The sequence below is a fragment of the Flavobacterium sp. GQ95 genome (assembly GCF_059758655.1).
In genome coordinates this window covers 57672-115342 of record NZ_JCAXEB010000003.1, presented here as the reverse complement: position 1 = coordinate 115342, position 57671 = coordinate 57672, and the positions used below count along the sequence as shown (strand labels likewise).

Here is a 57671-nt window from a genome sequence, read left to right as displayed (position 1 = left end):
AGAAGCAATTGTAGATTACATCATTCAATATCACGAGCAGAAAACTCAATCCAAAAAATTCTGTGCAATGATGTGCGTTCAAGATATTGATGCTATTATTGAGTATTACGAAATTTTTAAACGTAAAAAGTTGAATGGAGAACATAATTTAAAAATAGCAACTATTTTTAGTTATGCTCAAAACGAGGAAGAGATAGAGGATCAATTAGCCAGTCGATTGAATATGGCTGCAGAACCACAAGCAGAGTACGGCTTGAAACCACATCGTAGAGAATTATTGGAAGTCTATGTACAGGATTTTAACGAATTGTTTGGAACGGCAGAAAATATTAAGGATAGCGAAGGCTTTTACAATTATTATAATGCTGTTGCCAGAAAATCAAAACATCCGAAACATGAAACGGATATTTTGTTAGTTGCTAATATGTTTTTAACAGGATATGACAGTAAAAACCTGAATACATTGTATGTTGATAAAAACCTTCAATACCATGGCCTTATTCAAGCATTTAGCCGTACAAATCGTACTTTAGACAAAAACAAGACACAAGGTAATATTGTATGTTTTCGAAATCTGAAAGATAAAACAGACGAAGCAATTGCGCTATTTAGTAATAAAGATGCAATTGATGAAATTATCGTTGAACCTTATGAAGTCTATACAGAAAAATTCAATGAGATAACCGAAAAATTACTAGAAATTGTTCCTCAGGTTAGTGTTGTAGACAATCTATATACTGAAGAAGATAAGCTACAGTTTATTTTAACATTCAGGGCACTTATCCGCTTACACAAAAAAATGAGCCATTATTCCGAATTTACTTGGAATGATTTGGAAATTGAAGAACAGCTATTTGCAGATTACACGAGTAAGTATTTGGATTTAAAAGATAAACTTAGCACTAGCGCTCCAATAGAGAAAACATCTATTTTAAATGACATTGATTTCGAATTGGAGTTGATTAGACGTGATACAATCAACGTTACCTACATTATTCAACTTTTAATTAAGTTCAAACTAAAACACAGTTCAAAAGATAAAGAAAGTATTGAAAAAGAAATCTCAAATTTATTAAACACTGAAGTCTCATTAAGAAGTAAGAGAGAACTGATTGAGAAATTTATTCAAGAAAGCCTGCCTCAAATTGCCGATACCGATCTTATTCCCGAAGAATTTGAAAAATTTTGGAATGAAGAACAAGAAAAAGCACTGCAAGATTTAGTAAAAACGGAAAATCTTTCCGATGAAAAAACTGAAAAATTAATTGAAAATTATCTTTTTACTGAACGAGAACCTTTAAGAAAAGAAATTTTAGACCTTCGCATAGATGGAAGACCCAGCGTTTTAAAATCTAAAGAAGTAGGCGACCGAATATTGAATAAAATTTTAGATTTTGTAGATACTTTTGTTAATGGTATATCTGGACTTTAATTAAGTGTTAGGTTAGGTTACTTTCCTAATATTGTAGAGAAATATAAATAAGATCAATTGATATAATGAAGATCACAACTTGGAATTGTAATATGGCTTTCCGTAAAAAAGCGGAATTTATTCTGAAGGAACAGCCGGACATTCTAATTGTGCCCGAATGCGAAAATCAAGAACGCCTTATATTTGGAATTGCCACAAAACAACCAAATGACATTTTTTGGTACGGCAAAAACCTAAATAAAGGAATTGGAGTTTTCTCATATGGCGACTTTAAAATTAAACTACTCAATATTCATAACCCAGACTTCAAATATGTTTTGCCATTATCTATTTACAATTCAAAAATTAGCTTAACAGTTTTTGCTATATGGTCGCAAAAACCTGCGAAACATGATTGCTATACTGAGCAAGTTTGGAACGCTGTTCATTTTTATAGTAACTTATTAGACGCTGATAATGTAATTCTTATTGGAGATTTTAATAGCAATTCAGCTTGGGACAAACCCAATAGAGTTTACAATCATTCAAACCTTGTAGACTATTTAAAGATTAAAAATATTTTCAGCACTTATCATCATTTTCATAGCCAAACCCAAGGACAGGAAAAAGATAATACGCTATTCATGCACCGAAAAATTGACAGACCATATCATATTGACTTCTGTTTTGCATCTTTAAACCTTATCAATAAATTAGAAAATGTAGAAATTGGAACTTATGAGAAATGGACAAAATATAGTGACCATAAACCAGTAACTGTAACGTTTGGCTTATGAGAGCAGAAAGCCACAAAACTTGTAATAGTTTCTATAATAAATTCGGCAATTAGTTTGATTGTAATTTGATTTTGTATTTGCTATAATTTGGCAAATCCGAATAATGAACTTAGGAAGTTATAATTACTGCACCGCTCAATAATTAATAAACAATTAATTAGACAACATGAAAGGACCAGAATTTTTAAAATATATAGATCCAGTTTTAACAACACTTCAGTCCAACGGAGGTGCTGGAAACTCGTCAGATGTAATCGAACAAGTAATAGACAAATTAGGAATTACAGAAACTGAATTAGAAGAAACTACTTCAAATGGTCAGTCGCGAATTAGAAATCAAATCCAATGGGCAAGATTTTATTTATTTAAAGCTGGATTAATTGATAATGCTCAAAGGGGAATTTGGCGACTAACAAAAGAAGGTTTAGATAAAAAACTAAGCACTAATGATAATGTTTACGATTTATTTAAAAGAGTTCAAGATAGTGTCAAAAAAACACCTTCTTCAAAACCACAAAAAGCTGAACCTAAATTTGAAAACATAACAACTGAAGATGAAGAACATTCAATAGGCTTAATCACCATTATACAAAACCTTACTCCTAGCGGATTTGAAAAACTGTGCAAACGATTATTAACTGAAATCGGAATTAACGAAATAGTTATAACAGGTGGTTCCGGCGATCAAGGGATTGATGGAAAAGGAATCGTAAAACTTAATGATGTTGTTGGTTTAAATATTGTTTTTCAATGTAAGCGTTATAAAGAAACGGTTTCTCCCCACCATGTTCGTGATTTCCGCGGTGCGATGCAAGGACGAGGCGAAAAAGGGCTTATAATAACTACAGGACGTTTTACAAAAGAAGCAAAAGGTGAAGCAAATCGTGATGGAGTTACACCAATTGAATTGATAGATGGTGATAGACTTGTTGAACTTTTTGAAAAATATCAACTTGGTTTAAAGCCAGTTACAGTTTTTGAAATTGACCAAGAATTTTTCAAGAGTTTTAATTAAACAAGTAGGTATTCTTCTAATATCTTATTTAATTTCGTCACAAAGTTAGGGAATCGCTTTCGGGCGCTAGCAAAAAATTCCCCCATAAATACAGCAAAAAATCCTGCTTTATTGCGTTGCTTTTTGCGCTTGCTAAAGTGATTCCCAGTTGATGTTCCATAATTAATTTAAAATATAGAAATTATGGAAACTTTAAATCAAAACTGGCAGACTGTATCTGAAATTGAACTGATCTACAAAACAAAAGTAAAAAACTCTGAAAGACCACAAATCAAATCTTCAAAAGATGTATATAAACTAGTCCTTTCAGCTTGGGACTATAATAAAATAGAATTCTTTGAGCAGTTCAAAGTACTGCTAATGAATCAAGCTCACAAGGCACTTGGAATTTATGAAATCTCTTCTGGAGGAATTGCAGGAACTGTTGTAGATCTTAGACTAATATTCTCAGCAGCACTTAAGGCAAATGCTACATCACTGATGATGATTCACAATCATCCTTCAGGAAACCTCACAGCCTCTGAAGCCGATAAACAGATAACTAGCAAAGTAAAAGAAGCCGGAAAGATTCTTGATATCACATTATTGGATTCATTAATTATAACTACCGAATCCTATTACTCCTTTACCGACGATGGCGCCTACAAGGCGCCATTTCCATTTTTTATAATGTACCAAGTCATACACTGTAAAGATGTCGTACACAAGTGGCATTGTAACCGTAAATCAAAGTTTCATTACAATAAAGTTTTTATTTTTTGTACAATATATCATAATTTATAAAAATTACGTATATTTGTAACAATAAATAACCTACCTAAATAGCAAAAGTTACATAACCTTTTTAAAAAAAATGTACTAATGGAAACAAATACTGGATTAATAATAAAAGGATTAAGAGATAAATATGGATACACACAAGATAAAGTGGCGGAATTTCTAGGTATAAAGAGGGAAATGGTTAGTTTTTATGAAAATGATGAAAGAGAAGTTCCATTAGAAATATTAGAAAAACTATCCGATTTATTTGGTGTCGATCTCGATGTTTTTTTTGTAGATAATGTAGATGAAGCACTTGCCGAAGTTGTTTTTGCATTTAGAAAAAATGATTTAGAAAACAATGATATGGATGCTATGGCAGATTTTGGAAGAATTGTAAAAAACTATTTAAAGATTAATAATTTGCATGGTAACGGTAAATGATAAAATACTTGAGGCAAGAGCCAATAAATTCAGACGTATATGTGGGATCGGAAACGAGAACGCAATAGACTTTGAAAAGCTACTACGTTCTTTGGACGTATTAACATACTTCCGACCGTTAGAGGGTGAATTTTCAGGTATGGCATTAAAAACAAAGAATAGTAAGTTCATGTTAATTAATACCAAAAATTCCCTTGGCAGACAACATTTTACTATTGGTCACGAATTGTATCATCTTTGTATTCAAGAGGGCTTTAGCTTCCAAATGTGTAATGCTGGTAAATTTGACAAAAAAAACCGTGAGGAATATAATGCTGATATATTCAGTTCTTATTTTTTAATGCCCGAAGCTGGTATTATTAAGCAAATACCTGAGGAAGAATTAGCTTGGGGAGGAGAAATTTCACTAGCAACAATAATTAGGTTAGAGCAATATTTTGGAGTATCAAGAACAGCTATGCTTATTCGTCTTGATAAGATAGGCCTGTTACGTGGTGATTATCATGAATATAAGATTAACATTAAAAAGAGCGCTATTGAACATGGGTATTCAACTATACTCTACGACATTCCAGAAGACACAAAACCATATGTAATTGGAAACTATGGTAGCAAAGCAAAAGAATTATTTGACAGAGATAAAATTTCGGAAAGTCATTATCACTCATTGATGTTTGATATTGGAATAGATGTAGATGCTCCAAATATCGACGATGATGGCAAAGAAATCTAATGAAACAAAAATATTGTTGGATTGTGATGTCATTATCCATTTCATCAAAGCAGGTAAACAACTGTTACTTCCGAAAATATTTCCGGAGCAGTTTGTTATACTCGACAAAGTTAAAGCAGAATTAGATAAACATAAGAGCAGCAGAACGTCGATCGAGAATTTTTTAGCGTGGTCTAAGATTCCGATTATTCAAATGCCCCGTAGTGTGGAAATTATAAGAGAATATAGTTTTCTGAAAAAGAGCTTAGGTGACGGCGAGGCTGCCTGTATGGCAGTAGCAAGGAATACCAATGATTATATTGCCAGCAGTAATCTAAAAGATATAAAGCAGTATTGTGATTTACATGGCATTATTTATATGACAACAATGGATATTCTACTAAAAGCCTATACTTCCGGCGTTATGGATGAAGCAGAATGTGATGGCTTTATAAAGGAAGTAAAAGATAAAAAAAGCAAACTTATTTACGACATTGATAGCATTACAGCTTATGAGAAACTTAAAATGACAGGAAAATAAAAATTTAGCTTATAAAAAAAAGAGGCCTTGCAAGCCCCTGTTTTTGAAAAGCAAATTACGTTTTTAGAATAAAATACGAAATTGCATTCTCGCTTTGGTCGGCACAAATGTAACAAAGGATTTCAAATAACACTCTACAAATCCAATATTTTTCCTGTATCTACTCCTAAAAACAATATTATTAATTAAAATCTATTATCGCAATTAAATATTGAGAAGGAAATTTTATATGCAAATTTCACATGTAAAGAAACTAGAAACCAATTGTCCGGAAGGTTCTCTAAGTGCATATTTAGGACATATTATAGAGTTTAAATTCAATACAAATGTTTGATTTAGGAAAACAAAAAATAAACGTTTCCTGCAATTGTGGAAGACGCCATAGTGTTACTTTACAAGACGTAACCAGCAGAAAAAATATTAATTGTGGATGTGGAATTACGATCCAATTAACCGATAATGCAGGTTCAGTTAGAAAAAGCGTTTCTAGTGTTAATAAAAGCATGAATGACCTAGAAAAGATGTTTAAGCGTTTAGGAAAATAAAAAATCCGAAGCATAATGGAATCAGGCTTCGGATCAGTTAAAAATTTTGTTCGAGCAAAAATTTATTCTGCAAATGTAATAGAATTTTATTGCATTAATTAATTCCTTGGGTTTAATTTATGACACCTCAGTATTAAATAGTTCATAATTCCAATTTCAATGCAATGGCAAAAAATGGAAAAGTAGGTGACGGGCATCGTAATGGCGCTGTGACCAATAGAAGTCAGGTTTACAATCCAAAAACTGAACAGTGGGTAAAAATAAACAATACCACAGGAAGATTTATGGATGTAAAGCAAGATGGAACTCCTTTTAAAGGAGTTACTAAAAAATAGTCTGAAATTTTCGGAGGAGAATCAACCAGTTATCAAGACTGGTTGATTTTTTTTATTAATTTATTTTTTGAAAAATCTTTTATATATTTACAAAACATAACAACTTAGATCAGAACAATCTATAAGATATGCACTCAAATACAGCATTTTTGGAAGCTAATACCAAAAATAGCAAGACCTATCTAATTCTCAAAAAAGCAGAATTATCTTTATCAAACAATTGATATGCAGTCTTATAATAGTTCTGCAGGGTATTAAATAACAAATACAAATATACTAAAAGCAGTAATTTAGTGTCTAAGATTTACTATAAAATATTTATAAAAAACCAACGATAACGGTATACCAAAATTAGGTGGTCAATTCTTTCCGAAGTCTTAATTTAAGTATGGATTAATATTCTGTCTTTTCTTAAATCTGTCTTATGCAATTACCTTTAATCGCAATAATTATGTTCCCTTTATAAAATAATAAACAGCATGGTGTACTTAATCTAGATTTGAGCAGGTATAAATAGAATAATAATCTTAAACTATTATTCCATTTAAAATTTTAGATGCGCATACTAAAATACTATAATAATCCTCAAAAAACTGGTTAGATATTTGAATGCTTCCCGCTACTACAAATCAAGGCCACTACGAAGCTATTTATAAGTTATTATAAATCTTTTTTAAGAACAACACAACATTAATAAAGTATTTACTTATTAGCGAGAATAGGACTCTAACCACTTTAACATAATCGAAAAAGTCTGTTAGGACAACAAAACTAATCAGGGAAATTGTTCTAGTACATTATGATTTGAATGAGCAACAGGATTTATTTTAAGGTATCAAAAAACGTCAGAAGGGGTATTAAGTGTTCGATTCCATGCCTTGACACTCTAAACAAAGACAAACAACGCCATAGAATTCAAATGACGTTGTTTTTATATTTCTTAATTTCTAACTAACTCAAAATGTTTTTCAATTTATCCAAAAAAACTAATCGTAGTATTCTGTTTTTCTGTATCATTGCAGGCGAATGTCCTTAATCTCCCAATGTATTTATAACGACAATTTGACCACCTTATTTACAATTTTACAGTTAGTGTAATGAACAAATAATATAAGAGAATGAATTTACGATTTTTTCGCCAACGAGGAAGACAAATTAAATATTCTTGATTTTATTTTTAGCAAAACTGATCTGCAAATTTATGACCTAGGCTCTCCCTATGGAGAGGAGATTTGCCAGTACAAAAACATTAAACAAATTTCATCAAAATTTGATCTTGAAATAGATGAATTTGGAACGATGTTTCAACTATGGTCACCAAGGCATAAAGGGAAGCTCATTTTCAGAAAAGTTGACCTAAACCCAAAACATTGCAATGGACATACGTTTCGTTATTCAACAGATGGATGGGGGCTTATACAATTGTATTTAGGTGGAATAAAAAGCGATGAACTTAGACATTCGCACATAGGACATGTTAGTGAAAAGGGAGCATTAAAACAAGAAGGCTTTCATATCACAAATGGACTTGTTAATTCTTGGGATTGGAAGGAAATTCAAGCAACTTCGAGAAAATTAAAATATGAAATCCATAATAAACTTGCCACAGGAAAAATTGGAAGTTACGGAGTATTACCAGGAGCAAAGCAACTGGAAACAGAAGGAATAAAGCTAAGATAAAAAGAAGTCTCATTAAATTCCTAATGTTAAAACAAAAGAATATTATAAATTAGCAACAAGTGGCGTGAAATTTCTAAAAACAATAACAACTAAATGTATTATAACACAGATGGAATTCTAAGTGAATCACCGAAATTAAATAAATTTTGGTTTCAGAAAAGTTTTGATAGATACATTTATAAAGAGGGAGATATTTCAATTGAACTTGATTTTATTTGTGTGGCATTACAGCATCTATTAGCAGAAAAAATATTTGGAAGTAGACAAGCATACTTTTCATTATTGATGACTACACATACAGGAATTACTTACGGCGGAATTGATTCAGACATCAAAATCTCGAAAGAAGAATTTGAAAAAATGGTTCAAGCGGAAGAAACTAATGAAATTTTCAACAAGTTATTATATTATTTTGACTGTAGAAATTTAATTTCAACACTTCAAAACTCAATACTTGAAACTCAAAATTTAGTTGGGCAATTTTATGAACTATTAAACGAAAATAGTTTTTTACTAAATACAAAACCTATAAATCCAAGTGGACTGCAGTTTGCTGGAGGTTTTACGATTATAAATATTGTCTCAGTGATGAATTACTTATTTGTAAATTTATATAGTCAATTGGACTTTATAACTAAAATTATTTACGAATTTGAAAATCTTGAAAAGGATTTTAGTAAATATCCAAAAATTAAATCAGCTAAAATTTTATACGGCAATAGTAAACATCTAAAAATTAAAAAAGAAGGTACTCTTCTTGAAAATTCCAAAGTAACAAATTTAATCATGACTTTAAGAAATGAAATTGTTCACAATGCTTCTTTAGATAATTTACCGAAAGTCTATCAATCATTTAAAAATGGTATTTTAATCGAAAAATATATTTTGCTCCCTGATACATTAGAAGGAAAACTTAAAACTTATCAAAATAGAAGAAGATTCTTTGACAATGAAAATAAACTTAATGAAATTTTGCCTGACCTAATAATCGAGTTTTGGCAACGCTTACAACAAACTTTACAAAATATAAAATAGTTCTACCGCAAGTATTAGATTGCAAACCGACAGCCCAAGGAAAGACAAACAAAGCCACTGGAATACTCTGGCTTTGTTTCTTTTAATTCTTTTGTTTCTTTGTTGACGACATCTTAAAAACACGCAATAGATTTAGTCTTGAACACATATTTTTTACATGCAGAATTTTTTTTTCATTTTATAGCTTCAAAAAACGTCAAAATAGGAACCAAGTGTTCGACTGTGATCCCTGACAGCCCACCAAAAAACTCCTTAAGAAATTAAGGAGTTTTTTTTTGTTTTATATTTTTCTTAAGTTTTACTGTTGCGGGCACGGATTGCAAATCCGCGCTAACAGGTTATTCGGCACAATCAAAAAAGCAAAGATTTTACTGGAAATGTGAATGACTGGAAAATCGTTTACACAGAAAAGTACGAAACCAAAGAGCTAGCTCATAAAAGGGAATTATAAATTAAATCCTGGAAAAGCAGGATTAAAATTCAAGAGCTAATTTCAAGCCTATATCCCTTGCTGCGTATAACAACAATTTTGATATTTGGATCACATTCTAGTTTTTTTCTAAGTTTTGATATGAACATATCCAGACTACGCCCCACAATAACACCTTCATCTTCCCATATCTCTTTTTGCAGTCGGCTTCTCTCTATTGTTTCGTTGGGAGACAATGCAAAAATGAGCAATACACGGGTTTCTGTTCCAGTCAGGTCTAATGTCTTTTCATTTGTGATCAGTTTACGATTCTTCGCATCAAACAACACCGAGCCCAAAGTGAACATATTAGCATGCTGACTGTCAGGTAAAGCTCTTCGCGACTTAACAGATCTCAAAAAAACAAAACCGACAAATGCTAAAAATGGCAGGCTTCCCAGAAGATATCCGTTCTTTGCTGTAATTATAGCCGTTGGTTTGAATTTAATGTTGATCCTATAACAGGCTTTGGGCTGCTTTCTTCCTTTACAGGCCACAATATCATCTTTCTTATTTTTGGATATTGCGTATCCATAAGCTATACTAGAGTTGTCACAGTTCAGAACATTAACAACATAATCATTGACGAGCGGATCTTTGGCCAACAAACGCTGAGTAGTATTTATCAGGGAGTCGGTTTGAAAAGTAAGCTCATTCTCAAACGTGATTTGGTACTCATTTTCGGCAATCTTTTTTACCGGTAGCACTCTTGAAGTACTGTCGCCAGATTGTAAAAGCAGTTCATGTCCGATCCTGCGGAGTAAAACTTCCCTCCTGGCGATAGCAAAGTCGTCACTGTCCTCCGTATTGAAAGCCACGCAGATTACAGCCATACATAAGAGTAGTATCAACCCAAACAGGTATTTGTGTTTTCCGAACAGGAGATTTCGACTATCAATCATAGTGTCAAGTTTTTATTTACAAAGTTTACATTTTTATTTACAATCCTGATTACTAAGGCCTAAAAATATCAAAGTAATTTCGCTTATATAAATTTTACAAATATGAAAAATAAAAGAAATGTTTTGTACAGCCTGATTATCATACTGTCAGGAGTGGCCAATTTTGCAGTAGAGGCCCAACAAAAAAATGATGCTCAAGTTACCGTTGAAACCAAAGACGCATCCAATTCTCATTTACCCAACGGCATCGTTCGTACCATCAAACAAGATAGAAAAGGTAATATCTGGATTACTTCATGGGAAGGGGTCTTTAAATATGATGGAAAATCTTTTACCAATGTTACCAGTAAAGTAAGTTCTGCCCGGTTCTTTTCTGTTTTAGAAGATAGAAAAGGGAATTTTTGGTTCGCTAGTATTGGCTCAGGTGTTTATTATTACGATGGGAAATCCTTTCAAAATTTCACCAACAAGGATGGACTTGCCAATGATGGGGTCACTAATATTTATGAAGATAAAGCCGGTACTATTTGGTTCGGCACAGGAAACGGAGCAAGCCGTTATGACGGCAAATCCTTTCGGAATTTTAAAATGAAAGAAATGCCGCCTGTTGCTCAGTCTGATTCTGTTCATGTTTCAGTTTATCAACATCCGCTTCCGGACCAGGTTGCCTGGATGCATAATGATATTAATGCTATTGTTGAAGACAAAACAGGAAAACTTTGGTTTGGTACAAGGGGTTATACCTATGTTTATGACGGAAAGAAATTTACTTCTATAACCAATAACGGAAAACCTTTTGCGAATGTTCGTTCTATAATCAAAGATAAAAAAGGCAATATCTGGCTTGGCGGTTATGATGGCCTTTGGCGGTATGACGGCAGTACGTTTACCAATTTTACCCAAGATTTTGTTGGGTATATCTACGAAGATAAAAAAGGTAATATTTGGACCAGCTCAGGAAAGGATGGTAATAACCTAGGCTGGGCACTTTCCCGATACGAAGGAAAGACCTTGTCTGATAAAAAGCCAACGGTAACCACAATAGCCAACAAACCAATGATCTTCGGGATCTTAGGAGATGACAAAGGAAATATTTGGTTTGGTGCTTTAGATGGAGTGTATCGTTATGACGGAAAGACCATCACAAACTTTAAAAATGCAACCAGTCAGCAATAAGGTCTATTACTGATTTAAAAATCATTTATTAATCAATATAATTTCTGAGTATGAACAACAAAATAAAAATCAATTATTTAATTTTAATTATGGCTCCTTTCTTCTTCGGTTGCCGTGGACCTGTAAAAGAAGAAAATAAAAATACTGCACTGGCAAGCTCCTTATCCTTAGCTATTGGGAATGAAAAATATTTAATAGATACCAAGGCAAGTGTTGTGGTATGGAAAGGTTCTAATCTAATTGGGTCAAACAGCCACACTGGGTATGTCTATGTATCAAAAGGAGAACTGATAATTGAAAACGGTCAGCTTATGGGTGGTACAGCTGAAGTCAATATGAATACAATTGAAGATGAAAACCATGAGAGAGATAATGGACTTGTTAATCACTTGAAAGATCCTGATTTTTTTGATGTTAAAAAATTTCCCTTTTCTACAATCGTACTTACCAAGGCTGCGTCAATAAATGGTGAGAACAAGGAAGTTGTTGGCAATCTAACCATTAAAGGTATCACACACCCAGTTACTTTTCCAGCCAAAATGGAAGTTAAGGACGGAATTGTCAAAGTGAATGGCAAGCTGGTCATTGATCGAACAAAATGGAATGTCCGTTATAATTCAGGAAAATTCTATGATCTTTTAGCTGATCAAACCATATCTGATTCCATTGAATTTACTATAAAAATCGTAGCAAAAAAATAAACATATGAATCTATCAAAGTAAATTCAGATTTCGAAAAACGTCAAAATGAAGATATGGTGTTTGCTTGTAGTCCCTGACACTCCACAGAGAAACTCCTTAAGAAATTAAGGGGTTTTTTATGTTCTAAATTTTCTATAGAAAACAGCTAACAAACCAAGAACTCTAATTACTAATATCTGGAATATAAAGCTTTGCTATTTTTTCAATGATTTCTTCCGGATAGCTGCCTGTAAGATTTGTAAAAAGAATGATTGTAAGATTATCTTTTGGGTAAATAATAAAGGCTGCCCGTCCACCGCCTATAGGCGCAACTGCGGAGTGTTTCTGTCGGGTAATTACTGGCCAACCTAAAGCATACGCATTCAAAAGTCCGCCAAAACCATCATAAGATCCATTGTTCAGTTTTACAGGCTCCCAAATAATATCGATATTCTCATTTTTTTTAAGAAGTTTACCCGATTGCAGACCAATTATCCATTTTGCCATTTCTTCAGCTGTGGTAAATGCACCGGCATCGGTTATCATTTTTGATGGAAATTCTTCATAAGTTTCCTTTAATTTAGTTCCCTTTATATTTTCATTCGTTATTTTGTCCTGATGATAATAGCTATACGTAGGACATTTATTTTGAATAACATCATAGGAATTGCCATAGTATATCTCCTTCATACCCACTATATCAAACTGATTTTTGCGAACAAATTTTTCAAATGTTGTGGCACAGCATTTTTCAATAATACGTTGTAAAATATAATAGTTGGTGGCATTATAATTAAACTTTTCTCCAACTTCAGATTGTAAGGGCAATTTTTTGACCATTAACCAGGCTGAATCTTCTCCTTTATTTCCAATAAGACCTTTCTCGTCCTCAATATCTGGAAGTCCGGATGTATGACTCATCAATTGTTTTATTGTTATTCTTTTCCAATTTTCCGGGATAGAGTCTATATACTGGGAAATACGGTCATTAATATTCAGTTTATTTTGCTCTTGTAATTGCATTATAGCAACTGAAGTAAAAACTTTTGAGATAGAATTTATTGAAAAGATGGTATTCGTTTTGACAGGTATTGAAAATGGTACGTTAGCAATTCCAACTGCTTCGGATAATAGAATCTTATTGTCTTTAAGTACGACCAGCTGGCAGCCAGGAATTTTTTTCTCCTCCATTTCTTTTTTGAGGCAGTTAATAATTTCCTTTTTTTTATTTTGAGATAAAACCAAATTGCCGGAAAAAATTACTATCAATAAAATATAAATTTTAATTCTCATTATAATGTTAAGTTTCTCAAAGTTACATATTTATATATTAGTCTAAAATTATTCAATCCGGCAAAATTGTAGATGGATAAAGCTGACAAACTAGCCAGGAATTATTTCAGTAAAAGCTTCTTAAAATCGTATATAAAATGGTTCGTAAACAGGTTCTTAAGAACCTATAACCTCTAAAACTCTATAATAATTTTTCATTATATTTGACCTGAATACTGGTTAGCTTATTAACTTCAAAGTAGTAACTATCAACATACACATTACTTAATCAATTTTTATAAACCCCAAATTTTAAAAATGAAAAACCTACTACCTCTTTTATTTCTATTTACGGTTATAAATATCTTTGGGCAAACGCCAACCCCACCAACGCCTGTCGAAACTAGTAATGTGGCTAATACAATTCCAGCTATTAGTGATGTATTAACTAATAAAGCCATAAGTCCGGTTAAAAAAGTTCCATTAGACGAAGCTTTGATCCTGATTTATGATTATGACGGTACCCTTTTTACATTTGATTTAGAATCTGAAACAATTGCATGGACTGTAAAAGCTACAGACTCACATACTGAAATGTGCGCCAATAAAGTAACACTAATTGATGGAGTTCTATACGTTTCGTTTATTAATGGTGAAATTTTTGCCATCGATAACCAAACCGGTGCTATTTTTTGGAAATCAAGAATAGGGAATAGTACGGATCAGATTGTACTAAAAGATCAGCTTCCTGTCATAAATGATGGAAAACTGTTTATTACTAGTCAAAATGGAAATATTTATGCTCTTAATATAAAAGATGGCGGTTTACTATGGAAGTATAAGCTTGATTCTCCAAATAATGATATTCCGGTTCTCGTTTTTGACAACAAAGTTTTTACCCAAAGCGGGAACAATCTTTATAGTTTTGAAGCCAATACAGGAAAACTTCTTTACCAAAAAGACTTTGGAGAAACGATGCACGGAAAACCTGTAACAGATGGTGAAAATGTATTTATAGCAAATGAAAAAAATGTGCTTTATGCCTTAAGTCCTAATAAACCAGATATTTTATGGCAATTTAAATTAGATGAAAATCAACATAATGTAAAGGAACGCATATTTTGCAAAGACAAAAAAATATATTTGGCAGCACAAGGTCCGGAAGTTTCTTCTGTATACGCTGTTGATTCAAAAACAGGAACTCAGCTTTGGAAAACTGACTTTAAAGATGACACTATCGAATACATCATTGAGGAAAGTGACAATATTTGGGGATATACCCGTAAAGCAAAACTTTTTCAATTAGACATAACGAATGGTGAAATAGCAGCAGAAACAAAATTAACAACTCAGCCTATTTCAAATTTTGAATTCCCGGTTGATGAGTCCCTATTTTATTATTCAGATGCTGCTTTAATTCAATTTGACTTAAAAACAAAGGACGAAAATGAAGTCTATCTGCGAACCTCTATTAAGGACAATGCTTATAGCGCCTATTTAAAAATAATCAGATAAAAAAAGAATCCGTCTCAAACCGACACGGATTCTTTTTTTTATGACATTCCATATGTTCTTTTGTATTTACAAATTCCTTGACTTAATTTCTTTATTCAAGAGACTTAAATTTATCAACAGAGGAAAAAAAGTAACCGGTAATATAAAAACAGGAATAATTGTGGCAATAGCTAAGACATAAATAACGCCGAATGCAATCGAAACACTTTTAAACAAGGTTTTCTTTTTTATCAATTCTTCATTTGTCAATTCTTCGTAAATATTTTTCTTCATAATTGGTTTATTTATTTTGGAATTTGGTTTTAAATTTCTGCTAACTCAAATAACAATAAACAGTTGTTATTCAAGCGAATATAATACTATTTTTACTTTTATTAAACCTTTTTAAAATTGAATTGGTTATAATTTCGAGGATTATCACATTGAAAATTTCTTTAAATCCTTAAGAAAATGATCCAATTAAATAGATTTATACGGGTACCAAATAACGCTTTAATTTTTCTTGTATATTTATGATAATCAAAGGAATGAACGAGAAATCAATATTAAATAAATGTTTATGACTGCTATTAAAACAACCTTAAAACCTTTTCTGACTGTAAACGATGGTATAAAAGCCGTTGAATTTTATAAATCAGCTTTTGGGGCCACTGAAGTAAAAAGATTTGAAATGCGAGATCAAAAAATTTCTTCAGTCATTGAAATCGAAAACGCCGAATTTTATCTAAGCGATGAAGAGCCTAAAAATGGTAATCTAAGTCCTGATCTAAAATCAAATAGCGCTATCAGAATAATTTTGGAAACTAAAAATGCGGACGAAATATTTCAAAAGGCCCTAGGATTTGGTGCTACAGAAATTTGCCCTATAAAAACCGAGGAAGACTGGAGAATTGGAAAATTAAAAGATCCTTTTGGGCACATTTGGGAAATTGGTTATACTTTATAAGAAATATAACAATCTAATCTCCGCCGCAGCCTCCACAGGAGCTTCCGCATGAACTGCTGCAAGAGCTCCCACAGGAACTTCCACAACTGGATCCACCACCAGAATCAGTATTTCTATTTAAATAGCCGGTCAAGGGAAGAAAAGAACTAACTAATACTACTTCGCCATACAGAAAATAATTCCAGTGCCAGTCTTTTTCAGCTTCCGACTTCAATTTTTCATTTGTAAAAACTAATGGTATTGTACTGCTAAACAGGTAATTTATTATTTTATTAAAATAAATTTTAGTTGTTATTAAAAGGGCAAAAACAGTAAATAATAAAAAAGTTATAGGTTTGTCTCTTGAAATTCCGGAAATAATTCTGCTAAAACCAATACTTAGCAAGAGTCCGAAAATTAGCAATACAATTTTTATAATTTGCATAAATTGCTTTGAGTCTACAATGGTATTCCTAATTCTGCCAACCGATTTTGCTATCTGTTCATATATTGGATTTCGCGCTACTATTCTAAATAATTGAGGATACGGCATCGGTTCGTATTCTTTCATGATTTCAATAACACAATTTTCATATTTATCATCAGTCAAACTTTCGTCAATCAAATTTAATCTGTTATTACCTAAAACTACAATTTTCTTATTGCTGATTAAATTATTTACGACACCATGAATGACAAACTCTAATTTATTATGCTGAAGAAAAACCAATTCAAAAGGGCTTAGATTTACTAAAATGAAATTTGATCGTATACGCTCATAAAAAGATGCGAAAGCTATTTTTGTAAAACGCATTAACAAAACGATTACCGCTGCAAACAATAAAATGTAAATAATTAAAAAATCAGGGTTTCCAATTTGTATGAGAATGGGTTTGATTATATAATAAACTGGAAAAATAAGAACTGCAAATAGTCCAATAAATACTCTTTTTAGTTTATCAATTTCAATCTTGCTTTTATCTAAATTTAAAGAATCAAGTTCATTGCTATACTCCCAAAATTCTTTCGGTTGTTTACCGAAGTTCTGCTCATACAATTCTTTTGTTCTTTCTTTCGCTTTATGAAATTTTTCCGCTTCAGATCGATTATGAGTCGACGGAATATGCTCTATTTTTTTAGATAAAAGGGTACAAAAATCAGTATAAGAAGAAGTGAAAATTAAATGTTGGTGCCAGACAATATCAACAATTTCTGAGGGAGAAACCATTTCATTAGCAACAGCGGCGAGATACATGAATTTTTTATATTCAAGAATTGCTTTTTTTGCAAAATAAATAGTCCATTTATTTTCAAACGCTAATCTTGTAAGAAATCCATATCGATCATTTGGATTATCCAATTCAAATTTTAAAACTCCATTCCAAAGTGTTGTGTTCATCAATGTTGTTTATTTTACTTTCAATTGATTTAAAAAGTAAACTTTAAAATTAAGATTTGGTAATTTTAATTAAGTTGTTCCGCGAGTCCAATTAAAATCCCTTCGGGTCCATGAATGTAGCAAAGTTTATACGAATCCTGGTATCGGACTACTTCTCCAACAAGTTGGGCGCCACACTTGTAAAGCCTGGTAAGTGTATCGTCAAGGTCGGCAACAGTAAACATAGCACGCAGGTAGCCGAAAGCATTAACGGGAGCATTACGGTGATCCGCTATCACATTTGGATTTATAAATCGTGATAGCTCGAGGCGACTGTGACCATCTGGAGTGACCATCATGGCAATTTCGACATGTTGATCACCAAGCCCTGTTATACGCCCAGCCCATTCCCCTTCAATGGTTGCCCTTCCTTCTAAATTTAGGCCAAGTTCAACGAAAAAAGAAATTGCATCGTCAAGGGATTCTACCACGATGCCAATATTATCCATTCGTAGCAAATTATTATTTTTCATAGTTAAAGATTAAGTTGAAACGATTCTCATTAAGGTAAAATTCCATTAGAAATAATACGTTTTTCAAATTATTATATTAATCGTTCTTTATTATATCGGTTCCCAAAGTTCTATTTTATTGCCATCAGCATCCATAATATGAACAAATTTTCCGTAATCAAAAGTGGCAACTTCATCCAGAATGGTAACTCCGTTTTCTTTAAGGTTTTCCAAAAGTCCTTCAAGGTTCTGAACTCGGTAATTAATCATAAACTCTTTTTTGGATGGGGCAAAATAATTATCTCCTTTTTTAAAAGTACTCCACTGAAGCGCTTCGATTTCATCCGGATTATTGATGTTTCTGGATTCAAAAGTCGAACCCCAATCGTTTACATCAAGTCCTAAATTTTTTGCATACCAATCTTTTGTATCCTTCGGATTATCTGAAAAGAAGAATATCCCGCCAATTCCTGTCACTTTTGGTGTTTTGTCTGATTCTTTTTGTGAGTCTTCCATAGTTTTTGATTTTAATTATACTTTTACAAATTTAAGTTATATAGTATTTATATTACCTTAAGGCGAATTAAATCTTATATCTCCTTAGTCAGCCGATCCATTTCTTTTAGCAAAGTGGGCATTCTAAATTCACCGGCCATACTTTCTACTTTCTTGAAAGCATCATCCAATTCAATTCCGATTGCTGTAACGTATAACGGCTTTTGACTATCACCTCTCAATAAGCTGCGTTTCTGTTTTTCGATAGAAGCAAAATTAGTTTTGGCAACACCAATTATTGGAATTTCATGATTCAGTTTTTCATATAAATGACCTCCTAAACCGTATTTCTTTTCATCATCTAAATAAACAAATCCATCTACAACAATTGCCTCAACCTTTTTTAAATCGATTTGATTTAGTAAACTCAAAATACAAGGCAATTCTCTTTTGTAAGATTCTCCCGGAATATATTCTGCTACATTATCGATTATTTCTGTGTGAATTTTGAAATCTGTACTTTGATTCCATTCCTGAAATTCCAGACAAACTGTTTTTGCTTTGCCGTCGTAATAATAAGTATCGAATGCTAATATCATAAACTAAATTTAATCGTGATCAGGATAAAACATTTTCTATTTTTGTTTCGGACTTTACATCTTCAGCAAAACTCACTTTCCCATAAAACACAGCTGGTACTAAAGTCATTCCGAGTGCGAGTTTAGCATCAAATCCATTTTCTTCGGCAATTTCTTTATTGATTGAATACATTAAAAAGTAACTAAGGAAAGGAACATATACTAGTACAATCCAGAAAACAGGCTTTCCTGCAATCCTAATTAAAGTCAATTTATTGAGTACAGGAACTAAACTATACCATTTATTCTCCTCATATTTTTTGAAAAGAAAAAACAAATTGAAGTGATATAGCAGTATCAGTATAATAAATATTCTAGTTTTCATAACTCCAATAAGTAAAAATATATCACGAGAAATAATCGCATCTTTAAGATATTGAAACGGAAAAACAAATTCAGTATATAAAAAATTAAATTGAGGTCTTTCTAAAATAGATGGCCTATCCAGCAAACCCAGAATTCCTACTTCATGAGGTACTGTTATATCTTCATAAAGCAGTTTATAAAAGCTGAAATTAACTATATAATTAAAGAGGTTAGACAAGAACAAAATAGAAAAAGACATGATAATTAAATCAATATAATTTTTCTTGTATTTGATGTATTCTAAAAATGACAGCAGTATAATAGCCACAAAAAAATAAGGGAATAAAATATACAGAAAATAGAAAGTGCCTGAAGAAGGGTAAAAATCTTTCTCTAGTGTAAAATGAAGATGTAGTTTTTCTAGGATACAGTACAACAAAACAAACAAAGAATATTTTAAAGCAATTTTAAAATCAAGTTTTAAGTCCATTTATTTAGTAGGTTTGGTTTTTGGTTGGTTTTTAATGCTAATATAAATTTATTTTTCTTTAAATTATTAAAAATCAATTCTCCACCAGACAAATCTCAAAAACAGTTTTTCCAACTTCGCTTTTATATGAAATATAGCCTCCGTGTGCTTCAATAATATTTTTGGATAAAGTCAGTCCAATTCCGGCGCCTTCATTTCTCGTCGTGAAAAACGGCAGAAATATTTTGTCTTCAATTTCTTTTTCGATTCCATTTCCATTATCTGTTATTCTAATGAAAGTTCGATTGTCTTTGGCCTCCGCCGAAATTAAAATTTCTTTTTGTTTGACTTCTTTTAAAGCATGAATGCAATTGGTTAATAAGTTGATCAGAACCTGCTCAATCTGTTGAGCATCGACATTTACCCAACGTTTGAACCCTATTTCATTTACAACTTCAATTCCGTTTTCTTTAAATAACGGATTCATTACCTGAATACCATTTTCAATCAAATAATCTATTTCTATCTTTTCCTTTTTCGGAGAAGGCAACATGGCGAGTTTTCGATACCCTTCCACAAATTTTTGAAGATGATCACTTCGTCTCAACATCGTTTCGACACTGTTTTTTACATCTTCTAAATCTTCTGCGGACAACGAATCCTGCTCCACCAAATCCTGCAAATTCTGGCAAATGGATCGAATTGGTGTTATTGAATTCAAAAGTTCATGCGAAATCACTTTCATCAGATTCACCCAGGCATCTTTCTCTTTTTTCTCCACTACATTCTGAATCGAATCCAACAAGACAATAAAATAATCTTTCTCAAATATTTCTGTTCTGGAAGCCTGTAAAACAAAGGTTTGCTTGTTTTGCTCGTTAATGCTGATTTCTACTGAAGTTTTTATTTCCTGAAAATCATCTTCTTCAATAATTTCACATAATGAGGGCAACTGATTTTTCAGGTATTTCCATTTTGAAACTTTCGGAACATTAAACTGGCTGGAGAAATATTCATTCATCAAAAAAACATTCCATTCTGCATCTTGTTTTTGCAAAATGATAATTCCGGTTTCAATATTATTTAAAATCGAACGGTAAATAATGTCTTTTGAAACCTGTTCGTTTTGTTTATTTTTCAGCGTATCGTACAATTGAAACAAATCATCATAACTTTTATTGAATTTATGTTTCGAAAAATCTGAAGTAAAATCATTTTGCAGGATCGAAGCAATTGTTTTGTCATACAACAAAACAAAATTTCGAACATAAAAATACATTTCGCGGACCAGCAAAAAGACAATAAACAAACCAAATACCCCCGTAAAAAGCAGTTCTTTTTTAAAAAAGTAAATCGAAATTTCGATTCCGGCGACAATCGCAATCAATCGCAAAAACAGAAGCTGGTACGTTCTAAATTTTCTAAACATATTAATTCAGATTGATATTATATTTCTCTAAACGACGGTATAAAGCACCACGTGACAATCCTAACTCTTCGGCCGTTTTGCTGATATTATTATTGTTTTTTAATAGCGCTTTCTCAACCGTAGCTTTTTCTACAGAAGAAAGCTGAATATCATCTGTATTTTCTTCATAAGCCGTTATGGTTTCTAAATCCAAATCAGAAACTGTGATTTTATTGTTTTCACAAAGAATAACGGCACGTTCAATTTTATTTTCCATTTCACGAATGTTCCCGTTCCAGGCGTGTTTTTCAATTTGTTCCAATACTTTTTTGTCGAAAGTGATTTCGTCTCTTCCGTATTTGGCAATCATTTTTTCAAGAAGATATTCGGCTAGCGGAATTTTATCGTCATTTCGCTCACGCAATGGAGGCAAAACAATTTCCATTGTATTGATTCGGTAATACAAATCTTCCCTGAAATTTCTATCGGCGACTTCTAGTTTTAAATTTAAATTGGTTGCCGTAATAATTCTAACATTTAAAGGTCTTGGTTTAGTTTCTCCCAATCTTGTTACCGTTTTGGTTTGAATTACCTGCAAGAGTTTAGATTGTAAATGCAACGGAACATTTCCAATTTCATCTAAAAATATAGTTCCGTTTTGCGCCATTTCAAAGCGTCCTGGAGTGTCCAGTTTGGCATCTGTAAAAGCGCCTTTGGCATAGCCGAATAATTCACTTTCGAAAATATTTGAATTTAAAGAACCTAAATCGACTGCTATAAAAGGATTGTTTTTTCGTTCCGATTGACTGTAAATATGATGTGCCAACACAAATTTTCCGGTTCCGTTCTCACCCAGAATCAAAACATTGGCGTCTGTTTTCGCTACTTTATCGGCGAGAGAATAAGCCTTTTTTATAATTTCAGAAGTTCCAACAAAAAAGTCATTTTCAATTTCGATGCTCTTCGTTTTCTTTTGATCTTTTCTGGCTTTATCGACGGCCTGTTTTACCGATTCCAACAGTTTTTTGTTTTCCCAGGGTTTTAGTATATAATCAAAAGCACCATTTTTTAATCCTTCAACAGCGGTTTCAACCTTTCCAAAAGCCGTCATTAAAATCACAACTGTTTTTGGCGAAAGCGTTTTTATTTCTTTCAACAAATACAAACCTTCCCTTCCATCTTCAAAACCAATTCGGTAATTCATATCTAATAAAACGACATCGATAGTTTTTTTCGACAATAATTCGACAATATTTTTCGGATTATTGAGTGTATAAATGTCTTCAAAATACTTTTTCAGGAACACTTTCGACGCAAAAAGGATGTCTTCCTGATCATCGATGATTAAAATTGAAGCATTTGTTTTTTTCATTGTTGTTCGGTTTTGGACGAAAGCTGTCCAATTATGGACACTTTCAATTTTTTATAAAAAATAAAAATGTAAAAATAAGGCAGTTACGGTTTTTAAATTTTTGGCACGAAAATCACATTTAGACTAACAAATCATCAAATATGAGAATCATTATTGCTGGTAAAAGTAACAAAAATAGATATTGAACAACTATATTGTTAATTATCTTAATTTCGAACCTGTTTCTATTATTCGGCAATAAATAATTAAATCATCAATCTTAAAACAACAATTATGATCAACATTACAAAACTTTCAAAAATCTTTAGAACCGAAGAAGTAGAAACAAATGCATTAAGCGAAATTTCATTAACCGTAAACGAAGGGGATTTTATATCCATCATGGGGCCATCCGGAAGCGGAAAATCAACTTTACTAAATATTATCGGTTTATTGGACAGCGCTTCTGGTGGAAGTTATCAACTTTTAGGTCAGGAAATGATTGGCACTAAAGAAAAAGCAAAATCAAAAGCCAGAAAAGAAAATATCGGTTTCATCTTTCAGAATTTTAATTTGATTGATGAATTAACTGTTTTTGACAATATCGAATTGCCGCTTATTTACAACAATGTTCCTGCTTCTGAAAGAAAGAAAAAAGTGCAGGATATTGCCACTATATTAAATATTTCGCACCGCTTGAAACATTATCCGCAGCAACTTTCCGGAGGTCAGCAACAACGTGTGGCGGTGGCAAGAGCTTTAATCAATGACCCAAAAATTATTTTGGCCGATGAACCTACAGGAAATCTGGACAGTAAAAATGGTAATGAAGTAATGGAATTATTGACTGATCTTCATGCCAGCGGTTCCACAATTTTGATGGTTACACACTCCGATTACGATGCTTCTTTCTCTCAAAAAACTATTTTGATGAAAGACGGAATTATACTTTCTGAAAAAGTGAACAAAAGAAATGTCGATGTTTTTGCAGCAACTCAAAACAACTAAAGTCATGCTAAAAAACTGGATCAACATATTTATATATCACGTCAAAAACAACAAACTTTTTACAAGCTTGAATGTTCTGGGCCTGAGTATCGGAATTGCAGGATTAATTTTCGCTACTTTATATTGGAACGAGGAACATTCGTATGATGAATGGAATCCCGAAAAGGATAAAATTTACGCTGTTATAAATGATCTTGGTGGTGGTAATGTTTGGGCTGTAAATTCGCCTATACCAGCTCCAATCTTAAAATCAACTTCTTCAGCTTTGCAGGAATATTGCTATTTCAATACTTTTTACACTAAAGAAACGATACAATGTAACGGCAAAATAGAATTGATCGATAAAATTTTCTCAGCACAAGGTAATTTCTTTTCTTTTTTCCCTTTTGAGTTTATTCAGGGAAGTGGAAAAAGTGCCATCCATGATCGTAACAGTATCGCTTTATCTGAAGAAACAGCTTCCCGTTTGTTTAAAAATGAAAATCCAATGGGCAAACAAGTTAAATACGCTGAGAAATTTTTCGTTATTCGCGGTGTCTATCGCTTATCGGAAAAATCTTCTGTAATGCCCGCTGCTGTGACCACTATAGTTGAGGAGGATCTGGAAAGAAACAAAGAAAACTGGGGTTTTAGCTACGGCTTAATGCTAAAATTAAAAAAGCAAAGCGACACAACTGCTGTCCTCAAAAATCTAAATGAAATCTATGTTGAGTATAACTACAAAAAACAGGCAAAAGACGAAGGTATTAGCTATGAAATGTATTTAAAAAAATATGGACAAGTCACCAAAGCGAAATTACTTCCGTTTGCTGGCTCACGACTTTTTCAGGGAAATTATCCTTTTCCGGAAGGAACTGCAAATCTTCAATTTTTAAGGATCTTAATGGGATTATCCATCCTAATACTATTGTTGTCGATTGTAAATTATATTAATCTCGCTACCGCAAATGCTATAAAACGTGCCAAAGAAGTTGGAGTAAGAAAAATTGTGGGTGCAACAAAACCGCAAATTATTGCCCAATTCGTATTTGAAACCACCTTAATTACATTGTTTTCTCTCTTATTGGCATTAGTAATTGTTGAACTTTCTTTGCCTTTTTACAATTCACTTTTAAGCAAAAATATAATTCTGGAAGGCTCTCAGTTTTATTTGCAACTGATATTCATTTTTATAATTGTCATTTTAGTTTCCGGAGTTTTGCCTGCCATTTATATTTCAAATTTTGAGCCTTTGAAGGTTTTAAAAGGAAATTTCTCCCGAAGTAAAAACGGAATCTGGCTTAGAAACGGAATGCTGGTTTTACAATTTGCCATTGCCACCTTTTTCATCATTGGCTCCTTCATAGTGTACCAACAGGTAAACTTTATGACACAGAAAGATTTAGGTTTTAAAGGAGCACAAGTGATGGATATTTCTTTTAAACCTAAAAGAGGTCAGAAACAATTTGACAGATACAAAACAATCAAACAGGAACTTTTAAAAATAAAAGGCGTTCAGGCTGTTTCTGCAGGAGTATTTTCTATTGGAACGAATATTAATTCGTGGTCTGGTTTGCATTATAAAACCAATAAAGAAGTTATAACGCAGCAAATGGCTATTGATTTTGGAATGCTCGATGTTTTAGGAATTCCGGTAATAAAAGGAAGGGACTTATCAGCCAAATTTGCCTCAGACAGTATCAGCAGTGTTTTACTGAATGAAACTGCGGCTAAAACATTGTTGGAAAAAGATCCTCTAAATAAAGAAGTTGTTTGGGATGGTAAAAAATTCAAAGTGATTGGGATTGTAAAAGACTTCCATTATTTTGGGCTTGATAACCCAATTTCTCCAATGGTTTTTTTACATATAACTGCTATCGAACGAATGCAGCAAGATTTAGCTAATATTTCCGTGAAAATTGCACCACAAGAAATGCCTGAAACAATTGCTGCCCTGGAAAAATTCTGGACAACAAAAGTCGATACAGAATATCCGTTCGAATTCAACTTCGTGGATAGAAACTTCGCCAGAACTTATAAAAGATATCAGGATCAAAGTCAGTTATTTTCACTCTTAAACGGAATTGTAATTCTGATTGCCGTCTTCGGATTGTTTGCCCTGGCTTCTTTTTCTATGGAAAGAAGATTGAGAGAAATTGCCATCAGAAAAACATTGGGAGCTGAAACGAATATTTTACTGAAAGAATTATCGAAACAATATGTGATTTTCTGTTTGATTGGATTTTTCATCGGAATAATTCCTGCCTATCTTTTATTGCGAAAATGGCTTGAAAATTTTGCTTTCAGAATTGATATTCCTGTGCTGCCCTTTTTTGTTGCACTTATTGCTTTAATGTTTTTGACCTTAACAATTGTGCTGGCAAAAGCCTATCAGGTAACCAAAATTGATATTTTGAAATACTTAAAATATGAATAAAAAGTATATGCACCTTTTTACTTTTAACGCCATAACCAAACTATGATACTAAACTATATCAATATATTTATTTACCAATTAAAGCACAACAAGCTTTTCTCTTTTCTGAATATTCTCGGATTGTCAATTGGAATTTCCGGGCTGATTTTTGCACTGCTTTACTGGAACGACGAACAAAATTATAATGCCTGGAATCCTGAAAAAGAGAATGTTTATCAGGTTTTGGTTCAGGTAACCGATATGCCGGCTTGGTCAGACTGTGCATTATTCCTGAAACCTGCTTTAGATGAAGATCCTAATGTCGAAAGCATAATGTACGCTGACTACTGGTATCAAAAGGATAAAATTATTTACAAAGGAAAAAAGGAATTTGTAGATAAAATTGTCAATGTCGAACAAAATTTCTTTTCTTTTTTTCCTTTCGAAATTATTCAGGGCGATGCAATTTCAGCTATAAAAGATGATTCCAGCATTGCTATTTCAGATAGTACGGCTAAAAGGATTTTTGGAAATGAAAACCCTATTGGAAAACAAATAAAATGCTTTGGCCAGCTGTTTTCTGTACGGGCCGTGTATCATATTCCCGGAAATTCTTCGATTGCGCCAAATGCCATCATCAATAAAATGAAGGAACTGACAACTTCCGGTCATATAAATCCGTTTATTTTAAAGTTATTATTAAAAATTAAAGACCCGTCAAAAATTGATCTTACAAGAAAGAAACTCGAAAGAATTTACAACCACGATTTTATTACACGACTTTCCAAAGAAGCAGGTTTTACACCCGAAGAAATGGCTAAAAAAGTAGGTTATTTTACGGTTATCCTTGAACCTTTATCAAAAGCCAGATTACATTCTATAGCAGACGGATATCCGGAATCACGGGGGAATTATCAGTTTTTAATGATCATGATGGGTTTGTCTTTTTTGATTCTCATTTTGTCGATCGTTAATTACATCAATCTCGCAACTGCTAATGCGGTAAAGCGAGCGAAAGAAGTTGGAGTACGTAAAATTTCGGGTGCATCAAAAGGCGATATTGTTAGTCAGTTTCTTTTTGAAACGGTTTTAACCACGAGTTTTTCTATTTTAATGGCCTTAGTAATTGTAGAACTAACTTTGCCGTATTACAACAACTTTTTAAACAAAAACCTTGTACTTCTTGCCAGTCAGTTTTACATACAATTGCTATTGATTTTTATCATTACAATTTTGGCGGCAGGATTATTTCCGGCCATTTATATATCCAATTTCGAAACTTTTAAAGTTTTGAAAGGAAATTTCGGAAGAAGCAAAAACGGAATCTGGCTTCGTAATGGAATGCTTATTTTTCAATTTGCAATTGCGGCCTTTTTTATAATCGGTTCTAATATCGTTTATCAGCAAATTCAATATTTGCAAAATAAAGATCTCGGTTTTAAAGGTGATCAGGTTCTTACAATTCCATTAAATATTCCGTTGGCAGAATATACATCCGAAAATGCAGAACAAACCATTTCTGCTAAATACAATACTTTAAAACAAGAATTGGGAAAAATTAAAGGTGTTGAACAAATTTCAACCGGACTTATTTGTTTTGATGGATCTGATAACTCGATTTCACCCGTTCTTTATAACAATGAACTTTTTAAAGAAAGAGGTATCGCTTTAGACTATGGTTTACTTGAAATGCTGAATGTTAAAATGAAAGAAGGCAGAAATTTTGATAGAAAATTAGCTTCGGATACGGTTAATTCGGTTATAATAAATGAAAGTGCTTTAAATCTAATGAAGCTTAAAAATCCTATTGGGAAAGAACTTCTGATACGCGATCAAAAATTAAAAATCATTGGTATTGTTAAAGATTTCAATTTACTGAGCCCGGAATTAAAAGTGCCGCCAATTGTTTTCTATCACATTAAAACCTTTAGTATGGCGCACAACATCAACAGGGTTTACATAAAAGTAAAATCTGGCAATCTGGAAACTACGATTAAAAGTATTGAAAAATTATGGGCAAAAGTGGATACCGAATATCCTTTTAGATATGATTTTGTTGACAAAGAATATGCGAGAACCTATGAATCGTATGTGAAGCAAAAAAACTTGTTTTCATTGCTAAACATTGTAGTAATTCTAATTGCGCTTTTTGGTTTATTCGCTTTAGCATCGTATTCGATACAAAGACGTATGAAAGAAATCGCCATCAGAAAAACGCTTGGCGCAGAAACAAATGTGCTGTTGAAAGAATTATCGAAACAGTATGTTGTGTACTGCATCATTGGTTTTGTAATTGCTTTGTTTCCGGTTTATTTTTTATTGAATAAATGGCTCGAAAATTTTGCTTTTAGAATAGATATCAGCATCATTCCGTTCGTTTTAGGGTTTATTATTTTATTGGTTTTGACTTTAATAATTGTTCTTTCAAGAGCTTATTCGGCTACAAAAACTGACATCTTACAGTATTTGAAATATGAATAAAACAAAGTATCATTTTTAATTTGACTAAAAATACTGCAAAGTATTATATAAAAATCTCCATGATCAGTTACTTGATTATGGAGATTTTTTATTCTCATCTTCAAAATCTCAATCTGACCTTTTTGACTGGTCATTAGTAAGTTATTTCAATCAAAATAAATTTAAAATTACAATTACGAATTAAATTTATTAAGCAAATATTAAGACAAACTTAATTTTATCTTAAAATAACGTTTGATTATTTATTAAAATCACATTTTAAACAAATGAATTTATTTTTATTTAGAATAATTAAATATAGTGTTGTTTAAATTGTTTTTGGAACTTAATTTTGTGCCGAATTTAGTATCGAACCAAAATTGAACCAATGCAAACAAGAAGAATAATAATCCTGATTGTAATCTTAATCAGCTCATTTCAGGGTTATTCGCAAAAAAACAATGCAAATCTAACTGGTGTAATCCTGACAAACGGCGGTAAACCTGCTGAAGGTGTTTCGGTGGCATTAAAAGGAACAGCATTTTCTACCCTGACAAATGAAAAAGGAGAATATGAACTTAATGTCGCTCCTGGAGACTATACTTTATCAGTAAGTTATATTGGTTATAAGCCAAAACAAACCACAATAAGTCTGGGCCAATCTAAAAAGACGATTCCGAATATTACTATTGAAGAAGATGTTGCAGCCTTAAACGAAGTTCAGGTCAACGGAAAATCTAAAGTGCAGCGCGTTCGCGAACAAGCTTTTAACATTACGGCTGTCGATTTAAAAAAACTTTACAACACTTCTTCTGATTTAAATCAGATTCTAAACAGAACAACCGGTGTCCGTGTAAGGGAAACAGGCGGAATGGGATCTTCATTTAATTTTTCTTTGAATGGATTTTCGGGAAATCAGATTAAATTTTTCATGGACGGAATTCCGATTGACAATTACGGATCCTCTTTTACACTAAACAACATTCCGGCAACCATGGCTGAAAGAATTGATGTGTACAAAGGTGTTGTGCCAATTGAACTTGGCGGAGACGCATTAGGAGGTGCTGTAAATATCGTAACTAACAAAAGCACCAGACGTTACATTGATGCCTCATACAGTTTTGGGTCATTCAACACGCATAAAGCAGCTGTAAATACTCGTTTTACCAGCAAAAATGGTTTTGTAACGAATTTGAACGCTTTTCTTAATTACTCTGATAACAGTTATAAAGTTGATGCTCAAATTCCGGATCCTTTTTCGGGAGTTTATGGGCCGGTACAAGAACTGAAACATTTTCATGACGGGTACAAACAAGGAACCATTATGGCCGAAGTTGGTGTTAAAGACAAAAAATACGCCGATTATTTATTAGTAGGTTTTGCGGCAAGTGCCAATAAAAAAGAAATTCAGCAAGGAACAACAATGCTTAGAGTTGTTGGAGATGCTTTTACTGATAGTCAGAATTTTGTTCCGTCTTTGAAATACAAAAAGACAAATCTGTTTGTTAAGAATTTGACGGCAAGTTTAGATGCTTCGTATAATATTGCTCAGGAACGTACAGTCGATACATCATCGGCAAGATATGACTGGTCTGGTCATTATGAAATAAAAAATTATGAAAGCGGTGGAGAAATTAACCTCGAGAAAACCCTAATGGTTTTTGATGTAAAATCGCTTCAGAGTAATGCCAATCTAAAATATGATTTGAATGAGAATAGTGCGTTTGCTTTCAATTATACTTTTTTAGGATATAAGCGTACAGAAAACAACGAACGTGATGCCGATTATATCATTACAAAACCTTATATCAACAAAAATATTTTAGGTCTTGCTTATAATTTGTCAGCGCTTCAAAAAAGATTATCCTATACAGCCTTTGCCAAAATGCTTGATTTAAAAGGTGAAATTACTACTCAGGAAGAAGAAGTTATAAAACCAACATTCAACAATTTAGGTTACGGAACTGCAGCAGCTTATTTTATTATTCCGGAACAATTACAAGTAAAGGCATCGTACGAACACGCTTACCGACTTCCATCTGCACTTGAATTATTGGGTGATGGCGGAATAAGAATAAATCCGAATCCCAATCTTAAGCCGGAAGAAAGTGATAACGTGAATCTTGGTTTTTCTTATAAAAAACTTTATCCAGTTCATTCTTTTGGATTCGAAGGGAATTTTCTCTACAGAAAAGCACAAAACTTTATCCAGCCCAGACTTGACGGAAACAAAAGTATTAATGTCAATTTCAAAAATATCCAGGTCACCGGAGTTGACGGAGTTTTCCATTATGGTTACAAAGATTTGCTCGCCTTTGACTTAAATGCAACCTATCAAAAAACGCTGAATATGGATAACACACTTCAGCCAGGAACAAATCAAACTAATTATTTGTATAAAACACAAGTGCCTAATGTTCCTATTTTTTATGGAAACGCCAATATTGGTTTCTTCTTCAAAAAATTAAAATATGAAGATGATTTATTTAGTGTAAACGTATCGAGCAGTTTTGCAGATAGTTATTATTTGAATCCTCCTACTTTGGGAAGTCAGAATAAAAAAGAAATTCCACAGCAAATTTACTTCTCAGCCTCTCTGTCGTATACGCTTAAAAACGGAAAATACAATATCGCTTTAGAGTGTTTCGACTTTACAAATGAAAAACTGTACGATTATTATAACGTACAAAAACCGGGAAGATCGTTCACACTCAAACTAAGATATTTCATGATGTAAATCTGAAAATTAAAATAATTCAATACCGAAATCTGTGATTTACAACAGATGATAATTAACTAAAATCGAATACTATGAAAACAATTAAAATTAAAAATCTATTAGCAGTTACGCTACTTTCAGCAATGCTATTTTCATGCAGCAGTGACGATCCAACAGGAGAGCAAGTTGCACCAGGAAGTAAATATGTACTTGGATATCAAACTGATACATGGAATACTAATTATATGTATAGTTTTGACTCTCTGGAAGAATTAATGAGTGGAAATGTTGATATGACAGGTAAAGGAATCGAACAGGGAGGATCTTATATTCCGGTTGCCAATACAATGTTTGCCTGTGACAACGAAATTGAAGGTGCAGCTCCATTCTACTTAAATTCTGCAAGCCAGCTTGTAGCAGGAAACCGCGTTTTCATAGAATCAACTTATGCATATGGGGTAACAGATGATGACAAACTATTAATTATTGGGGCTTCCTGGGAAGGAACTTCAACATCAAACGAGCTGATTATTTACGATCCGGTAAAACAAGCTATCAGCAATCGTAAATTTAATGATTTCTCTACAGGAAATGGTTATTTTGATTTCCCAACCGGAGTGACTGTAAGTGGAGATAAAATTTATGTTTCAGTTTTCAACAGAAATTCAGACTGGGATATGAAACAAGAAAAAGCATGGATAAGAGTTTATGACTATCCATCATTAAATTTTGTAAAAAGAATCGAAGATACTCGTACAACTGCTGTGGGTATGTACTATACAAATACAGGTATTATCCGTACTGTTTCTGGTAATGTTTATACATTTTCTTCTAATGCAATGGCTGCAGGATACGAATTTCCGGAAGCAGATAAAAAATCAGGAATTTTAAGAATCAATAAGGGAACAACAGAATTTGACTCTTCCTACTTTTTCGACATTTCATCAAGTTCATTAAATGGAAAAGTAGTTGCGGCTTATCCGCTTGGAGGCGAAAAAGCATATATCGTTTATATTCCAACAGCAGACGACACAGCAAACTGGGGATTCCTGAACCATGTTTCATACAAATTCAAATCAGCAATCGTAGATCTTCCATCTAAAAAAATTACTCCGGTTACAGGATTACCTGGACACGCCGGTGATAGTTATTATGGTGTTGGAAGTTTATACTATGAAAATGGATTCGCATACAAAGCTTTTGTAACAAATGAAGAAGTACGTTTTTACAAAATTAACCTTGAAACAGGTGCTGCAACAGCTGGGGCGAAAGTAACCGGAGGTGGAACTGATATTTCAGCCTTAACAAGATTGTCGCCAAAACAATAATTTATCCTTTTTTCTTAATTACAGCCATATAATCATTGTTATTTCAGCAGTGATTATATGGTTTTTTAACTAAGACCGATTTCATTTATTATCCAATATCATAATCCAAAAATAATGACCGTTATCAAAAAACCAGCCGCTAAGCCCAACAGTAAATCCAAATCTCGTTTTCGCAAAATTAACGATTGGCTGCATTTGTGGTTGGGATTAATTTCAGGGGCGATTGTTTTGGTAGTTTGCATTACGGCTTGCATTTGGGCATTTAACGAAGAAATTACCGATTTGCTGAATCCTAAAAGTAAAGTAGAGATTCAGAATAAACCTGTTATCAGTCCGTCAAAAATCGCTGCTATTGCGGCAGAAAAATTTCCACATAAAAAAGTTTCTTCAGCCATTTATAAGCAAGGAAGAACAATTAATGTAGAAGTGGGCGATTGGGAAGATAAAATAAGATATACGTTAAAACTAAATCCTTACAACGGTGAAGTTGTTGATACGGAAACACATTATAAAGATGAATTTGTGTTTTTTGACTGGATACTAAAAGGACATCGTTTTTTGTGGCTTCCATGGAAAATTGGAAGGCCAATCGTTAATTATGCAACGCTGACTTTTGTTATAATTTTGATTACAGGATTAGTGTGGTGGTATCCTAAAAAATGGAATAAAACAACCCGTGACAAAAGCTTCAAAATAAAATGGAAAGCCAACTGGAAACGTGTTAATATTGATTTGCATAACGTATTAGGTTTCTATTCCATGATTTTTTTGGCAGCAATTGCCTTAACCGGAATGGTTTGGGGAATTGAATGGTTTAGTGAAGGATTGTATTTTACCACTACAGGAGGTGAAAAACTTGTTGAATGGAAAGAAAAAGAATCTGATTCACTCCAAAAAGGAAAACACTTCAGTGCTCAAAAAGTCATGGATATCTGTTGGGATAAAGTGGTTGCCGAAAACCCAAATTCAGGAGGATTTTATTATAGTTATCCTGATACTACCAATGCAAAAGCCAGTATTTATATGATGGCTTATCCTAAAAGAGGGCAATTTTATAATTCTAATTTTTACTATTTTGATCAGCATACTGCAAAGCGATTAACTGATGAAGCCCTTGACAGCAAAAGATACGACGAAGTTGGTTTTGGAGGCAAACTCCGCAAAATGAATTATGACATTCATGTCGGGAGTATTTTAGGTTTTCCCGGAAAAGTACTGGCCTTTTTAGCTGCATTTATTGGGGCAAGTTTGCCCGTAACAGGATTCATTATCTGGTACAACCGAAAATGGGGAAACAAAAAGAAGAAAACCGAAAAGAAAAGCTGGCGAAAGCAAATAAAAACGCTGTTGAATAGAAAAGATGTTGTTGAAATTTGATTTTTTCAGATTATTAGAAACATAAAAAAACTCCATCAGTCGCGGCTGATGGAGTTTTTTTTGTATTAATAAACGAAAGAAACAAAATTAAAATTGATTATTATTCTAAAATAATTTTCCTGTTTTAGTTAAAAATTCCTCTGTAGCTTTTTCAATATCAATATTCATTCTTTGAGCCAAAACGGTAAGCCACCAAATCGATTCTCCTATTTTATGTTTCAGTTCATCGTCGGTATTTGACTTTGGCCATCTTCCTTGTTGCGACATTACATTTCTGGCAACCAAACCTGCATCTGTTAAAAAAGCCAATGCATCTTCTTCTACTGTCCACTCACTTCCGTGATGGGTAAACTCTAACTCACGATATTTTGCTCTTATTTTTAAAGAACGTTCTTTTAGCTGCTCAAAATTTAGTGATGCCATAATTTAATTTTTATTAAATAACTCCTGAAAAGCAACCGGACTAACATTCGTTTTTTTCTTAAATAATTTATTGAAAGATTGAGGATGTTCAAAACCTAACTTATAAGCGATTTCTGAAATGGAAAGCGTTCCTTTTGCAATATATTCTTTTGCTTTTTCGATCAATTTATCATGGATAAACTGTTGTGTGTTTTGTCCCGAAATACTACGTAACAAATCGCTTAAATATCTTGATGATAATTGCAGTTCATCAGCTACGAATTGTACCGTTGGCAAACCATTTCCCATCGGTTTTTCAGTAGTAAAATAATCTTCCAGCAGATTTTCAAGTTTCGAAAGCACATCGTTATTAACCGCTTTTCGGGTTATAAACTGCCTGTTATAAAAACGATTGCTGTAATTAAGCAAAAGTTCTAATTGCGAAATGATTACATCCTGACTAAAGTTATCAATTCGCTGGTTTAGTTCCTCCTGAATATTAGCAAAAACGGCCAGAATCGTTTTCTTTTCTTTCTCCGATAAGTACAAAGCTTCAGCCGCTGAATACGAAAAAAAACCATACTTTTTAATATTCTCATTTAAAGAATACGACCGCATAAAATCAGGATGAATATTAAGCGACATTCCACTATAATCAGCTTCTTCTTCCTGCATTTTCAAAATTTGTCCGGGCGCAACAAATGACATTCCGCCTTCTTCAAAATCATAAAAACCATGTCCGTAACGCAATTTTCCGGAGAAATTTGTTTTAAAAGATATCTTGTAAAAATCTAAAATGATTCCCTGCTCAAAATCCTTTGGATCAAAAATCGCTTCACCATAATTCAAAACGCTAATAAGCGGGTGCATCGGTTTTGGCTGCCCCATCGCTTTATGCAATTCTGATATTGACTGGAATATTCTAGGCTGATTTTTCATTTTTGGAAATACTATTGTACAAATTTACAAAATGTTCTACTGGTGCAATGTTCCAGCTTACCGTACTTTGATCGATCATATCGTGTACAGCAGAATCGCTCAATTCTGACATTAATTTATGCATTGCATTAGTGCCGTCTTCGGTACTATCCCACACAAGCATGTCGCAAACAACTCCCTTTTTTAATTCGAAAATGGTTCTGGAGCAAAATCCTTTTTGGCGTTTTAAAAATGCATCAATTTCTGCATTCGCGTCAATAAATTGTTGTGTTGTACAACCATTGAGTTTAAAAGTAGTCAATTCTATCGCTTTATTTTTCATCTGATTTCTCAAATTAAAAAGTAAACATAGTTTTAATGTTTTGCACCTGAGTTTCGGCACCCAATTTTAAACGTTCATCATATAAAGCATTTGCATCATTTCCGGCAACATATCGCAGTTGATTTTTATTATCAGTTGCAGCTTCATAAATAATTTGGGCAACATCTTCGGCTTTCGTGTAATTTTCCAGTTTTTCAGGACTATAGCCTTTACTAACTTCAGCAGTTAGTTTTTCATAAGCTTTATGTTGTCCTAATTCCATAGAACGAATGGCAAAGTCAGTTTGCATTCCGCCCGGCGCGACTACTTTTACCTGAATTCCAAATTGAACTAATTCAGATGCCAAACTTTCAGAAAAACCATCAACAGCAAATTTTGTAGCGCTGTAAATAGAACAAGTTGGAAAACCCATTAATCCAAAAGTAGAAGTGATATTAATAAAAGTACCGTTTTTCTTCTCGCGAAAATGAGGTACAAAAGCCTTCGAAACTTTAATAACGCCTAATAAATTGGTCTCAATTTGACGCTCAATTTGTTCTTCTTCCAAAGATTCTAAAGCACCGATTAAACCATATCCCCCATTGTTCAACACAACATCAACAGTATATTTATCTGTAACATTTTTAATAGTTGATTTTATTTGTTCCGAATTAGTAACATCTAACGGAAGTACAATTACATTTTCTAATTGATTTAGTTCGGTTTCTTTTTCAGGATTACGCATAGTGGCAATTACCTGCCAGCCTTTACTCTGAAATAATTTTGCTGTCGATTTTCCTAATCCTGTTGAGGTCCCTGTAATAAAAATTGTCTTTTGCATTTTTTAATTGATTTAAAATTATAATGCAAAGATGGCCTGAAGTCTAAAATTGGAATTAGCCGTTTTGGAGTTTGCATTAGCCAAAATGACGGATAACAAAAAACTCCATCAGCTGTGGCTGATGGAGTTTTTAAATATCTTTTATAAAAAACAGAAAAATCAGGAAACAATTTCTTCTTCCTTATCTTCTTTTCTACCCCAATAATTAGCTAAGACAGAACCGGAAACATTCATCCACGGGCTAAATACCGCAGAAGCTAAACCTAAAGTTGCTAATTTTCCCATGGAGCCTGCTAATCCTGATGCCATTCCGCCGTTTTGTAAGCCTACTTCAAAAGCAATGGTTTGAGAACTTTTTTTGTCCAAACCACTTATTCTGCTCACCCAATAACCAAAAAAGTAACCTGCTCCATTATGCAATACAGAAGCTAAAAAGAGCAAAAATCCAATCTGAATTAAATTATCTCTACCTGCAGCAGTTGTAACCAATGTAAAATAGATTATTCCAAACATGGAAAAATAAGGCATAATAGCATCTATTTTCGGATATACTTTATACAACAAATGGTACAATGAACCTACGATAAAAGCGCCACATAAAAAATTTATAATTTCTAATACATGTTCAAAATCGCTGCCTTCTGCAATGGCAAAAGAATCTCCAAAGAAAAAAACAATCGCAAGCCAAATCGCTGACAACAGTGTCAGGAAATAGATTCGTTTTCGTGCTGTACTGCCATAGGTTTTCAAAATATCATGAATCATTGCAGCCGCTAAAGGCACCAATACAATTTTGATAATTTCCATCATCATATTAAAAAAATGAACCTCGACCATGGTTCCGGCGAATATCTTCATTAAAAAGGGAGTCATAATCGGTGCTGCCAACGTAGACATTGCCGTCACCGTAACAGACAGAACCAAATTTCCTTTGGCAATATAAGTCATAACATTCGAAGCTAAACCACTGCTGCAAGAACCAATCAGAATAATTCCAGCGGCAATTTCAGGCTCAAAACCAAATGTTTTGGCAATAATAAAACCTGTAAGCGGCATAATTGTAAAATGTCCCAACAAACCAATAAGGACACCTTTTCCCGATTTTCGAATTCCTGTAAAATCTTCGATACTCATTTGCGTTCCCATTCCGAACATTACCATTTGTATGATGATTAGAATCAGCCATTTATTACGCATGTCAAAATCGCCTACATGCAGAAAAAATTCCGGATATAATAATCCGGCACAAACAGCAGTAATAATCCAAAAAGTATATTGATATCCTGCTAAAACTTTCACATGCCCAATTCCAATAGCAACAGCTGAAAAACCTAATATCAATGCAACTTTCCAAATAATATCCGCTTGCTGCAACCAGCCTAAACCGGCAATAATGAAAAATATCGGAGCAAACCAAAGAAAATATTTACGCATACAATATGTTATTATTAAACCATATAAGTCATATAAGATTATTTAAGCTAAATTAAATAAGGACTTCATTAAGATCATTTAAGTTAAACTCTAAAAACCAACTTAATATGAACTTATATGACTTATATGGTTTAAATTAAATGGTTATTAATTTAAAAATAAAGCTCAGCTAATTTTTTCATTGCAATTGCCGGACTTGCCAAAATTGGGATTACCTTTTCTTCTGTACTTAAACCGTCAACCACTCTCGCCATTGAAGCCTGCGCCAAAACAATTACATCCACCTCCTGCATTAATTCTTTCAAAGCTTTGGCAACCATTTCATCGTGTTTTGCAGCATCTCCACTCATCAGGGCATCAAAAGCACCTTCGCATAATTTAGAAGAAATAGTCACATTTTTACCTGCAAACTCCGCTCTTCTTCTTACCAGATCGCTGGTAGGTTCTAAGGTTGTAGGCAAAGTTGCGATCACTCCTATTTTATTCCCTATTTGGACTGCTTCATCTGCCATTGCCTGATCAACACGAATTACCGGAACGGTACTTAACGTTGCAGCCGTTTCTATAGCAACGCCAATTGACGAACAGGTTACCAAAATCACATCGGCCCCTGCAGATTCTGCTGCCTGAACATGAGTAACCACTCTCGAAGCCGTATTTGGCATTAATTTTCCTTTTTTGATAACATCTTTAATTAGACTGTCATCCACTATATTGAAGGTTTCGACTCCTTGTAAAAATTCATTACTCAATTGTTGAAACAACGGAACCAATGTTGCCGATGTATGCACAAAACCTAAAACTTTTGCTTTCATAATTTTTCTCCTTTTAAAACTTTTATAAAATAATCAGCGGTGCCAACCTGACCGCCTTTAAAATTCATTTCTATTCCATTTACCCACTGATTATCCGAAATAGCCCTGCAAAGCGGAGCGCCCGGTGCCAATGGTGCAATCATTTCTAATGCCAGAATATCCAATTCTGATGCTGCATAACTTGAGGTATCACCACCGGCAAAAAGGATTCTTTTTATTTTGACAGACTTTAATACTTCTTTGGTTATTTGTCCTAAAACACTTCCATAAACGGCACTGCATTGTTTCTGAATCTCATTTTTCAACACACCGTTTTCCATAAAATATGATTCGGTTTCAGCAATACGCGGATCGTCTGAACCTGTACTGGTATGCAGAATCGTGCTTTTTCCATTCTCGAAATTGGTTGTAATTTCAGAAACGGCTCTTTTAATAATTTCTGCCTGATTTTGAATATCGACAGCATTACTTTCTAATGCAATTTCAAGAAATCCATTTTCGAGAGCGTATTCAATTTGTTTGGAAGTTACCGGAGAACAGCTTCCTGATAAAACGAGTATTGGCGAAACTTCTCCTGCTGATTTGAAAGCTGCTTTGTCTTCTATTATTTTTTGTTCCTTCCAGGCCAGTCCCAAAGCCATTTCGATTCCTGAAGAACCAACAGAAAACAATGTTTTTTCTGTTGCCCGTTGGTTAAAAACACTTCCGATAGTTCTCAGATGTTCCAAATTGAATCCGTCAAAAAACAGGATATCCGTTTTATTATTCGCGACCGTATCCAGAACCTCTTTTGTCCCTTTTTCGATTGTAACCAGATTAATAAGATTTATGGATTTTTCGGTTTGTTTTGCCAAATGAATTCTCAAATCTCCTTCCAAAGCGGGCGTCACCGGATGTTTACTCATTGAGGGATGTTGGTCAATACGATAAATTTCGCCATTTCCAATAGTTCCCATTCGCGCAAACAGATTCCCGAAAACACAGAATCTTCCCAAATGTGGTGCTGATGGCGAAACCAACACTGTTTTTTGATTGAAAACTTCACTTCCAATTTCAATTGCTTTTCCAATGTTTCCAATATGCGGTGCCGAATCGAAAGTAGAACAGACCTTATAATGAACATGTTCCGGTTCAAATCCTTTTAGATTTTCAAATGCAGGAAAAAGTTCCTCTTCCATTTCTAAAGGCGACATTGACCTGCTTTTTCCAGCCAGACCAATAGCCTGAATTCCCGGAAAACGATCTAAGTCTTTTTGTTCAGGTTTTCGAAGAAAGAGAACCGTTTTTACTCCGGCCAAAGTCAGGAATTCAAGAGCATCCGTAGAGCCCGTGAAATCATCACCATAATAGGCCAATAGCAATTTATCTTTCCTGTTCATTATTTAGAAAATTTCTTAACCGATGCGGCAAATTCCGGATATTTCTGAGCTGTTTCTTCCACAGACAAACCGTCTACGGCTCCGGTCCAGGCTTGTTGTAATGCATTTACTCCGGCTTTTGGCCCCATTGGATGAGCCAGAATTCCGCCACCCGCCATATACAATAAATCTGTAGTTTGCGTTCTGCGATAAGTTTCCACCGCTTGTCCTCCCCATTGTCCGGAAGAAACTACCGGCAGTATTTCATGTCCTCCTAAAAAAGGTGTCAAACAAGATTTTATAGAGGTAACCACTGAATCGTCTGATTCCCAAAATTTATTCTGAATGCCATTTACGTGCAATTGATCGACGCCTGCCAGACGCTGAATTTTTTGATAGGCCGGAAATTCAATTCCCAACAAAGGATGTCTGTTTAGCATTCCCCAACCATTTCTGTGTCCGTGAATGACAAGTTCGCCCTGATCACAAATTTTCTTTGTTCCGGCCAGACCCACACTATTAATGCTAATCATGGCGCAGCTTCCCTCTTCCTTTTTAACCAAGTCGTATTTTCGTTGCATTTCGTCAATTTCATCACTGATATTGAAGGCGTACATTACTTTCTTTCCTGTTTTTTGCTCATTATCCCTAATGACTTTCATGATCGCCTTTACTCTTTCATCAAACGAAGAGTTGGCTGCAGATCCCATCAATTCATCATCTTTGATAAAATCAATTCCGGCATCAATAAGGGATTTTACCAAAGTAGCAGTTTCCTCAACACTCATCCCGATGCTTGGTTTTATAATTGTTCCGATCATCGGCCTGTCGGTTACACCACAGGATAATTTAGAACCTTTGATTCCGAATTTCGGGCCTTTGAAATGATTTTTGAAAGAATCCGGAAGTTCAAAATCCATTAGTTTCAAACCTGTAAATTGTGTGATTTCGTATAAATTTCCTTGTAAAGTGCTAATCAACACAGGCAGATTATAGCCAAAGTTTTCAATCGACCAGCTTACTTTTACTCTTGCTTTTTGGTATTTTTTTCCAGGAATACTTCCCCCTGGAATGGAAGGTTCATCTGCTAAATCCAATAACTGAATATCTTCTACCCTGGCGGCAAAACGTTTTTTCAATTCTTCGGTTTCACCCGGAACAGAGACAAAAGTTCCCGATGACTGCTCGCCCGCCAAAACTGCCGAAGCCTGTTCTACATCATAAGGGGTTTCTATAAGATATTCTGCAAAAACTCTTTCCATTGTCTTTCATTTTTTTTAAGAGATTCTAAATAAATGAATTTATGGGGAGTAAGTGTCCTGCTGTGTGCTGTTTGAGAAGATATTATTTGATAAATTTCTTTGCTTTTATGAGAAAACTTGTTAAGCCCGCAAAATTTTATCCATTTTTTTGCCTTTTGCCAGCTCATCTACCAATTTATCTAAGTAGCGTATCTGGCGCATCAACGGATTCTCGATTTCCTCAATGCGATAACCGCAAATTACGCCTGTAATGAGCGAAACATTAGGATTTAGATTGGCTTTTTCAAAAAAGTCTTTAAAGGTTGTTTTTTCATCAATCAGTTTTTGTAATTTCTTTTCGTCATATCCCGTCAACCATTCGATTACCTCATGCAATTCGGCTATGGATCTGCCTTTTTTCTCCACTTTAACTACATAATGGGGATAAACCGAAGCAAATGTCATTTGGGCTACACGTTCATTTTGTTTGTCATTAGGTGTCATGGGCTCTTTGAATTACATATTAATCTGATTACAATACGAATATAATAGTTTCCAGGTAAATATTTATTCTGGCAACATTACTTTTTGTGTTGTTAGCAAATTTGTAGCTGCTACTATGCCTTAATTATAATTTATGCAGCACAGAGTAAAAAACAATTATTCCCTGTTGCGTTGGAATTCGTATATTCGGCCATTATTTTGAAAAAAGAAAATGATTGCAAAATTGAATGAAAAAAAATCCTATCCATGGATTGTTGTTGGCTTGTTGTGGTTTGTAGCTTTATTGAATTATTTAGACCGACAAATGCTTTCCACTATGAAAGCAGCAATGATGGATGACATTCCTGAATTGGCTAAAGCTGAAAATTTCGGTCTCTTAATGGCTATTTTTCTTTGGATATATGCACTGATGAGCCCTGTTTCGGGAATTATAGCGGATCGATTTAACCGAAAAAGAATAATTATAGCAAGTCTTTTTATTTGGTCCGGGGTTACTATGGCGATGGGTTATGCCACAACTTTCAACCAAATTTATATTTTGCGCGGCATTATGGGTTTTAGTGAAGCTTTTTATATTCCAGCTGCCTTATCCTTAATAGCAGATTACCATCAGGAAAAAACACGTTCTTTTGCTATTGCAATTCATACCACCGGAATTTATTTGGGACAGGCACTGGGTGGTTTTGGAGCCACTATTTCTAAGCATTTTTCCTGGCATTTCAGCTTTCACTCCGTAGGTTTACTCGGTGTACTTTACAGTTTAGTACTGCTATTTTTTCTACAGGAGAAGAAAACTTATTTTTTTGATCCTACCAAAAAATCGTCTGTCAGCTATGAATTCAGGCAAATGTTCAAAGGATTGGGAATATTATTCGGTAATATCTCCTTTTGGGTTTTACTCTTTTATTTCTCTGCACCAAGTTTACCGGGTTGGGCGGCCAAAAACTGGTTACCCACCTTATTTACTGAAACTTTACATTTAGACATGTCTTTGGCTGGACCAATTGCAACGGTAACCATTTCGATGTCTTCCTTTTTTGGCGTTTTAATTGGTGGTGCCATTTCAGACAGATGGGTGATGAAACATCTTAAAGGAAGAATTTACACCAGCGCTATTGGATTATTTCTTACCATTCCGGCATTGTTTTTATTTGGCTATTGCTGTGACATAGAAGCGATTATTTTTGGCGCTATCCTTTTTGGACTTGGATTTGGAATATACGACACCAACAATATGCCTATTCTTTGCCAGTTTGTTGCACCTCGTTACAGGGCTACCGGATATGGAATTATGAATTTTGTAGGTATTTCGGCCGGGGCTGTTATCACCGAATTTTTAGGAAAAGCCGCTGATAATGGAGGAATGAGACACGTTTTTGTACTTCTATTATTTGTTGTTGTTACTGCCATCGTTTTACAACTGGTTAGCCTAAATCCAAAAACAATAGATATGACTGAGGGGAATGAGTTATGAAGGTTATAAACATAAATTCGCTACTTTTACTTTAGTCCAAACATAATCTTAGTAAAGTAGATGAAAAAAATTATTCTTTATATCGTTATCATTTTTGCCTTTTCTAATTGTCAAAACAAAAAAGAAGAAACTAATATTGCTTCTGAAGAAATTAAGAATATCAATGAAATTGTTGAAGCAATAATAATTCAGGACAGCTTGAATGTATTTTCGAAAAGTCCAGACTCTACAATGTTTTGTAACGAACTTAGGAGATTAAATATCTACATTCCGGAAAAAAGGAGTGATGGAATATCTTTACCTCCACCACCTCAAGATATCTATATTACCGAATTAATAAATAGTAAGATAAAAGGAGAAAGTTTTTTTTCATCTAAAGATTCCCTACATCTATTAGAACAAAATTCAAATCCGGAAAAACTAAAAATTGAAAGGGATTTAATTAATAGGTTGAACACTACTACAATTGAAAAATTAACAACGCAGCGTAAAAAAGATCAGCGATTTAGATTTTATGAAATGACTATACCCGTTTTCTCTTTTGACGGACTGAAAGCATATGTTCAATTAGGTTATCATTGTGGAAGCCTTTGTGGCAGTGGAAAAGCTATTTATTTAAAAAAAGTAAATGGAAAATGGACGATAGTCACTAAATGGGAAACCTGGATAAGTTAGACCTAAGAAAAGACTTAAATTAGCATATATAATTCAAAAAACTCCATTAGACTAATGACGTTTTTTGATTTTGTATTGAAATTTAAACATTTCGCTCCTATGGAGCTCTTAATAAGTTAATTAATTCTTTTCTATAAATATTTCGCTCTTCCAGAGCTAAAAATCTTCTATAGTATATTTTGAATAACTCCAGAGGAGTGTAATGTTTATAGAAAACAATAAAGATTAGGATCAAAGCCCCATAGGGGCGAAATATGAATTGACAATTAATTTACTTTTATATCCAGAACAGAAACCGGAATCCCGTTTCCAGCAGAAGCCTTCAACTGAATATTTTCTCTTTTCCCATTCGACTGAATAATCGCAATACATTTTCCATTAAACAATTTACAGGAATTCGCTTTAAAAGAATCCAGATTTGCCTGATAACCGTTATCAACGCCCACTAATTTTCCTCCGCCCGAAACTTCAAAATTAATTAAATCATTTGCGTTTGGAAGAAGATTTCCGTCTTTATCAACGATAGAAACGGTCACGTAAACCAAATCGTAACTGTCATTTTTAAGGGTTGGTTTATCTACTTTTAAATCTATTTTAGAAGCTTCTCCGGCAGTATGAATTGCTGCCTCTAAAACTACTTTTCCGTCTTTTCTGGAAATGGCTTTTAGTGTTCCCGGCTCAAATTTTACACGCCATGAAATATGCAAATCATCATTTTGTTTTGCTTTTTTTCCGAGAGATTTTCCATTTAAGAATAATTCCACTTCATCGGCATTGTTGTAGTAGGCCCAAACATCAACTTCTTGTTCTGCTGTCCAATTCCAATGCGGAAAAATATGTAAAACCGGTTTGGTCGTCCATTCACTTTGGTACATATAATACACATCTTTTGGAAGACCCGCCAAATCAACAATTCCGAAATAAGAACTTCTTGCAGGATACGGATACGGATCTGGTTCGCCGATATAATCAAAACCCGTCCAGATAAAAGTTCCTGCCATGAAATCCTGTTTCTTGATGGTCTTCCAGTTTTCTTCGTGCGTTGCGCCCCAATACGATTTTACCTGATCAAAGGCAGAAACGGTCCAATCTTTATTTCCGTCAAAAGCAGCACCATATTTTGTTGGCCACGCTTTAACACCATCCGCAGGAAAATCATAATGACCACGTGTTTCTAAAGCCGAAACACTTTCAGATGCAAGTATTTTTTGCCCTTTAAAACGGGTTGGAAAATCTTTATAATCTTCGTGTTTGTAATTAAATCCCAAAAGATCTAAAGCACCCGATTGATAAATGAAATTTTTCTCAATAACATTTTCTGTCAACGCAGAAGTTATCGGACGCGTTGTATCTAATGATTTTACGATTTGAGCCAGTTCTCTGGTTATGGCAATTCCGGTGCTGTCAAATTGTTCCCTTATTTCGTTACCGATACTCCACATTATCACCGAAGGATGATTACGATCTCTTTTGATGAAATCTTCCAGATCCTGTTTGTGCCAAGCATCCCAGTCTTTATGGTAATCGTTGGTAACTTTTTTCTTTTTCCAGACATCGGTAAATTCATCCTGAACGATGAAACCCATTTCATCACACAATTGCATCATTTCTAAAGAATGCGGATTATGCGACATTCTGATCGCATTGGTTCCCATTTCTTTTAGAATTGTCAATTTTCTTTTCACCGCATGAATATTTTCTACAGCTCCTAAAGCACCGTTATCATGATGCAGACAAACACCTAAAAGTTTCATTGGTTTTCCGTTTAATGAAAAGCCTTTTTCAGCATCAAAATTAAAATAACGAACCCCAAGCGGTGTTTCGTAACTATCGACTAAAGTTGATTTCTCATAAATTTTAGTGACGATTTTATACAAATAGGGATTCTCTGTATCCCAAAGAATCGGATTGTTTAAAGTGAAATTCTGAATGTTTTTTGAAGAAGAACTGGCTGCGATTTTTTGTGTTGATTCGGTTTGTGTAACTTCAACATTGTTTTTATTCAGAATAGAAGAAACCATTCTGAATTCCTTTTCCGCTTCTGAAGCATTCTTTACCTCAACTTCTAAATGAATCGAAGCTTTTTCTTTTGAAATTTCAGGTGTCGTTACAAAAGTTCCCCATTCTGCCACGTGTAATTTATCGCTGGCAACTAATCGTACATTTCTGTAAATTCCGGAACCGGTATACCATCTTGAATTGGGCTGAGCCGAATTATCGACTTTTACCGCAATGATATTTTGTCCTCCAAATTTCAAATATTTTGATAATTCATAAGAAAATGAAATATACCCATTCGGACGAATTCCTAAAGAATGTCCGTTTATAAAGACTTCGCTATTTTTAAAAACACCATCAAATTCTACCGAAACCGTTTTGTTTTCCCAATCCTGCGGAATTGTAAATGTTTTGCGATACCACCCCATTCCAGCTGGTAAAAATCCCTGCGCTTGTTTTGTTTTACTTTCTTTATCGAAAGTACCTTCGATGCTCCAATCGTGAGGCAATTGAAGTGTTCTCCAATCTGAACTATTAAAATCAGATTGAATCGCAGTTGGATAATCCCCTATTTTGAAATTCCAGTCTTTGTTGAAATCTTCAACGATTCTTGCATTTTTACTTTTTGTAGCGCAGGCTGCCAAGAGCAGTAATGCTAGTAGTATTGTTGTTTTTTGTAGAATGTTTTTATGTTTATTCATTACAATTGTTTTTTTTCTAAATCCAATTTCGTCCAGTTTGTCATCCTGAGGAACGAAGGATCACACTCGGGATTCGACAAAGATTGTCGACATTCTGTACGGAGTTTCTTGTGTGATCCTTCGTTCCTCAGGATGACAAACTAACCGCAAACTATAATACTTTAAAGTTCCTAAAATAAATTTCTTATTTCTCTAAAGTTCAAATATGGACGACTAGTCTATGTTCTTTATTATTTATTATTTATTCTTTTCTCTCCTCCTATTGAAACTCAAAAGAATCCAACATCAATCCTTTCAAATCGTCTCCTTCTAAAGTAATCTTATACGTTCCTGCATTAATATATCCTCCAGAAGTGGTATTCAAAACCTTCCATTTTTCTGTTGCCGGGAAAAATTCTATTGTATCGTTTCGCATCAAAATTCCGTATGCATCTTCCATTTTGAATTTTACTTTTAATGGTATTTCGTTTCTATTCATAAATTTAAAACGCATTAAATAAATTCCGGCAACTCCGGGTTTTACTTCAAACTCAATACTGTTATTGGTCTTTTTGGTGAACTCAATATAATCTGCTTTTTTGAAGTTTCCTTTTACGATATCGGTTCCGGTTGTTTTGGCATTTTCAGCTTCTAAAACTAAGGTTTGACGAGAATCGTCTTTTTCGCCCATATCGTAAATTGGAACAGCGGCAATAGTAAAATGTGAACCCATAGTTCCGAAGAAAACTTTATCTGTTTTTAGTACTTTCTTCTTGTAAACATCCAAAGTAAATCTCAGATCGTTTTTAGCTTTTTCTTCAATTTTAGTAAAACCTTCTAGCCATGCAGGTACAGGTTCTCCACTCACTAGAAGTACATATACATTTGAATCTTTCAGCACATTAAAACTTCCGCCACTTATTTTTAAATCTGAAAATTGTATATAATCTGCTCCTGAAAGTTCCGATGGGATTTGCGTAAAAAATACTGATCCATTACTATATTGTTTGGAATCAATATCCAGCCATGAACCTATTTTAAATTTGGAAGGTACATCTAACACCACATTCTGAATGTTTTTTTCAGACTCTTTTGCAGGTTGTATATTTTTATCTTTAGTTGCAATTGCAATTGCTGAAATAATCGCCTCTCCCACTTTTACATTTGGGAACGAAATTCTAATTTTTCCTCCTTTGCTTTTAACAACGAAAGTTTTCTTCAAAGCTCTGTCATGCCCAACTTCCGACCAAATATCAAAATCTTTCAAAACGACATTGTCATTAATTGCCACATCAAATAATCGCCAGCCTTTGCAATCTAATCCACCGCCGGTTCCGTACCAGGGTTCTGTAAAATACAATTCGACTAAATATTCGCCATCAGCGGCAGGAAATTCATAACTCAGTTTATCGGCTCCGTATCTGAAAGTTTGGAATAAAATCTGATCTTTTGTACCCGAAATTGGATCGAAAGTGCTTCTCTGACTCGCATAAAAATCCGGAAGGTTTTCAAATTTATCAGTCCACGATAAAGATCCCCAGGTATTTTGACCATTTTTATGCGTATCGGTCAACCAGGTGTTTCCTTCAACATCGATGAATTCAGAACCTCCGCAGTTCACTCTGTAAATATAATTGTATCCTTTTTTAGCTTTTGTAATATCAGCCTGATCTGTGTATAATTGGTATAGATTTGGTGCCTGGGGAAGTGTATTCAAAACGACATAATCTTTGGCAACTGCTTTTCCGTTTACGTAACCTACAGCGTACAAAACATTGTATTGAATATTGACATTGTTCCATTGGAAATGTTTTCCTAATCCCGGATTTTTCAATTTGCCTAAAGATGATTTATTGACATCGTTGAACAATTCAACTTCATCACAATTGGAGTAAATATCGATTCCGTTTTTTATGCCTGGCAATTCCCAACGGTTTGGCCACGAATGCGACACTATATAAACCATCGGATTTGTTTTGTTTGAAACATAATTGGCGCGGTACATATAATACGCGTCCAGCGGTTCGCCCCAAACGGTAAAAAGTCCTTTATAATTTACGGGTCCAACTTTATCAATATCTCTGAAACCTTCCCCATTTTGAGAACGTCCCGGATTTTCATGTGAAGCAAAAAGCCAGTTAAATTGTCCCGCAATTCTATCTTTTACCGATTCGGCTTCGCGGACTTTGATTTCCATCAATTGCGAAAAACGGTTTTCACTCAAAATTCCTTTTTGATCGAATTCTCCTTCCGTGTGTAAATCTGCTGTTCGCCAGGCGCCATATTCTCCGTTTAAGAGTTGCGTGCTCATTTCAAGATGATATTTTAAAGGATCACCACCGTAAGTTCCGGACCAGTTTTGAACGACATTCCAGTCTGTTCCTTCGCCGCCGTTGCAAGTGGTTACGATTCTTTGAGAAGCAGACAACGGATCCATTTCGCGAATGATTTTGGTACATTCTTCAGCAAATTCCTTCGGAATTGTGCTTTCATTCTGCAATCCCCAAAGTACAACTGACGGACTGTTTCTGCGTTCCTTAATCCATTCTCGCAATAAGGTTTTGAAATTCTCTTTGAATTCTGGCGTGTCGTACCAAATATGTGCGGAAAACTGACTCCAAAATAGAATTCCGTTTTCGTCTAATTCTTTTTGATATAATAAATTATGAGGCTGATGCGCTTCTCTGAAAGCATTAAATCCGGCGGCTTTTATTTGCTCAATTCTGGCATGAATTTCCTGATCTGAAAACGAATGGCTTTTCCCTATCAAATGTTCGTATTCGCAGGTTCCGTTTACAAACAAAGGTTCGTCGTTAATATAAAAACGATTGTCTTTTCCGTCGCGACTCACTGGCCAGCTCACCCAACGGATTCCGTATGGCGTTTTTAGTTCGTCTATTTTTTTGCCGTTTTCATAAACCGAGGTCACTAACTCATATAAATAGGGACTTGCCGGCGACCATAATTTCGGATTTACAATTTCCGGAAGTGTCTGTGCTATTTCTTTTGTTTCTCCTGAAATGTTTTTGATATCGCTTTTACTTATAGCAACCTTCTTTCCGGCAGCATCAAAAAGTATATTTTCAATCGTTAAATCGCGGTTTGATTTTCCGTAATTTTTAATTTCGGTTGTTGTATGAAGAATCGCTTTTTCTTTAGAAATTGATTTATCATTCCAGATATGAACGCCAAAAGGTTCAATACGAACCTCATTTGTAACCACTAAAGAAACCGGTCTGAAAATTCCCATTGGCTGAGAACCTTCTGAAAATCCCCATTCACCAGAGCAACCACCGCAAACCCATGGAAGATCTGCAATAAAGGATGGATGTTCTGCTTTGACCATCATATTATTTTGCCCTTCAAAAGAAACGGCATTCGTAATATCAATAGTAAAAGTCGTTCGGCCCCCTTTGTGCGCTCCTACTTTTTTTCCGTTTACCCAAACTGTCGCGTAAGAACTAACTCCTTCAAAATACAAAAAAAGGCGTTTGCCTTTATCTTTTTTGTCGACGCTAAATGTTTTATGATACCAGGCTGTTCCGTGCAAATTGCCGTGTTTCATTCTGCGGTAACCATAATATTGGTCCCAGTTATGGGGAACGTCTGTTCTTTCCCAATTTGCATCAATTTTTGGATCGCTCACAAAGCTTTCTTCCTGTTTTACAGGATCGCTTATGATAATAGTTTCCCAAGATGAATTCAGCGAAATTTCTTTACGTAATTTCGCTGAGTCGTGTTTCACCTGGCTCTCTACCGAGCTAAAAACTAAAAAAAAGCAAATAAAAAAAAATATCTTGTTCATGTTTTTTTACTGTCCTGCAAGGTTTTCAAAACCTTGTAGGTTTAAATTTTTACGCGATTCTTAATCTTGACTTAAATACCCAAGGTTTTGGAAACCTTGCAGGAATCGTAATCTAATAAAACAACCAGTCAATCGCACCTTTTTCTCCGGCATCAATATAGCCCACATCGCGCGGTGTGATGGTTTGATTCGCATCTATAAATCCTAAAATCAACACTCTTCCTTTTCCTAAATTCAATTCATTTTCTCCCGGCTGAAAAGTGTAGGTATGAATATTTACACGAGGCAATTCTTTTAAATTCATGGCGCTTGCTAAAATCACTTCAGCCTGACCGTAAGCATTTCCGGCAGCGTCTGTTTCTAAACTTGGCGGAAATAAAAATCGTTTTTGATCTGAATTGAAATACCCTACAACCAGTTTTACAGGTTTGGTATTTTTGAATTTCAGTTGTGTTCCTTTTTCGTTTTGTGCTGTTTCCTCAAAAGCAATTCCTTTAAGGTTTTGCAATTCAGGAGCAATTTTTGTCAATTCTGAAATTGGCGTTCCGTATACTTTTGTACCATTTTTTACGGCATAAGTTCCTTTGCTTTCACTTAGCAAGGTTACGTCTGCGGTTTGCCATGGTTTTCCTTCTTTGGTTGCAATTTTTCCATCTTTTGATGATTTCAATAAATCAAGATTTCTCTTGAAATTTACCAATTCTCTTTCATAATGCGGCAATAATTCTGCCCAGGTTTTATTGTTTCCGTCATCACCACCAATCGGAATACGGCGTTGTGCGGTTTGCATACTGTTCGCATACCAATAATGATCTTTCGTTAAATTTACTAATAGCTCATAATATTTGATGCTTTTCTCCAAATGCGGAAGCGCTTTATCCAAATCTGAAATATCATTTGAATAACTGTATCTTAAAACCAATAAGGCCGCTTTTACCTTTTCTGAAAAGAAATCGGCGAAAGCCTTATAGCAATGCATATCGTTTTTAAGACGTAAAAATTCGTCTTTGTCTTTGGTTACACTTGGTTCAGCTTTGTCGATTGCTTCAACAGCCAGTCTTCCGTGTTCTGTGATTTCCGCAATAATTTGGGTTGGAAGTTCACCAACATGTGGTTCGTGATTCCATTCTTTTTTAGAATATTCCAAAAGCAGTTCTCCAACCGGACCACAAGATTCATGGAAACCAGGATAAACGCGCCATTTCGCCGGATTTACTAACTGGCTTTCGAACATTCCCAAAAGCAATGTCTGACGATTTCCTTCTGTGATTCCGAAACGTCTTAATGTTTTTGGAGCAATTTCTCCAGATTCGTCGTATGCTTTTTGAATATTATTTGCTGCTTCTGTATCTGTTCCGTATTTGGCAGCTAAGTCTTTATCCCAAAATTTTATCTCTTCGTTTCTGTCTCTTTTACTGTCCCACGCATATCTTGCCCAGGCTTTGTACCAAATCCAGTCGCGATCCATTTCGAGTAATCGTTCCCCTGTTTTTGTTTTATCGGCAGAATATGGCCAATCCCAATAAGAAGCCTGCGGATATAAGTGTAATGCATTCGCACCGTGAACACTGTGCATTGCCTTTACCGTTTTCTGGATAAAATCTGGTGAACCGTATCTGAAAGGTTCCAGATTTGCCAAAATGTGGACATTCTCAATATGAATCGATTTTAAGGCGCTTAACTGTTTGTGCGTTTCACCCCAAGGTCCGCCTGGCGTATAAGTCGTCAGCGATTCTCCTGTATATTTACTTTCTGTGTATAAGTTTTTGTACAACGGAAGCGATTTTTCCATTACCAAAGGTCCATCGGTATCATGCGAACGCAAAATAATTGGCGGTTCGTCTGTTTTTCCTAATGCTTGTAAACCATCGCGAACGCCTGGAATAATTGTTTTTGTAAACCATTCAACATCATCATCAACCGTATTTATGGCTTCTCCCAAACAAACCATTAGTCCGACATTTGGGTATTTTTCAATAAAAGCGGCAATTGATTTTCGGGTATAATCTGAAAGTAGAGGCGTAATTGGTCTGGAACGATCCTGTGTTTTAATGTTATAATGCTCTGCAAAAGGTTTCGAAACGATAATATTGTAGAACATCTGAATCACCCAGATTCCTCTTTTATTAGCTTCTACTGTAAGGAATTTATAAACTTCTTCGTTCTTTTTAAAATCTTCGTCGCTAACCTCAACGGCAAATGGATAATCTTTTAATTTCACCAAAGAAGCAAAGGGATGTCCGTTCCATAAATACAAGGAATTCATTCTGTTCTCTACCAGCATATCCAGATATTTTATCCAGAGTTTTTTATCGTAGAACCATGGAAAAGTTTCCGGTGTATATGGATATTCATATACATCACGTCCAGGAAGGTAAACTGGTTTCTGCATTCCGATACAGGCACCTCTCAATACCATTTCCGGACTGTCATCAATATTAATTTCTGACGGAATCTGTCCTGCACTTTTAGTGCGGTCTGCCAATTCCATTGCGCCATACAAAGCACCGCTTGCATCAGTTCCTTCGATGTAAATGATGTTTTTTTGCGTACGAATTTGAAAGCCTTCTTTCTTAGTTAATTTGCTATCGTCGATTTTAGCAGCTTTTGAATTTTGTTTCCAAAAATCAGTTCCTTTTTCACCAATTACAATGATTTTATCTTTTGAGCTTTTAGTTATTTTATCTGCAGCAATTACTTTGAATCCTTTAGCTGATGCTATTTCAGATAGTTTTTCAGTCCCAAACTGAGCTCTTGGCGATTTTGGATCACTAACAATAGTAATATTTTGCGCTGTTGCGAAAGTGGCGTAAAAACATAATAAAAGTAAACTGAAGTATTTCATGGTATCGTAATTTATTCTTGGCAAATTATTCTTTTCATATAGTTTGTCATTTCGACGAAGGAGAAATCCCCACAAGTAGCTCCGTTCCTAATAGCCAATCTTTGTCGAGTTTCTTGCGGGGATCCCTCGTTCCTCGGGATGACAAAAAATGAGATTAAAATCTGCATATCTGCTAAATCTGCGTGAGAAAATTAACTCTCGCAGATTTAGCAGATCTAGCAGATTTTTTTTAAAGTGTGAACTTGTACTGTTTAACTTTTACATATTCAGCACTTTTATTTTAAACTTTTAATTCTGAAAAATCTTTTTTAGGTACGCTACGTTTGCGCCGTAATTTACCTTTACATTGTGCACTTGTGTTACATCTCTTGAACGCTCTACAATTAACCAGCCGCTCCATTTCATTTCGTCGAGCGTTTTTTTGATATCCGGCATATTGATCATGGTGTCATTTTCCAACCAAACTTTATCGGTGTTTGAAGCGTGAATTTGTGCTAAATGCTTTTTGCCTAATATTTTTAGTTCTGATGCAATGTCTCTTCCGTTATCTGCGGCATTCGCAAAATTGAACGAGCTTTTGATGTGTTTTGAGCCAATTTCTTCTAGTAATTTTTTCTCTTCAGTTGCGTTCAATGAAGTTTCAATGGCGATCACACCACCAATTTTACCCACTTGTTTTCCTGCCCATTTTAATCTTTCAATAACAATCGGACGCAATTCCGGATTTTTAACCAAATCACTTTCGGTTCCCAACGGAAGATACGCCACTTTTACTTTCATGTCTTTCATCGCTTTTACGCAATCATTAATCATGGGTTCGATAGTTTCTCTCTTTGCAAAAGACTGTGCATAAAATCCGGACATGGCAATAGAACTGATTCCCACATGCAACTCTTTAGATTTATCTAAGAACTTTTGTCTTTCAACCGGATCTCCCAGTTTACTATCAAAAGTTGGTCTTTTTCCTAAACCTCCCATGTCCAGTTCTATTCCGTCGGCTTTGATTTCGCTTGCCAAACCAAAAGCACCTAATTTTTGACGTTTCAAAATCATCCAGTCGCAAACCGCAACTTTATATTGTTGTTTGTTTTTTGATGACTGAGCCGTTGCGCAGCTATTGAAGGTTCCAGTCAAGATAACTATAAAAAATATAGCCGTTAATTTTATAAAACTATTATTGAAATTGCTCATTGCTGTGTTTTTTTTAGCCACAAATTGCACAAATTTTCACAAATTAAGATTGAAAAAAAATTCGTGAAATTCGTGAAATTCGTGGCAAACTTTTTATCTATTCCTCTTCAGCTTTAACTGCGGTTACGGTTTTGTTTTCGTCTCCAGGCCAGATTCCGTTTTTAATTGGGAATGCTTTTAGTTTACTTGGGTCAACTTTTACGTATTTCAATTTTTCTCTTCTCCATGTATAAACGATATGCACCATTCCGTCAGAACTTTGAATCATCGATGGATAGGAATATTGACTAATTTTTGAATCTTCCAGCACCAAAGCGGCTTTCCAGTTAATTCCGTCATCAGAAATCGAAACGTTTAAAGGCGTTCTTGGTCCTTTTGCTTCTGTTCCCGGAGGCAATACGTGATTGTAAACCAATAAATGTTTTCCATTTTTAAGCGTTACGGCATCGGTTCCTGAGTTGTTATTTGGAAGTCCTATCAATTCTACATCAGACCATGTTTTTCCGTTATCTTTTGAGAACGTGCTGAAAATAGCTCTGTTTCTCGTTCTTCCAATAGCCTGAATACTGCCATCTTTGTGGAATAATATACTTGGCTGAATAGCATTGATTTTTTGTTTTCCTCTAGGAAGCGTATCGCCCATTACCCAGGTTTTTCCGAAATCAGGGGTCGATTCCATACGAAGTCTCCATCCATCACCTTCGATACTTGACGGACATAATAAAGTTCCGTTACTTAATAAAACAGGTTTATTTTTGATTGGCCCTAAGAAACCATCCGGCATTTTTTTGGCTTCAGACCAGGTTTTCCCTCCATCAGATGAAGTTCTGATTACGCCCCACCATTCCGATGGTTTTGGTCCAATTTTGTAGAATAACATTAAATCGCCACCCGGAATTTGATATAAAACCGGATTCCATGTTGGCAATCTCGGTCCGTCTTTCATCACACCGTCAGCAACATTTATCCCTTCTGTCCACTTGTCGCTTCCTTTTGGTTTTCTGCTTACATAAATACAAACATCAGGATGTCTTTCTTTTGTTCCTCCAAACCATGATGCTACTAAATCGCCATTTGTTGCTTCGACAATTGTAACTGCGTGGCAAGATGGATAAGGTGCTTTATCATAGATAAATTCATCAACTAAAATTCCTTCTTTCCAGGTCTTTTTTTCTAAAGCAGATTTACAACTTCCTAAAAGCAATAAACCGAATAAGACAAAAGTTAATTTTATGATCTTCATTCTTAATTTTATTTTTGGATTATTTTTTTTGAATTTTTATGCAGTACCCATAATTTTTCGCACAAAAATATTTATTAAGTGTAAAAATGACACTAAAAAATTAAAGATGTATCCTGTACTGTCCCGAAATACTAAAATTAAAGCTTTACACTCACATTGTAAGTACCTGAAGGTAAAGCTAAAACAAGTTTAGCCCCCTCGGTTTTAAAAGTTCCAGTAGTTATCTTTTTGCCATTTAAAGTAACATCTGAAGCATTCGTTGTTGGCAAATAAACCAAAGCCGATGTGTTCACCGGAATAGTGATATTCCATTGCATACTGTTTTTGCTTTTCTTCCAGTTGCTTTTTATCAGTCCGTGAATGGATTCGTAAGAAGCGTTTACATAAGTCAATCCTGCCTCAAAATCAGGTTTCATAATAATTTGTTTGAAACCCGGCGTTTCAGGATTACTTTTGATTCCAGCCATATTTTCATAATACCAAATCAATAAATCGCCCAATAACATAACATGATTTTGAGAATTCATACTAGGATCTGCAGTATTTCCATTCCATAATTCCCAAATGGTTGTCGCACCATTTTCTACCATAAATCCCCAACTTGGGTATGTTTTATTAGATGCTAATTTGAAAGCCAAATCTCCTCTTCCAAAATTGGTCAGCGTTCGCATCAAAAATTGAGTTCCGATTACGCCTGTACTAATATGACCGTTTTTCGTTACCTCAACTTCGTGAACCATATTTTGAAAAACCTTCTCTTTTATATTTTCAGGAACAAGTCCGAAAGCCAAAGGCAATACGTTTGCCGTAACTGTATTATTGGCATACGTATTCGTTGCTGCATTTAAATATTTTGCATTGAATGCTTTACTTATTCTTTCTGATAAATCATTGTAACGTTCGATATCAGCATCTGCGTTTGCGATTTTGGCAAACTTTTTCATGATACCCAATAACTGATAATAAAACGCGCTTGATATTAATCCACCATCCGTTAAACGAGCCGGATCTTTTGAACGAATCAATTCTAACGATTCAGGCGGCACACACCAGTCGCCATATTTATCCTTATCCATCAAATCGTTTACCAGATAATTTTCTTCCATATACAACATCCATTTTTTCATGTATGGATATTGTTTTTTAATCACTTCCTTATCAGCAAATTGTTGGTATAACATATCTGCAACCGTAATATAAGTCCCTGGCCAGGTCACGTTGTCACCATAATAACGCCAGAATGCCGGCGCTACATCTGGTAATCCTCCGTCCTGAGTTTGTGCATTTTTTATATCATCCAACCACTTCGCATATAAAGTCTGATTATCGAATAGAAAACTTTCGCCATAAGCTCCGGTTGTTCTGTCTCCCAACCAAGGCTGACGTTCGTTTCGTTGTGGACAATCAATTGGCATTCCTTTGTAATTTCCCCTGATGCCCCAATAGGCATTTTTAAAAATCTGATTCATTATGGCATCCGAAGATTCAAAAGTTCCAGTTGTTTTGATGTCATCGTAAACTACCTTTCCAACAAAATTATCTACAGTTGGTTTTGTTGGAAATCCGGAAACTTCAACAAAACGGAATCCATGATATATAAATCGGGGTTCCCAAACTTCTTCACCTTCGCCTTTTAAAGTATAAACATCGGTAGTTTTTGCATCGCGCAAATTGGCAATATATAAAGAGCCATCAGCTTGTAAAGATTCTGCAAATTTCATTGTAATTTGATCACCGCTCTTTCCTTTCACTCTCAATTGCAGCCAGCCTACCATATTCTGACCCATGTCTAAAATATAAGTCCCTTTTGCTGTAGCTTTTATAGAAATAGGCTTTACTTCGCCCATTATTTTCATGTTCGGCGTCA

47 protein-coding genes and 1 pseudogene (2 of these 48 cut by a window edge) are annotated in these 57671 nt (G+C 34.3%); 23 read left to right on the top strand and 25 right to left on the bottom strand.

All coding sequences use genetic code 11. The annotated features are described in order from the left end of the window. The 11 genes and pseudogenes from AC6CH4_RS07570 to AC6CH4_RS07520 form a co-directional block, all read left to right on the top strand. Positions 1–1432, top strand: partial view of a type I restriction endonuclease subunit R gene (locus tag AC6CH4_RS07570; protein WP_498101706.1) — the 3' portion only. 1442 nt of this gene lie to the left of the window's left edge; 1432 of the gene's 2874 nt are visible here — the last part of the coding sequence; its start codon lies off the left edge, out of view; the stop codon is at positions 1430–1432. Between the two features lie 65 nt (positions 1433–1497). Next, complete coding sequence (locus AC6CH4_RS07565; RefSeq protein ID WP_498101704.1) at positions 1498–2208, top strand: exonuclease/endonuclease/phosphatase family protein; 711 nt, start codon at positions 1498–1500, stop codon at positions 2206–2208. Positions 2209–2374: 166 nt separating this feature from the next. Further along, positions 2375–3223, top strand: a complete 849-nt coding sequence (locus AC6CH4_RS07560) for a restriction endonuclease (RefSeq protein ID WP_498101702.1) — start codon at positions 2375–2377, stop codon at positions 3221–3223. A gap of 183 nt (positions 3224–3406) precedes the next feature. Beyond that, positions 3407–3862 (top strand): annotated as a pseudogene (locus tag AC6CH4_RS07555) (JAB domain-containing protein); the annotation flags it as partial. A gap of 222 nt (positions 3863–4084) precedes the next feature. After that, positions 4085–4426, top strand: coding sequence for a helix-turn-helix domain-containing protein (locus AC6CH4_RS07550; protein ID WP_131425324.1), 342 nt, complete (start codon positions 4085–4087; stop codon positions 4424–4426). Continuing rightward, entirely contained in the window at positions 4410–5159 is a 750-nt protein-coding gene (locus AC6CH4_RS07545; protein WP_498101700.1) for an ImmA/IrrE family metallo-endopeptidase, read from the top strand. Before AC6CH4_RS07550 ends, AC6CH4_RS07545 begins: the two co-directional genes overlap by 17 nt. Next, positions 5140–5679 carry a PIN domain-containing protein gene (locus AC6CH4_RS07540; RefSeq protein WP_498101698.1) on the top strand — a complete coding sequence of 180 codons (540 nt, stop codon included), beginning with the start codon at positions 5140–5142 and terminating at the stop codon, positions 5677–5679. Before AC6CH4_RS07545 ends, AC6CH4_RS07540 begins: the two co-directional genes overlap by 20 nt. Before the next feature lie 326 nt (positions 5680–6005). Next, positions 6006–6224 carry a hypothetical protein gene (locus tag AC6CH4_RS07535; RefSeq protein WP_498101696.1) on the top strand — a complete coding sequence of 73 codons (219 nt, stop codon included), beginning with the start codon at positions 6006–6008 and terminating at the stop codon, positions 6222–6224. Positions 6225–6388: 164 nt separating this feature from the next. After that, the gene (locus tag AC6CH4_RS07530; RefSeq protein WP_498101694.1) at positions 6389–6559 is read left to right on the top strand and encodes a hypothetical protein; all 171 of its coding nucleotides are present in this window, start codon (positions 6389–6391) and stop codon (positions 6557–6559) included. 1299 nt (positions 6560–7858) lie between these two features. After that, positions 7859–8239, top strand: a complete 381-nt coding sequence (locus tag AC6CH4_RS07525) for a hypothetical protein (RefSeq protein ID WP_498101692.1) — start codon at positions 7859–7861, stop codon at positions 8237–8239. A 93-nt stretch (positions 8240–8332) separates the two neighbouring features. After that, entirely contained in the window at positions 8333–9274 is a 942-nt protein-coding gene (locus AC6CH4_RS07520) for a hypothetical protein (protein WP_498101690.1), read from the top strand. A 480-nt stretch (positions 9275–9754) separates the two neighbouring features. Here AC6CH4_RS07520 and AC6CH4_RS07515 read toward each other — a convergent pair whose 3' ends face one another. Further along, positions 9755–10645, bottom strand: coding sequence for a winged helix-turn-helix domain-containing protein (locus tag AC6CH4_RS07515; RefSeq protein WP_498101688.1), 891 nt, complete (start codon positions 10643–10645; stop codon positions 9755–9757). Between the two features lie 102 nt (positions 10646–10747). Between AC6CH4_RS07515 and AC6CH4_RS07510 the strand changes: the two genes are divergently transcribed. Further along, the gene (locus AC6CH4_RS07510) at positions 10748–11821 is read left to right on the top strand and encodes a ligand-binding sensor domain-containing protein (protein WP_498101686.1); all 1074 of its coding nucleotides are present in this window, start codon (positions 10748–10750) and stop codon (positions 11819–11821) included. A gap of 50 nt (positions 11822–11871) precedes the next feature. Then, the gene (locus AC6CH4_RS07505) at positions 11872–12522 is read left to right on the top strand and encodes a YceI family protein (RefSeq protein WP_498101684.1); all 651 of its coding nucleotides are present in this window, start codon (positions 11872–11874) and stop codon (positions 12520–12522) included. A gap of 163 nt (positions 12523–12685) precedes the next feature. Here AC6CH4_RS07505 and AC6CH4_RS07500 read toward each other — a convergent pair whose 3' ends face one another. Continuing rightward, positions 12686–13795, bottom strand: a complete 1110-nt coding sequence (locus tag AC6CH4_RS07500) for a serine hydrolase domain-containing protein (RefSeq protein WP_498101682.1) — start codon at positions 13793–13795, stop codon at positions 12686–12688. Positions 13796–14092: 297 nt separating this feature from the next. On the opposite strand from AC6CH4_RS07500, the gene AC6CH4_RS07495 reads away from it, so the two are divergent. After that, positions 14093–15289, top strand: coding sequence for an outer membrane protein assembly factor BamB family protein (locus AC6CH4_RS07495; protein WP_498101680.1), 1197 nt, complete (start codon positions 14093–14095; stop codon positions 15287–15289). 66 nt (positions 15290–15355) lie between these two features. On the opposite strand, the gene AC6CH4_RS07490 is transcribed toward AC6CH4_RS07495, so the two are convergent. Next, positions 15356–15562: a hypothetical protein gene (locus AC6CH4_RS07490; protein ID WP_498101678.1), complete on the bottom strand. Its 207-nt coding sequence runs from the start codon at positions 15560–15562 to the stop codon at positions 15356–15358. 286 nt (positions 15563–15848) lie between these two features. Between AC6CH4_RS07490 and AC6CH4_RS07485 the strand changes: the two genes are divergently transcribed. Beyond that, on the top strand, positions 15849–16235 hold the full coding sequence (locus AC6CH4_RS07485; RefSeq protein WP_498101676.1) for a VOC family protein: 387 nt from the start codon (positions 15849–15851) through the stop codon (positions 16233–16235). A 13-nt stretch (positions 16236–16248) separates the two neighbouring features. On the opposite strand, the gene AC6CH4_RS07480 is transcribed toward AC6CH4_RS07485, so the two are convergent. From AC6CH4_RS07480 to AC6CH4_RS07450, 7 genes are all read right to left on the bottom strand, one after another. Beyond that, positions 16249–17613: a glycine-rich domain-containing protein gene (locus AC6CH4_RS07480; protein ID WP_498101674.1), complete on the bottom strand. Its 1365-nt coding sequence runs from the start codon at positions 17611–17613 to the stop codon at positions 16249–16251. Between the two features lie 65 nt (positions 17614–17678). Continuing rightward, a complete protein-coding gene (locus AC6CH4_RS07475) occupies positions 17679–18125 on the bottom strand; it encodes a VOC family protein (RefSeq protein ID WP_498101672.1) in 447 nt (148 codons plus the stop codon). A gap of 90 nt (positions 18126–18215) precedes the next feature. Further along, positions 18216–18620: a VOC family protein gene (locus AC6CH4_RS07470; RefSeq protein ID WP_498101670.1), complete on the bottom strand. Its 405-nt coding sequence runs from the start codon at positions 18618–18620 to the stop codon at positions 18216–18218. Positions 18621–18694: 74 nt separating this feature from the next. Next, on the bottom strand, positions 18695–19198 hold the full coding sequence (locus AC6CH4_RS07465) for an endonuclease V (protein ID WP_498101668.1): 504 nt from the start codon (positions 19196–19198) through the stop codon (positions 18695–18697). Between the two features lie 19 nt (positions 19199–19217). After that, entirely contained in the window at positions 19218–20033 is an 816-nt protein-coding gene (locus tag AC6CH4_RS07460) for a DUF5684 domain-containing protein (RefSeq protein WP_498101666.1), read from the bottom strand. A 73-nt stretch (positions 20034–20106) separates the two neighbouring features. Continuing rightward, entirely contained in the window at positions 20107–21441 is a 1335-nt protein-coding gene (locus tag AC6CH4_RS07455) for a sensor histidine kinase (protein ID WP_498101664.1), read from the bottom strand. 1 nt (position 21442) lies between these two features. After that, complete coding sequence (locus tag AC6CH4_RS07450) at positions 21443–22792, bottom strand: sigma-54-dependent transcriptional regulator (protein ID WP_498101662.1); 1350 nt, start codon at positions 22790–22792, stop codon at positions 21443–21445. Positions 22793–23065: 273 nt separating this feature from the next. Here AC6CH4_RS07450 and AC6CH4_RS07445 point away from each other — a divergent pair, with 273 nt between their 5' ends. From AC6CH4_RS07445 to AC6CH4_RS07420, 6 genes are all read left to right on the top strand, one after another. Beyond that, a complete protein-coding gene (locus AC6CH4_RS07445; RefSeq protein WP_498101660.1) occupies positions 23066–23779 on the top strand; it encodes an ABC transporter ATP-binding protein in 714 nt (237 codons plus the stop codon). A 4-nt stretch (positions 23780–23783) separates the two neighbouring features. Next, positions 23784–26195, top strand: a complete 2412-nt coding sequence (locus AC6CH4_RS07440) for an ABC transporter permease (RefSeq protein ID WP_498101658.1) — start codon at positions 23784–23786, stop codon at positions 26193–26195. A gap of 42 nt (positions 26196–26237) precedes the next feature. Next, the gene (locus AC6CH4_RS07435; protein WP_498101656.1) at positions 26238–28655 is read left to right on the top strand and encodes an ABC transporter permease; all 2418 of its coding nucleotides are present in this window, start codon (positions 26238–26240) and stop codon (positions 28653–28655) included. A 367-nt stretch (positions 28656–29022) separates the two neighbouring features. Next, positions 29023–31371: a TonB-dependent receptor gene (locus AC6CH4_RS07430; RefSeq protein ID WP_498101654.1), complete on the top strand. Its 2349-nt coding sequence runs from the start codon at positions 29023–29025 to the stop codon at positions 31369–31371. Between the two features lie 74 nt (positions 31372–31445). Further along, a complete protein-coding gene (locus AC6CH4_RS07425) occupies positions 31446–32681 on the top strand; it encodes a DUF4374 domain-containing protein (protein WP_498101652.1) in 1236 nt (411 codons plus the stop codon). A 114-nt stretch (positions 32682–32795) separates the two neighbouring features. After that, entirely contained in the window at positions 32796–34058 is a 1263-nt protein-coding gene (locus AC6CH4_RS07420) for a PepSY-associated TM helix domain-containing protein (protein WP_498101650.1), read from the top strand. Between the two features lie 105 nt (positions 34059–34163). On the opposite strand, the gene AC6CH4_RS07415 is transcribed toward AC6CH4_RS07420, so the two are convergent. From AC6CH4_RS07415 to AC6CH4_RS07375, 9 genes are all read right to left on the bottom strand, one after another. Next, entirely contained in the window at positions 34164–34481 is a 318-nt protein-coding gene (locus AC6CH4_RS07415; protein ID WP_498101648.1) for a MazG-like protein, read from the bottom strand. Positions 34482–34484: 3 nt separating this feature from the next. Continuing rightward, positions 34485–35399 (bottom strand): helix-turn-helix domain-containing protein, encoded by a 915-nt coding sequence (locus AC6CH4_RS07410; RefSeq protein WP_498101646.1) that lies wholly within the window; start codon positions 35397–35399, stop codon positions 34485–34487. Further along, positions 35383–35721: a hypothetical protein gene (locus AC6CH4_RS07405; RefSeq protein ID WP_498101644.1), complete on the bottom strand. Its 339-nt coding sequence runs from the start codon at positions 35719–35721 to the stop codon at positions 35383–35385. The genes AC6CH4_RS07410 and AC6CH4_RS07405 overlap by 17 nt, the downstream gene beginning before the upstream one ends. Before the next feature lie 13 nt (positions 35722–35734). Beyond that, positions 35735–36541 (bottom strand): SDR family oxidoreductase, encoded by an 807-nt coding sequence (locus AC6CH4_RS07400; protein WP_498101642.1) that lies wholly within the window; start codon positions 36539–36541, stop codon positions 35735–35737. Positions 36542–36700: 159 nt separating this feature from the next. Next, positions 36701–37975 (bottom strand): bile acid:sodium symporter family protein, encoded by a 1275-nt coding sequence (locus AC6CH4_RS07395; RefSeq protein ID WP_498101640.1) that lies wholly within the window; start codon positions 37973–37975, stop codon positions 36701–36703. A 152-nt stretch (positions 37976–38127) separates the two neighbouring features. Then, positions 38128–38790, bottom strand: coding sequence for an aspartate/glutamate racemase family protein (locus AC6CH4_RS07390; protein WP_498101638.1), 663 nt, complete (start codon positions 38788–38790; stop codon positions 38128–38130). Then, positions 38787–40169: a four-carbon acid sugar kinase family protein gene (locus AC6CH4_RS07385; protein ID WP_498101636.1), complete on the bottom strand. Its 1383-nt coding sequence runs from the start codon at positions 40167–40169 to the stop codon at positions 38787–38789. The genes AC6CH4_RS07390 and AC6CH4_RS07385 overlap by 4 nt, the downstream gene beginning before the upstream one ends. Next, positions 40169–41410, bottom strand: a complete 1242-nt coding sequence (locus AC6CH4_RS07380) for a ribulose-bisphosphate carboxylase large subunit family protein (protein WP_498101634.1) — start codon at positions 41408–41410, stop codon at positions 40169–40171. Before AC6CH4_RS07380 ends, AC6CH4_RS07385 begins: the two co-directional genes overlap by 1 nt. Positions 41411–41530: 120 nt before the next feature. Further along, positions 41531–41893 carry a DUF2200 domain-containing protein gene (locus tag AC6CH4_RS07375; protein ID WP_498101632.1) on the bottom strand — a complete coding sequence of 121 codons (363 nt, stop codon included), beginning with the start codon at positions 41891–41893 and terminating at the stop codon, positions 41531–41533. 211 nt (positions 41894–42104) lie between these two features. Between AC6CH4_RS07375 and AC6CH4_RS07370 the strand changes: the two genes are divergently transcribed. Together AC6CH4_RS07370 and AC6CH4_RS07365 are read left to right on the top strand one after the other, a co-directional pair. Continuing rightward, positions 42105–43367: an MFS transporter gene (locus AC6CH4_RS07370; protein WP_498101630.1), complete on the top strand. Its 1263-nt coding sequence runs from the start codon at positions 42105–42107 to the stop codon at positions 43365–43367. 60 nt (positions 43368–43427) lie between these two features. After that, on the top strand, positions 43428–44042 hold the full coding sequence (locus AC6CH4_RS07365; protein ID WP_498101628.1) for a hypothetical protein: 615 nt from the start codon (positions 43428–43430) through the stop codon (positions 44040–44042). Positions 44043–44308: 266 nt separating this feature from the next. Here AC6CH4_RS07365 and AC6CH4_RS07360 read toward each other — a convergent pair whose 3' ends face one another. The 6 genes from AC6CH4_RS07360 to AC6CH4_RS07335 all read right to left on the bottom strand — a co-directional run. Further along, positions 44309–46741, bottom strand: coding sequence for a glycoside hydrolase family 2 TIM barrel-domain containing protein (locus AC6CH4_RS07360; protein WP_498101626.1), 2433 nt, complete (start codon positions 46739–46741; stop codon positions 44309–44311). Between the two features lie 259 nt (positions 46742–47000). Then, a complete protein-coding gene (locus AC6CH4_RS07355; protein WP_498101624.1) occupies positions 47001–50525 on the bottom strand; it encodes a malectin domain-containing carbohydrate-binding protein in 3525 nt (1174 codons plus the stop codon). A 112-nt stretch (positions 50526–50637) separates the two neighbouring features. Beyond that, positions 50638–53370 carry an alpha-d-galacturonidase gene (locus AC6CH4_RS07350; protein ID WP_498101622.1) on the bottom strand — a complete coding sequence of 911 codons (2733 nt, stop codon included), beginning with the start codon at positions 53368–53370 and terminating at the stop codon, positions 50638–50640. A gap of 288 nt (positions 53371–53658) precedes the next feature. Further along, positions 53659–54561: a sugar phosphate isomerase/epimerase family protein gene (locus tag AC6CH4_RS07345; protein ID WP_498101620.1), complete on the bottom strand. Its 903-nt coding sequence runs from the start codon at positions 54559–54561 to the stop codon at positions 53659–53661. Positions 54562–54658: 97 nt separating this feature from the next. Then, complete coding sequence (locus AC6CH4_RS07340; protein WP_498101618.1) at positions 54659–55804, bottom strand: sialidase family protein; 1146 nt, start codon at positions 55802–55804, stop codon at positions 54659–54661. A gap of 137 nt (positions 55805–55941) precedes the next feature. Beyond that, on the bottom strand, positions 55942–57671 hold the 3' portion of the coding sequence (locus AC6CH4_RS07335; RefSeq protein ID WP_498101616.1) for a glycoside hydrolase family 78 protein. The gene runs 1021 nt beyond the window's last position; 1730 of the gene's 2751 nt are visible here — the last part of the coding sequence; its start codon lies off the right edge, out of view — the gene reads right to left on this strand; the stop codon is at positions 55942–55944.

Coding starts and splice junctions, on each gene's coding strand:
- AC6CH4_RS07565 (WP_498101704.1), top strand. CDS start 1,498: ATGAAGATCACAACTTGGAATTGTAATATGGCTTTCCGTAAAAAAGCG.
- AC6CH4_RS07560 (WP_498101702.1), top strand. CDS start 2,375: ATGAAAGGACCAGAATTTTTAAAATATATAGATCCAGTTTTAACAACA.
- AC6CH4_RS07550 (WP_131425324.1), top strand. CDS start 4,085: ATGGAAACAAATACTGGATTAATAATAAAAGGATTAAGAGATAAATAT.
- AC6CH4_RS07545 (WP_498101700.1), top strand. CDS start 4,410: ATGGTAACGGTAAATGATAAAATACTTGAGGCAAGAGCCAATAAATTC.
- AC6CH4_RS07540 (WP_498101698.1), top strand. CDS start 5,140: ATGATGGCAAAGAAATCTAATGAAACAAAAATATTGTTGGATTGTGAT.
- AC6CH4_RS07535 (WP_498101696.1), top strand. CDS start 6,006: ATGTTTGATTTAGGAAAACAAAAAATAAACGTTTCCTGCAATTGTGGA.
- AC6CH4_RS07530 (WP_498101694.1), top strand. CDS start 6,389: ATGGCAAAAAATGGAAAAGTAGGTGACGGGCATCGTAATGGCGCTGTG.
- AC6CH4_RS07525 (WP_498101692.1), top strand. CDS start 7,859: ATGTTTCAACTATGGTCACCAAGGCATAAAGGGAAGCTCATTTTCAGA.
- AC6CH4_RS07520 (WP_498101690.1), top strand. CDS start 8,333: ATGTATTATAACACAGATGGAATTCTAAGTGAATCACCGAAATTAAAT.
- AC6CH4_RS07515 (WP_498101688.1), bottom strand. CDS start 10,645: ATGATTGATAGTCGAAATCTCCTGTTCGGAAAACACAAATACCTGTTT.
- AC6CH4_RS07510 (WP_498101686.1), top strand. CDS start 10,748: ATGAAAAATAAAAGAAATGTTTTGTACAGCCTGATTATCATACTGTCA.
- AC6CH4_RS07505 (WP_498101684.1), top strand. CDS start 11,872: ATGAACAACAAAATAAAAATCAATTATTTAATTTTAATTATGGCTCCT.
- AC6CH4_RS07500 (WP_498101682.1), bottom strand. CDS start 13,795: ATGAGAATTAAAATTTATATTTTATTGATAGTAATTTTTTCCGGCAAT.
- AC6CH4_RS07495 (WP_498101680.1), top strand. CDS start 14,093: ATGAAAAACCTACTACCTCTTTTATTTCTATTTACGGTTATAAATATC.
- AC6CH4_RS07490 (WP_498101678.1), bottom strand. CDS start 15,562: ATGAAGAAAAATATTTACGAAGAATTGACAAATGAAGAATTGATAAAA.
- AC6CH4_RS07485 (WP_498101676.1), top strand. CDS start 15,849: ATGACTGCTATTAAAACAACCTTAAAACCTTTTCTGACTGTAAACGAT.
- AC6CH4_RS07480 (WP_498101674.1), bottom strand. CDS start 17,613: ATGAACACAACACTTTGGAATGGAGTTTTAAAATTTGAATTGGATAAT.
- AC6CH4_RS07475 (WP_498101672.1), bottom strand. CDS start 18,125: ATGAAAAATAATAATTTGCTACGAATGGATAATATTGGCATCGTGGTA.
- AC6CH4_RS07470 (WP_498101670.1), bottom strand. CDS start 18,620: ATGGAAGACTCACAAAAAGAATCAGACAAAACACCAAAAGTGACAGGA.
- AC6CH4_RS07465 (WP_498101668.1), bottom strand. CDS start 19,198: ATGATATTAGCATTCGATACTTATTATTACGACGGCAAAGCAAAAACA.
- AC6CH4_RS07460 (WP_498101666.1), bottom strand. CDS start 20,033: ATGGACTTAAAACTTGATTTTAAAATTGCTTTAAAATATTCTTTGTTT.
- AC6CH4_RS07455 (WP_498101664.1), bottom strand. CDS start 21,441: ATGTTTAGAAAATTTAGAACGTACCAGCTTCTGTTTTTGCGATTGATT.
- AC6CH4_RS07450 (WP_498101662.1), bottom strand. CDS start 22,792: ATGAAAAAAACAAATGCTTCAATTTTAATCATCGATGATCAGGAAGAC.
- AC6CH4_RS07445 (WP_498101660.1), top strand. CDS start 23,066: ATGATCAACATTACAAAACTTTCAAAAATCTTTAGAACCGAAGAAGTA.
- AC6CH4_RS07440 (WP_498101658.1), top strand. CDS start 23,784: ATGCTAAAAAACTGGATCAACATATTTATATATCACGTCAAAAACAAC.
- AC6CH4_RS07435 (WP_498101656.1), top strand. CDS start 26,238: ATGATACTAAACTATATCAATATATTTATTTACCAATTAAAGCACAAC.
- AC6CH4_RS07430 (WP_498101654.1), top strand. CDS start 29,023: ATGCAAACAAGAAGAATAATAATCCTGATTGTAATCTTAATCAGCTCA.
- AC6CH4_RS07425 (WP_498101652.1), top strand. CDS start 31,446: ATGAAAACAATTAAAATTAAAAATCTATTAGCAGTTACGCTACTTTCA.
- AC6CH4_RS07420 (WP_498101650.1), top strand. CDS start 32,796: ATGACCGTTATCAAAAAACCAGCCGCTAAGCCCAACAGTAAATCCAAA.
- AC6CH4_RS07415 (WP_498101648.1), bottom strand. CDS start 34,481: ATGGCATCACTAAATTTTGAGCAGCTAAAAGAACGTTCTTTAAAAATA.
- AC6CH4_RS07410 (WP_498101646.1), bottom strand. CDS start 35,399: ATGAAAAATCAGCCTAGAATATTCCAGTCAATATCAGAATTGCATAAA.
- AC6CH4_RS07405 (WP_498101644.1), bottom strand. CDS start 35,721: ATGAAAAATAAAGCGATAGAATTGACTACTTTTAAACTCAATGGTTGT.
- AC6CH4_RS07400 (WP_498101642.1), bottom strand. CDS start 36,541: ATGCAAAAGACAATTTTTATTACAGGGACCTCAACAGGATTAGGAAAA.
- AC6CH4_RS07395 (WP_498101640.1), bottom strand. CDS start 37,975: ATGCGTAAATATTTTCTTTGGTTTGCTCCGATATTTTTCATTATTGCC.
- AC6CH4_RS07390 (WP_498101638.1), bottom strand. CDS start 38,790: ATGAAAGCAAAAGTTTTAGGTTTTGTGCATACATCGGCAACATTGGTT.
- AC6CH4_RS07385 (WP_498101636.1), bottom strand. CDS start 40,169: ATGAACAGGAAAGATAAATTGCTATTGGCCTATTATGGTGATGATTTC.
- AC6CH4_RS07380 (WP_498101634.1), bottom strand. CDS start 41,410: ATGGAAAGAGTTTTTGCAGAATATCTTATAGAAACCCCTTATGATGTA.
- AC6CH4_RS07375 (WP_498101632.1), bottom strand. CDS start 41,893: ATGACACCTAATGACAAACAAAATGAACGTGTAGCCCAAATGACATTT.
- AC6CH4_RS07370 (WP_498101630.1), top strand. CDS start 42,105: ATGATTGCAAAATTGAATGAAAAAAAATCCTATCCATGGATTGTTGTT.
- AC6CH4_RS07365 (WP_498101628.1), top strand. CDS start 43,428: ATGAAAAAAATTATTCTTTATATCGTTATCATTTTTGCCTTTTCTAAT.
- AC6CH4_RS07360 (WP_498101626.1), bottom strand. CDS start 46,741: ATGAATAAACATAAAAACATTCTACAAAAAACAACAATACTACTAGCA.
- AC6CH4_RS07355 (WP_498101624.1), bottom strand. CDS start 50,525: ATGAACAAGATATTTTTTTTTATTTGCTTTTTTTTAGTTTTTAGCTCG.
- AC6CH4_RS07350 (WP_498101622.1), bottom strand. CDS start 53,370: ATGAAATACTTCAGTTTACTTTTATTATGTTTTTACGCCACTTTCGCA.
- AC6CH4_RS07345 (WP_498101620.1), bottom strand. CDS start 54,561: ATGAGCAATTTCAATAATAGTTTTATAAAATTAACGGCTATATTTTTT.
- AC6CH4_RS07340 (WP_498101618.1), bottom strand. CDS start 55,804: ATGAAGATCATAAAATTAACTTTTGTCTTATTCGGTTTATTGCTTTTA.